This window comes from Pseudomonas grimontii, from assembly GCF_007858185.1.
Taxonomy (GTDB): domain Bacteria; phylum Pseudomonadota; class Gammaproteobacteria; order Pseudomonadales; family Pseudomonadaceae; genus Aquipseudomonas; species Aquipseudomonas grimontii.
In genome coordinates this window covers 57,672-114,273 of record NZ_VFES01000018.1, presented here as the reverse complement: position 1 = coordinate 114,273, position 56,602 = coordinate 57,672, and the positions used below count along the sequence as shown (strand labels likewise).

Genomic DNA, 56,602 nt, shown 5'->3' with positions numbered 1-56,602 from the left:
CGCCGCCTGGGCGTTGCGCAGGTACACCACGTGCAAATTGCTTGGGTTGGCTTGGGCGTTATCCAGTTTGTAGATCAAGTTACGCGCCAACTCGGTTCGCTCCGGGCTGCCGGCACGAATCACGATCGCGTTGGAGCGCGGGTCGCCCACGACGGTGATTTTCTGCGTCGGGTCGCTGCCCGGCTGCTCCAGCAGTTGCGAGACCATCTCGGCAATATCCACGGCGATCCCGTTTTGAACCTGCACCACATCGGTGTCGATGGCGCTCGGTGTATCGATGCTGTCGATAAGCTGCGCCACCCGCGTCAGGTTCTCGGCGTAGTCGGTGACAACGATGGTGTTGTTGCCTGGATAGGCATTGATCGGGTTATTCGGCGAAACGATCGGGCGCAGCACCGGGATCAGGTTCACCGCATTTTCGTATTGCAGGCGGAAGGTGCGGGTGAGCATGCCGTTGCCGCTCGGTTTGTCGGCACTGTAGATCGGCCCGCCGAGCAGCTTTGCATCGGCCTCGGGCACCACGTGCGCGATACCGCCCACATCCACCACGCTGAAGCCCTGCATGCGCAATGCCGCCAGCAGCATGTCGTACGCCTGATGCGCCGGCACCTGCCCTTCGGAAACCAGCGTGAGGGAGCCCTTGACGCGGGGGTCGACCAGGAACTGCTGCCCCGTCGCGCGGGACAACGCGCGCACCACGGCTTGTATGTCGGCCTCGACGAAATTCAGCGTGACCGGTTGATCGCCCAAGGGCTTGCTCGGCGCAGCGCCGCTGTGACCGGCACTGCCGCCACGCGCGGGGTTGGTAACCTTGTGCAATGGCCACGACTGCCGTTCGATTTGCACTTGCGCCCGCTGCCGGTCTACCAGTGCATCACCGCTGCGCTGGGTGGTAGCCAGGGGCAACCCGAGCTCACTGTCCTGGGGTAAATCCGCCGTGGGCTGCGAGCTGCACGCACCCAATGCGAGTAACAGAAACGGCGCAGCCGTACGTACATAATGGGAACCTGACCACTTCATGATGCTTCCTTAGCGCCGTGCATCCGATCCATACGGACGGTTCCTGTGAGAGTGCCTGCCGTGTTGTCGGCCGAGGCGTCGCCAGCGCGTTGCAAGCGAGCCTCGACCACGTCCAGCGCAAATTGCCTTGGGTCACTCAATAACCAGCCGAGCACCGCATCGGCGGGGGCCGCATCCAGTGTCAGTAGCCAGGACAGATCCTGGGCCTGCAACCGGTAGTGCCCCGCCAGTCCGGCGGCGTCGAGGGATTGGCGCAATGAGTGTTCAAGGTCCAGCCCGACAGGCGTGGTGACCTCGCGAAGCAACAACTCCAGTGCCTGGCTCTGGGCGCGCAGCTTCGGGGTTTCGGCTTGCCAATAGTCAATGTTCTTGAGCGCGGGCTGGATCAGCGCCAGCCAGACCAACAGGCTGGCGAGAAACACCGCCGCACCGCTGACCATGGTTTTTTCGCGCGGGGCCAACGCTGTCCAGCGTCTTCTGAATGCCATCAGCCGCGAATTATTCATCGTCGTTTTCCACGCTGGAATCACCCTCTCCCGACACGGGTTCGGCCAACGCGCTCAGCGTCCAGGTGCGCTCATTGCGGTGGGCGGAAAGTCCCGCCTGGCTCAAGGCAGCCTGTACAGCGCCGTCGGTAGCGGGAGTGGCTTCGGCGGTCATCTGCACCTGCAACTGGCGTTCGCTGAAGGTCAACTGCTCGACGCTGCCGGCCATGAACGGCAGCGCAATGGCGGCTTGCTGCACCAGGTAAGCAAAGTCGTGATTGGCTTGCGCGGGCCCGCCCCCTTGCCGGATCGCCAATTGCTGACGAGCCTGTTGCAGAGGATTGAGAATCACCGGCAGCTCGGGAAATGCGTGCTTCACGCGCTGGCTCATCTGCTGCTTGAGCTGCTGCCCTTGCGCAACCTCGCGAGCGGCGTAAAGGTTGAATCCGGCCACCCAAACACCCGCAGCCAACGCACAACAGCCCAACGCCCGCCCCCATCCGGCCGCCTGTGCAGTGCGCCGGCCGACCCCGGCGTGCAATCCCCAGCCAGGTGCAGCGCCGTTCCAGCGCTGGTGGTCCACGGGCCACCGCACACTTTCGCCGGTGGCGGCGAGCGCTTCCAGACGGTCCTTAACCAACGGTTCCACCGCCCCCTGGGCGAGGGTGAAACGCAGCAGCAACTGGCCCTCTACCACACACGCATTGACCTGCCCGGCCGCTGGCACGGCTAAGCGGTAAGGCGCTGGATACAGGCCGCTCAGCTTAAATCGGTGCAGGCCAAGCAACTGACCGAGGCGATCCAGTACAGCCTTGGGCAGCCAGCTCAAGTGCACCTGTCCATCGGCATCTCGAGCGCTGTGCGCCACATGCATCTGCTCGCTGGGCCCCAGGATCAACGCCTGCGCAGCGCAGGTAACGGCCGCATCGATACGGGACGCTGACAGAGGCGGCAGCTCGATGCGCGTCAGTACCGTGTCCACGGGGTTAAGGAAACAGTCGACGGCCTGAGACTTGGCCTGTTGCCCCAGCTGGCCAAGGGTACTGATGCCGGTTTGGCTGACGCGCCCCTTGCGGTCCAGTTGCGCGAACTCAAGCTCGGTGTCCGACGTCAAGGTCCCCAGCGGCGGCAAGGCAAGGCGCAGGCGCGTCATACGCCCAGCCTCGACCAGATCACCCTGGGCATTGCGTCTTCTGGACGATGCAGCAGCGCAGCCATGTGAACACGGCGCTGATTGCGGCGGGCTTGACCCTGGAGCAGGAACCACTCACTGGTGATCCCGACGTTGAGTTCATCCACGTTCAGGTTGGGCAGTCGCGCACGGTTAACGAAGTCGCCGCGATTGACAAACCACTGGCCACGATCACGCTCAGCGACCAACGCCTTGGCCTGCGCCAAGGACAAACCCGGCACCACCGCGGCCATTACCTCAGCGCTGGCCGTATTGCTGTTGACCCAGGTGTTGACCGGAAGAATGCTGACGTAGCGCTCCAGCCGCGCCAAGACCCGCTCATTGAGGCCTTCGATACCGCGTAATTGATCAAGACTGCGCAGCATCGGCTGGGTCGCGGGTAATGGCGGGGGCGGCTGCCCCACTGTTGAGGCAACCGGCCTATGTGGGTAGGCCGCAATCACGCGCTGGCTGATGCGCTGCGCCAGGCGGGTCTCGACACCGATCATCTCGCACAACCGCTCAAAGCTGCGCATCTGCCCGAGATCAACCGACTCCTGGGCGATTAAATTACGCAGATTGAACTTGCCTTGCAGGTCTTCAAGGCGACCTTCGAATTCGCCGTCCCGAGCGATGTTGATCGGCCGGGCCCAAGGCTGGTCAAGCCGCGTCAGCACATCATGCTCGCGAGCATCGCGGAGCAATTTCCGGCTGACTTCCAGGCCGCCCAGCAGTGATGCACTGCCCTGCACTCGCGCCTGCTCGGCCTCAAGTGAACGGGTAAAAACGCTCTGGCGGGTAAGCATGCCGGCGGCGAACACAGCGACCACCGCCGCGATCAGCATCGCGCTGATAATCGCCATGCCGCGCTGTTTCGCCACTGTCGGCGAGTGCGATTTCATGGCGGCGCTTAGAGCTGCCAGGATCCGATATCGGCATTCACGCCGTCGCCGTCAGGCTGGCCGTCGGCACCGAGGGAGAAGATGTCGACTTCGCCGTTCGCGCCGGGATTCAAGTAATGGTAAGGACGGCCCCAGGGGTCGTTGGGCAGGCGCTCCAGATAAGAACGCCAGTTGGTATTTTTTGCATCTGCCGGGCGCTCGACCAAGACCTTGAGGCCCTGGTTCATGTTGGGATAGGTACCGTGGTCGAGGCGATAAAGCTTGAGCGCCTGCATCAGGCCGGCGACGTCTTGCTTGGCCGCAATCGCCCTGGCCTGGTCCGGACGGTCGAGCACTTTAGGCACGACAATCGCCGCCAGAATACCGAGGATGACCACCACCACCATGATCTCGATCAGCGTGAACCCTTGCTGAGCGTGGCGGGCGCGAGGCCCGTATTTGATGCGCGCGAAATCCATATCCACCATCCTTGGCTTGATCCTAATTCGGCGCGCAGTGTAACAAAACTAACTATCTGGATAGCAAAAATAATTGGCCGCTGCCCGCTGCGCTCTGAGTGCTACTCTACGGCGTGTTTTTACGCCAAGAGTGGCCCATGGAGCTGTCGCGCAAGGAGCAAGGTTTTACGTTGATCGAGGTGCTCGTGGCCTTGGCGATCATTGCCGTGGCGATGGCGGCGGCGGTCCGCGTGGCAGGCTTGATGACCCAGAGCAATGGGTTGCTGCGCGACCGTTCGCTAGCGCTGCTGTCGGCCCAGGGCAGGCTTGCCGAACTGCGCCTGGAGGGGCAACTGCCCAGGGGGCACAAAGCGTTTGACTGTGATCAGGGGCGCTTGCAGTTGCGTTGCGAGCAGAGCATCGCACCGAGCGCCGATGGGCGCATGATGCGTATCACCCTGCTGGTGTCGGAGCGCAAGCGCGAGGCGCCGCCGTTGGCGCGGGTGGAAACGCTGCTCAACCCACCGAGGCAAACCCAACCATGAGCGTGCTCAGGGTCGGGTCAATCGCGGTAGAACCAGCGAGTCCGGCAGCGTGCTGACCTTAATGCGAGTGTGCTGCGTGCCACGCTCAATCACCACCGCATCGCCCTCGATCGCCGCCAGGCGCACACCTTGGGCCAACGACTCGCCCACCAGAAAACTGCGCGGCGGCCCCTCGTTCAGGCTCAGGATCGCCACCGCCCCGCGCGCACCGGCCATCAGGCCAGAGACCTTGATGTCCACTGCCACCGGCTGGTTGGAAAACCACCGCAACGCCGGGGTATCCGGGCGAGCGGCCATAATCGGCGGCTCGACCTGCGGCACCTGGGACTCGGCCGACGTCAACAACACCGAAGACCAGACCACCACACCCGCAAGCGCCGTGGCCAATGCCATTGCCTGTACCACTTGCGGCGCGGTCAAACGAAAAATAGCGACCACGACAAAACCTCCCTGTTGTCCTGCCGGGCAGTCTACAGGAGAGACCCACGACGAAGGAGCGTTGTGTCATGACCAAGACCAATCAGCAAGGCTTCACCCTGATCGAGTTGATGGTAGTCCTGGTGATCATCGGCATCGCCTCAGCGGCGATCAGCCTGAGCATCAAACCCGACCCGTTGCAATTGCTGCGCAAGGACGCCAACCGCGTGGTCCAGATGCTGCAAATCGCCCAGGCCGAAGCCCGGGCCGACGGCCGCCCCATCACCTGGCGGGCCGACAATAAAGGGTTTCGCTTCAGTCGGCGCAACGCGCCTGGCCAGGACTGGGATCACTTCATGAACGACCCGCAACTGCGTCCCCGTGCGTGGGAAACACCCTCGATGAGCGTTCGGGTAATCCCCAGGCAACCGGTGATACTGAATGCCGAATGGTTCGCCTCCCCCTTTCAACTGCAGCTCTCGGATGGCCAGCACCACCTCACCCTTCAACGCACGGCGACCGGGCAAATACGCGTGGCGGACCAACCATGAAAACCGACCAACAGGGGTTTACCCTCATTGAGGTCATGGTGGCGATCATGCTGATGACCATTGTCAGCCTTATTGCCTGGCGCGGCCTCGACAGCGTGAGCCGGGCCGACAGCCATCTGCAGGCCAGCACTGAACAGACCGAGGCGTTATTACGCACCCTCAACCAGCTGGACCGCGACCTGGCCCTGCGCGCCAGCATCGAACTGAGAACGCCAAGCCTGAGCGACGACGAGCAGCCGGACGGCCTCGCGGCAATCAACGTGCGCAGCTCCGACAGGCATGATTTTCAGCTGAATGTCATTCGTAGCGCAGCGCTTCCCGAAAACGGTTTGCAACGCGTGCGCTGGTGGCTGGACGGTGACACGCTGTACCGCGCAGCATCAGCGGCCAGTGATCGATACCCGTTACCGGCCCCCAAAAAAGCGGTGGCCGTCCTGTCCGGAGTCAGCGACCTGCAGGTGCGCATCTGGGAACCTGGCCAAGGCTGGCGTCAGCTCGCCGGCAATCGCAAAGCCGATCCCATCGGCCTGGAAATCAACCTGACCCGCCAGACGCCGCAAGGGGAAGAACGTTATCGGCAAGTGGTGGGGCCGCTGCAATAACGTGAGTTTATGGTGGGTGCCATTGGAACCCGGTGGCGGTCGCAGAAACGAAAATGACAGGCAAGAAAAAGCCACTCTATATTGAGTGGCTTTTTCTTAATGCTTGGAGCGGGAAACGATCAACCTAAGCCGCACACCATCATCCATTCGCTGGTGTTGCCATCCAACGTCTGAGTAGTCGCTCAGAGGACTGCATTCGGCCGATTCTGTTGGAAAAGTAGCTCCCGTGGTTGGCTCCTCGGTGCTTCTCGCGGCTGCTGGATTATTCCAGTTTTCTTTCGCGGCTCTCACGCAGCAGTTCACGTTGCAAATTCAGCTTGGATACCCTAATGACCACGGCACGGTTGAAGGCGATGGTTTCAGGCAACTGGCGACGCAAGGCCTCCAGTTGTACGTGGGCAGAGGTCACGGTCAGGTTGTATTTTTTCAGCAGCCGGTTGAGTTCATCCGCGCTGACACCCTGGTCACCGACCAACTCGACTGCGGAAAACCCGGCGCTCTGTGCCAGGAAAAACTGCTGCTCCAGGGTGCCGACATTGCGCAGGGTGTACATCTGCAAGGCGATCTGTCGATCGGCCGCGGGGCCTGCCAGCAGCGCAGTGGCATTCAGTACGCAGCCGGCAACGAGGGAGGCCAATGCCATTTTTTTGAGTAGGCGCCTCGTAATTTCCTTATTTGTTGTTATGGATTCGTGGCTGCTCAAGCCTTGGCGGGCGCCAGTTCCACGGCTCGCGTATCGCGGAAGGCAAACAGGAACACCAGCACCACGCCGAGGGAAAAGCACGCAGGGAACAACCAGATGCTTTGCCATTGATGGCCCGCCGGGGTGGCGTAGTAGTCGGAGACATGGCCCGCGACCCAGAAGCCGATCAGCATGCCAAAGCCGTAGGTGGCCAGGGTGATCAGGCCTTGGGCGGAGCTTCTGAAGCGCTCGGGGGTTTTCGCGTCGGTGTAGATCTGCCCGGAGACGAAGAAAAAGTCGTAGCAGATACCGTGCAGTGCAATGCCGGTGAACAGCATAAAGGCCAGGTCGGCGTTATTGCCGTAGGCGAACAGCACGTAGCGCAGGGCCCAGGCCAGCATGCCCATCAGTAACGCGATCTTGATACCAAAGCGGTGAATGAACAGGGGCAGCAGGAGCATGAACAGAACTTCGGAGACCTGCCCGATGGCCATCTTCGCCGTGGGATTGGTCACGCCGATTTCCGCGAGGAACGGATTGGCATTCTGGTAATAGAACGCCAGCGGGATGCAGATCAGGATCGAGGCAATGAAGAACACCAGGTAGCTGCGGTCTTTCAGCAGGCCCAGGGCATCCAGGCCAAGCATCTGCTTGAGGCCGCTGCGGTGGGTCTCGGACTTCAGCGGTGCGGTACTCGGCAGGGTAAAGCTGTACAGACCCAGCACCAGGGACGCCAGCGCCGCCATCAAAAAGGTGTTGCGCAGGCCACCGCCAGCAATCGCTGCTTTCGAGTCCCAGGCGAAGACAAAACTGATCACCACACCCGCGACGATCCAGCCCACAGTGCCCCACACGCGAATGCGCGAGAACTCCAGCGCCGGGTCGTGCATCTGCCGAAAAGCCACAGAGTTGACCAGTGCCAGGGTCGGCATATAGATCATCATGTAGGCCAGCACGTAAGGATAGAACGTGCCGAAGTCCGGCGCCCGGTAGAGCTGATAGAGCAACACCGCCCCCACCAGGTGCAGCACCGCCAGGATGCGTTCGGCATTGAAGAAGCGGTCAGCGATCAGTCCGATCACGAACGGGGCAATGATCGCGCCCCAGGACTGGGTCGAAAATGCCATGCCAATCTGGCCGCCGCTGGCGCCCAATTGGCTGGACAGGAAAGTGCCCAGGGTGACGAACCAGCCACCCCAGATAAAGAACTGCAGAAACATCATGGCGCTCAGGCGCGCAGTCATCCAGGTCATAACAGTCACCGTCTTATTGTTATTGAAAGAAACTGGTGAAACTCAGGCGTCAGGCAAGCCCAACAAGCGCCTGTTGGAAGCCGCATCGCTGGCCACACTGACGAAATCGTCAAAGGCTTTTTGGCTTCGAGTAATCATGTGATCGCGGATGAACCCCGCGCCTTCGGCAGCGCCTTGGGCGGAGTCTTTCAGGCAGCACTCCCACTCCAGCACGGCCCAGCCGCTGAAGCCGTATTGGGTCAGCTTGCTGAAGATCGACTTGAAATCGATCTGGCCGTCACCCAGCGAACGGAAGCGTCCGGGCCGCTCTACCCACCCCTGGTAACCGCCATAGACACCGGAACGCGCATCGGGACGAAACTCCGCGTCCTTGACGTGGAACATGCGGATGCGTGAGTGATAACGGTCGATAAAGCCCAGGTAATCCATTTGCTGCAGCAGCAGGTGGCTGGGGTCATAGAGGATGGCCGCACGGGGGTGGTGATCGACGGCGTCGAGGAAACGCTCGAATGAAGCGCCGTCGTGCAGGTCTTCCCCGGGGTGGATTTCGTAGCACAGGTCGACACCGGCCTGATCAAAACAGTCGAGGATCGGCAGCCAGCGCTTGGCCAGTTCGGCAAAACCTTGCTCCACCAAACCGGCCGGGCGTTGTGGCCAGGGGTACATGTAGGGCCACAGCAAGGCCCCGGAAAACGTCGCGTGGGCGGTCAGCCCCAGACGCTGGCTCGCCCGCGCCGCCAGCTTCAATTGCTCGATCGCCCACTCGGTGCGTGCCTGGGGCTGGCCCCGCAAATGAGCGGGCGCAAAGTCATCGAACAGCGCATCGAACGCCGGGTGCACCGCCACCAACTGACCTTGCAGGTGGGTGGACAGTTCGCTGATTTCGACCCCGGCGCTGGCGCACACGGCCTTCAGTTCATCGCAATAGCTCTGGCTTTCGGCTGCGCGTTCAAGGTCGATGTAGCGCGTGCCCAAGGTCGGCAATTGAATGGCTGTGTAGCCCTGGGACGCTGCCCATTGGGCAATATTGGCCAGCGTGTCGAACGGCGCTTCATCCGAGATGAACTGTGCCAGGAATATCCCTGGGCCACGCAGGCCTTCAGTTGTCTGTTGGGTCATAGGCCGCACTCCACAGGTGTCCACTTGTCGTTACTGTTGTGACTGACGATGGCGGCCTCGATAAATGCCATCCCACGCAGGCCCACCTCGATACCGGGCACACCCGGCGCGGTATGGCCTTCAACCTTGCCGCGAATGGCCAGGGCAAAGTCGCCATACAGATTGGCCATGGCTTCCAGGTAGCCCTCGGGATGGCCGGCGGGCAAGCGCATGCGCTGGGTCGCCGCCTCGCACAACCACGGCTGCCCGATGCCGGAGCGCAGTACAGACATCGGTTGATCCAACGAACGGTGAATCAGGCTGGCGGGTTGTTCCTGGCGCCACTCGAGGCCGCCCTTGTCGCCGTAGACCCGAATGCTCAACGGGTTCTCTTCCCCTGCGCAGACCTGGCTGGCGATCAACACGCCACTGGCGCCCTGCTCCATCTTCAAGAGCATGGCGGCGTCGTCATCCAGCTGACGGCCTTCGATGTGCACGCCCAGGCTGGCGCACAGGTGGGTGACGGCTTGATCGGCCACGAACTCCGCCAGGGAAAAGGCATGGGTGCCGATATCGCCAATGCAGCCGCCCAACCCGGACAACGCCGGCTGCCCCCGCCACTCAGCCTGCTTGTTGCCCTGCCCGGCCACATCCTGGCTGAGCCAGCCCTGGGGATACTCCACCAGCACCTTACGCACCGCACCGATCACGCCACTGCGCACCATTTCCCGCGCTTGCCAGACCATGGGGTAACCGAGGTAAGTGTGGGCCAGGCCATAGAGCCCGGCACTGCTGTGCAAGCGGGTTTTCAGGGCCTGCAGTTCAGCCAGGTTCAAGGCTGCGGGCTTCTCGCTGAACACATGGAAACCGGCGGCCAATGCTTCGCTGGCCACCGGTGCGTGAAGATGATTGGGGGTGACGATCACCAGCAGTTCCATGCGCTGCTCAGCCGGCAGCGCGCGCTCGGCCTCCAGCATCGATTGCCACGTGCTGTAGCAGCGTGATTGCGCCAGGCCCAGGTGGCTGCCCGTGCGCAGGTTGTTCTGCGCGTCGCGACTGAACGCACCGCAGACCAGCTCAAAGCGCCCATCAAGGCCCGCAGCCTGACGATGAGCCTGGGCGATAAACGAGCCCTCCCCTCCACCGACAAAGCCCATTCTTATTTTAGGTATCACTGTGTTCATCACTGCTCTTCTCTGTTCGGGCCGGTTGAATGGCTGTTTGAAGCCAAAATGTAACCGGTTACATTTGAACAGAAATCTATGCGCTGTTACGCAGCCTGTCAAATACTTGATCGTCCTCCGCAAGGATTTCAGCGCAGGCAGACCTGCTGTAAGCTCGCCCGACGCACTGTTTGAAGATGAGGTGGTTTTGTCCAATATTCGTGAAGTTGCCCGGCTCGCCGGTGTCTCGGTAGCTACCGTATCGCGCACCTTGAAGTCACCCGATTGCGTGCGCCAGGCCACTCGGGACAAGGTCAACGCCGCCGTCGAGCAGGCCGGTTATCGGCCCAACCTGATGGCGGTGCAGTTTCGCTCACGGCGCACCGCCAACCTGGTGATCCTGGTGCCGAAAATTGCCAATACCTTTTTTGCCCGTGTGATCAGCGGCGCCCAACAAGCCGCCCAGGCCGCCGGTTACCGGCTGCTGCTGTGCGACACCCAGGGCCGCGAAGACATCGAGTGTGAATTTGCCGAACTGGTCTATGCCCACCAGGCCGATGGCGTGATCCAGTTGCGCGCCTTCGACCCCTTCCCCGCCGACAGCCTTGAGACCCCGCCTATGGTCAATGCCTGCGAAGTGATCAAGGGTGGACGCCACCCCACCATCAGCCTCGACAACCACGCAGCCGCCAAGGCAATGACCGAACACCTGATCAGTCTGGGCCATCGGCGGATCGGCCTGATCAAGGGCCCTCAAACCAGCCCCCTGACCCAGGATCGAGTCGCGGGTTACCTGGCCGCCCTGGATCAGGCAGGCATCCCCTGCGACCCGGCGATTATTTGCCACGGAGACTTCAGCTTGCGTGCCGGCTACGACGGCGCCGCCACCCTGCTGACGGTGCCGGACCGCCCTACAGCGCTGTTTTGTGAGAGCGATGAGATGGCCATTGGAGCGCTCAAGCGCATCAAGGAAGCGGGCCTACGTGTACCCAACGACATTTCATTGGTGGGGTTCGATGATATTCCACTGGCGCAGTACTGCGACCCACCGCTAACTACCATCGCACAACCTTCAGAAACATTTGGGCGCCTGGCCGTAAATATGCTGATCGACGTGATCGAGAAAAAATCGACCGTCCAGCAGACGGTGATACTGCCTTTTAAGCTAACGATACGTGACAGCACTGCTCCCCCGGCTCGCTAGAATGACCATATCCCTTAACCTAACGGAGGAGCGCTAGCGACTAAACCCCGCCAACATATTGAAATCAGCGCCTGCGCTTTGAGCGTGAGACACGAAGGCGTGACTCGTGATTTCGGTTCGGTTAGCTGTGGCGGCTACAGTATTCAGAATATCGCTGAAGAGCACGCGCCTGTCTCACCCGAAGCTGAGCATCTCCTTTGGTATCAGTACTATCTTCACGGTAGCAGTGGTCGCGCTGGATTGACCGCGAACAGAAACGAATTCTGCCATATGCCATGGCCCATGTGGTCCCCCACGTAGGGGTTCGCACAAGAGGCGTTTGAGGCGACTGCCGCAGCGTTTGAGAACGACGACTTTGTTGAAGCGGTCACACACTTGTACCGTCATCGTTTCGGATTGGTTGAAGGTGACTCAGCTTATCGAGACATAGAATCCCGGCTTGCCGCGCCACCAAAGATCACTGTGCCTTCACTGGTTCTGGAGATGGTGCTGATGCGGTCGATCCACCTGCCGAGGACGACCCATTCGCGCGTCATTTTACCGGGCCGTATCGCCGAGATGTCTTGGAAGGCGTTGGTCAAAACCTACCCCAAGAGACGCCGGAAAAATTTGCCGACGGGATATTGAGCCTCGTTGGTTGAGGTCATGAAAGTTACACGCTAAACCCGTGATATTGATCGATCCATTCGGGGCAATTCCTGGAAAAAGCCGCCTAAACGGCAGCAGCCTCATGCAACTCCAACACCTTACCAGCGTTGGCAAACGGGACATTCGCGGTTTGACTCAGGACAAAATTCACAAACAAATGAAACAACTCGGATTGGCTGGAAATGCCAAGCTTGAAATACAGGTGCTTACGGTGATTTTTGACCGTGCCTTCCGCGATCCCCAGGTGCAGTGAAATCGAAAGGCTCGAATGCCCACGCAGGATCATGCTGACAATCAATTGTTCGCGGGGGGTGAGCTGGTCGTCGGCGAATCGCGAAAACGCATTGTTCAAGTGCTCTTTCAACGCGGAGGCACTGTCGTCGATATGCGCGCAAACACCTTGATAGTGGCGCTGCAACAACACATCGACCATCGCCCGACACTGTTGTAAACCTTTGAACTGCGCAGGCGAAAAAGGCACGGAAGCGTTCATTCGCATCAGCGAATAGGCCAGGTGACCGATGCCTGGCAATACAGAGATGAACACGATTTCTTCGGCCAATGTGCCCGACTGCATGGAAATACACGGATGAACATCGGGGGAGTTGAAGTAATCGCCCTCGAAAAAAGCATCAGGGGCCAACTCGCTCATGCGATAAAGCCCCGTCGCCCGGCCGTGGGCGCAGGCGGTGTAGACCGGGTCCAGCAAATACGTGCCGTTGAGATAGCTGTGCATCGCACCCGGTTCGCAAATGCCTTGCAGATTGTCGTGCAGTAACACCGGCGCACCGTCCGCTGGGTAGAACAGCACGCAGCTTTGGTCGAAATTGACCATGGCCCACAGCGCCTCATCCAGTTGTCGGGCAAACCCCTCACACTGCAGCAGTGCGACCAAACCGGGCGTCGCCGAGTGCCATGCGTCAAGGACGGGCGCGGCATCCATGCCATATCCGCCATCCGGAACTGAAGTTGCCATGCTATCCCCTTGTCTTTATCCAATGCGCTCCGCCAAGTGAGCGCGAGGGTGAACCAGCGATAAAGAACAAGCATATTTCTTGCCACGCCTGCCTTAAACAGCAGAGAAACCGTTGTCCACAAACAGCTGCGTGCCACTGACGAATGAAGCGTCATCGCTGGCTAAAAACAACGCGGCACGCGCGACCTCTTCGGGCTCGCACAGCCGCCCTTGCTGCAGGCTGATCGCCGCCTCGCTGGCGTCCACGCCCATCCGCTGCAACTCGCGCATTTCTCGCTCGCCGTGAGGGGTGCGGATAAACCCAGGGGCCACCGCGTTACAGCGGATACCACGGTCACGAAACTCGACGGCAATGGCACGTGCGAACATCTGGCATGCGCCCTTGCTGGCGTTATACACCACCTCGCCAGGGGTGGCGTATTGCGCAGAAATCGACGAGGTGCACACAATGCTGCCCGCGCCCTTGGCAAGCATTTGTGGCAGCACCGCCTGAGTGACCAGGTACATGCTCTTGACGTTCACGGCCATGAGCCAGTCCCACTCATGCTCCTGTACGTCCAGAAAAGGTTTTACGATCAAGGTGCCCGCGTGGTTGAAAAGCACATCCGCTGGGCCGAATTCCGCCAGCCCTCGGGCGACCGCTTCGCGAGCCTGAACGCCTTGCGAGACGTCGGCGCCCAACCCCAGGGCTTGGCCGCCTTCGGCATTAATCTCCGAGGCCAGGTCGGCGGCTGCCTCGCCGTTCAAATCGATGATTATCACCTTGGCCCCTTCCACAGCGAACAAGCGGCTTGCGGCAGCGCCGCAACCCCCCGCACCACCGGTGATAATGGCCACTTTGCCGGCCAGACGGCCCTTACCTTTGGACAATTCGACACTAGTCATTGTGTGGGTTTCCTTCACGACCGCCACTCACGGCGAATGCTTCTTCCGGTGACAGCACCAGGCGATGACGACGATAGAAAGCAAAATAGGCCATCCCGATCAGGTACCAGCCGGCAGCCGCGAGGGCCGCCCATTTGTAGAGCGGATCGAGAAACTGATAAATCAGGGTAGCCGTCGCAATAATAATCACCGCGACCGCTCCGAATATCCCGTACGGGCTGCGATATGGCCGATGCAGATCCGCGAAGGAGCGCTTCAGGCGAATGAACGCGATGCTTTGCAGGATGTAGGAAATCATGCCGGCGAACACAATCATGCTCACCAGGATTCCGCCCATCAATGGGTTGTTGTCCTTGCCGAACGTAAACCAGCAGAGCATCAGGATACCCAGAGCCGCCAGAGCGCCCGTGGCCAGCGCAATATTCGGCGTATTGCGGATTGGGTGCGTTACCGAGAGCCCGGTGGGCAAGTAACCGGCACGCGACAGCGAATAGATATTGCGCCCTGCGGCAAAGCTGCCGGCCAGGAATGACGCCGCCAGGCCCAGCACGGCAACGGCCGACAACAGCTTGCTGGCGGTGTGCCCAAAAATCTCGCGGAAGCCATCGAGCAGGGGCTCCGATGAGGTGCTCATGAAGAAGCTGCCACCGCCGATCGAGGCGCTGAAAAACAGCACGCCCAATGCCAGCACCGCAAGAATCAGGGTGCCCCAGACTAACGCCTGCGGTAAATGTCGAGTCGGGTTGTGCGATTCCTCGGCAGTCAGCGGCAATTGCTCGATGGCCAGGAACATGTAGACAGCGAATGGCAATGCCAGCATGACGCCGGTCATTCCGAACGGCAGCCAAGGCCCGTTACCGCCCTGCACCTCGACCACCTTACCGCTGGCGTCCGCCGCAAGGTTCAGGGCATTCCCACTGAAGTCCATATGCGGGTAAGCCGCAATAAAGAACACCACCAACACCGATACTGCCGCGAGGGTGATGAGCACAACGGCGCGCATCGACACCCCCAGCCCCCGGTTCGAAAGCAGCAGCATGCAGGCATAGCCGACCACCCACCACACCGGTTGCCATTCGGGGCCGGTGCCGAAAATCGCGGTCAGGTAGGCCCCCATGAAAAACATATTCCCTGCGGGCGCCAGGATAAACTCGATGTTCTCGGCAAGGCCTGTGCTGAACCCACCCCACGGGCCCATTGTGGTGCGTGCAAATGAATAGGCGCCGCCGGTATGCGGCAGCGCAGCGGCCATTTCGCCGATGGATGAGCACAGGAAAAGGTACATCACGGCAATGATCAGCAAGGCCAGAAACATGCCGCCGAAGCCCTGCGCCAAACCCAGATTCCAACCGGAATACTGCCCCGCCACCACCGCACCGACGCCGAGAATCAGCAGGGTGAAGAAACCTGCATGACGCTGCAGGCGACGTTGCTCAAAGTAACCACTTTCCACACTTTGATAACTGACCCCTGACGGGTTAACGGCCGCAGTCGGCGCTTTTATTGTCGATCTGTCCACGCGGTGATCCTCCAAATCGGGCTCAAGGCAAATGCCTCTATCGTCATCTTCAAATGCACCGCGCACGCTGCCTATGTCTCCAAGGGGACATGTCGAAAGCGGAATACGATACCAACCCTGTTACCCCAAAAGGGGCATTGAACATGACCCCATAGTAGGAAGCAGTAGAAGATCGGCCTATACCCTTCCAAAGTAACCCTACGCCGGCTCGTTCGTGACGTCGTATATGTGAAGCATCTCGATTGGATGCGGCTAGCCAGTAATGACTACACCCGTCAAAAGTCGCCTTTGAACCCAAGGTTCCAAGACGCGCGCAACGCTGCTTTTTTTAATGCCCTTACCTGCTCAGGATTCACTTCTCGGGAAATATTCTGCACGGTCGCCACCAGCGCTACAGTGCCGATAAACTCCGCATTGATGCCCAGTATTGGTGCGGCAATCGCAGAAATACCCAAGGTTTCTTCCTCGATCGCAGTGGCCCAACCTCGGGTACGCACCTCACTGATCTGGCCTGCCAGTTGGGCGTGGTCAACCACGGTATAGGGCGTGATGGCCGGCAGTTCGAGGGGCAGTTGCTCCCGCCCCAACTGCTTGGCGAAAGCCAGCACCACCTTGCCCTGGGCGTTGCAATGCAGCTGCAATTCAGTGCCGGTGCGCACGCCGATTTCGAGGGTAGACTTGCCCAACTGGGTCTCGACCACCATCAGGCGACGCCCCTGCAAAACCGACAAGACCACCGACAGTCCCAACTCCTCGCGCAGGTCGCGGATCGCGTCAGCCGACGCGCTTAGCAGGTCGATACCGTCGGCGGCGATTTTCCCAAGGACGTAGGCCTGGATACCTAGGCGATATTTGGATGTCTGCGGGTTCTGGCTCAGGTAGCCACGCTCCACCAGGGTTTTCAGGTGCCTGAACACAGAGCCCTTGGTGGTGCCCAGTTGCATCGCCAAGTCGCTGACGCCCACCTCCTCGCTGGCCCCGGCGACACGCTCCAATACATCGAGCGCCAGTTGTACGGACCTGACCCCACCCTTACCTATTTTATCACTCATCGTTGGTCCCTTTTTTTAACGTTCGCCCGTGGGGCTAGTCGGCCTGGCAAGCTTTATGCTGCAAATAAAATACCTTGTTCGCACAGGCGAAACGATACCGCTTCACAATGAATGCTCACAAGATCCCTTCTGGTGATTCACCCAGCGAGCGCCGTCGACTCCACATAATCCGCTCTCATCCTACAACCCTCTGATTTAACTATAGGTCTTCCTCGCACAGTCGGAGAACGATCAACCATTGTTCGCTAACAGAAACAACATTACCCACAGCGAAACACAAAATATTTGACGAGCGCCTTCAATCATCGTAAAAATAAAACCACGTACCGCATACGCATACGCAAAAACAAAGAGGATGACGTCATGACCGCCCGTGATTCGGCGATGGCCAAGCGAGATATCGCCCACCATCTCCATCCGCAGACCAACCTACGGCTGCATGAACAAGTGGGGCCGTTGCTGATCGAGCGTGGGGAAGGCATCTACGTGTTTGATGACCAGGGTCAGCGTTACATTGAGGGCATGTCGGGGCTCTGGTGCGCGACGCTGGGTTTCAGCCAGCCGCGCCTGGCCGAAGCGGCTTACGCGCAGATGCTCAAGCTGCCTTATCAACAAACGTTCGCTCACCGCAGCCACGGCCCGGCTGCTGATCTGGCCGCTGAACTGATCGCTCACGCGCCTGCCGGGCTCGACAAAGTGGTGTTCCAGAGTTCGGGCTCCGAAGCCATCGACACGGCCATCAAGCTGGTGCGCTATTACCACATCGCCCTCGGCAAGCCCGGCAAGCACCGCCTCATCGCCCGGCAGCGCAGCTACCATGGCACCACCCTGGCCGCCGCCAGCCTCACCGGCCTGCCGAACATGCATAAAGGTTGGGGCGACCCGCTGGCAGATGTGATCCATGTACGCTGCCCGCACCTGTATCGCCAAGGGCTGCCTGGGGAAACCGAAGAAGCGTTTACGACACGCCTGGCAGAAGAACTGGAACAAACCATCCTTGACGCCGGACCGGACACCATCGGGGCCTTCTTTGCCGAGCCGGTGATGGGCACCGGCGGCGTGATCCTGCCGCCGGCGGGCTACTTCACCAAGGTGCAGGCGGTGCTGCGCAAATACGACATTTTGATGGTGGCCGACGAGGTAATCTGCGGCTTTGGTCGTACCGGTTACTACTGGGGTTGCCAGGCGATGGGCATCCAGCCGGATATGCTGACCTGCGCCAAAGGGCTCTCGGCCGCGTTCCAACCGATCTCGGCCCTGCTGCTCAGCGACCGGATATATCAAGTGATCGCCGACCAGAGCAATGCACTCGGCGGCCTCGGTCATGGCTACACCTACGATGGACATCCCGTCGCAGCGGCGGTGGCCTTGGAAACCCTGCGCATGTACGACGAATTGAATATCGTCGAGCATGTGGTCGAAGTGTCCAAGGCCTTCCAGGCGGGCGTAAAAGCCTTCTCCGACCATCCTCTGGTAGGTGAAGCGCGGGGTATCGGCTTGATGGCGGCGCTGGAGTTCGTCGCTGACAAACACACACGCGAGCCTTTCCCGGCCGAGCTGAAAGTGGCGACTCAGGTGAGTAACGCGCTGCAGCGCCGGTCCATTCTGTTACGCGCCTTGGGCGACACCCTGGTCATGGCGCCGCCGCTGATTGTCGATGCCGATCAGATCCAGACTATTCTCAACGCTGTGGGTGAGGCACTGGATGAAGTCCTTGCGAGTATCCGCCCATGACCGCACAGCCTATTCGCTCGCTACCCAGGGTCCCTATGCCTGTACCCGATACTTCCTCACCCCACCCGCAGAGCCCGGTGCTGGTTCGCTTTGAAGGTGTCCACAAGACTTATGACGAACGCAGCTGGGTGGTCGACAACCTGGACCTGAACATCCGCCAAGGCGAGTTCCTGTCCCTGCTCGGCCCCAGCGGCTCAGGCAAGACCACGACCTTGATGATGCTTGCCGGTTTCGACGCGCCGGACCGGGGGCGCATCCTCATGGAGGGCAACGACATCAGCAAATTGCCCGCCTACAAGCGTGACATGGGCGTGGTGTTCCAGAGCTACGCGCTGTTCCCGCACATGAGCGTGGCACAGAACGTCGCCTTCCCGCTCAACCTGCGCAAGGTGCCCTCGGCCGAGGCAAAGGAGCGCGTCAAGGAAGCTCTTGCGCTGGCACGCCTCGAGGGTTTCGAAGAGCGCAATCCCGGCCAACTGTCCGGTGGCCAGCAGCAACGTGTGGCACTGGCCCGTGCGTTGGTGTATCGCCCGCGCATGCTGTTGATGGACGAGCCACTGGGGGCACTGGACAAGGCACTGCGTGAGCACATGCAACTGGAGTTGAAGGCCATCCATAAACAGCTGGGCATCACCTTCGTCTACGTCACCCATGACCAGGACGAAGCGATGACCATGTCCGACCGTGTCGCCGTATTCAATGAAGGCAAGATTGCGCAGATCGATTCCCCGCAAGCCATCTATAACCGCCCTTCAACCCGCTTCGTCGCCAACTTCCTTGGCGAAACCAATGTGCTGGAAGGCGTTGTGCTGAGTACCTCGGGTGGCCAGGCGCAGATCCGCCTCAGCGAAGATGGCTCGGTCCATGAAGCGTCCTGCGCCGACCCGAAACTGGCGGCGGGCAGCGCAGCCGCGCTGGCGATTCGTCCCGAAAACCTGCGCCTCGCCGCACCCGGCGAAGTGGCGGTCCAGGCCTGCGTGATCGACAGCATTTTTCACGGTGCCCACTGCAAATTGCGCTTGCACATGGCCAACGGCACTGAGCTGTCTATGACCTACAACCCGGGCAGCCTGGGGCGAACGCCGCCGATACCGGGTGAAATGCTCGCGCTGGCCTTGCCAGGCATGCAGGCAATGATCCTGCGCTGAACCACCCAAAAGAATAATGACTGTATCGATCTGTTGCCGTACTGCTGCCGACAATAACCACACCAAATGGCTGGGAGTCACATCATGTTCAATCCATGCTCCATTCGTAGCTTTACCTTCATCCTGTGCGGGCTTGCCCTGCTGCACGGCACCGCCCAAGCCCGCGACCTGACAGTCGCTTCCTGGGGCGGCGCTTACCAGGATGTTCAGCGCAAGATCTTCTTCACCCCTTACAGCCAAGCCAGCGGGAACAAGGTGATCGATGACAGCTGGGACGGCGGTATCGGATTGTTGCGCACCCGCGCGGAAGGTGCGGACAGCGGTTGGGACGTCGTACAGGTCGAAGCTGAAGACCTGCAACTGGGGTGCAGCGAAGGGCTGTTTGTTTCGATGGACTTCCAGCGCATCGGCGGCAAGGACAACTATATTCCCAGCGCCGTCAGCGAGTGCGGCGTCGGCAGTGCGGTCTATAACTTCGTGCTGGGCTACGACACCAGCAAAGTCAGCCGTGCCCCAAAAGACTGGACCGACTTCTTCGACACCCAGACCTTTCCCGGTAAACGCGCGCTGCGCCAAGGCCCCAAGGGTAACCTGGAGATCGCGCTGATGGCCGACGGCGTTGCGCCGGCCGATGTCTACAAGACCCTCAATACCCCAGGCGGCGTCGAGCGCGCCTTCAAGAAACTCAACACCATTAAAAGCCAACTGCTGTTCTGGAAAGCCGGCGGCCAACCGATGCAATTGCTGGCGTCAGGCGAAGTGAGCATGACCACCTCGTACAACGGCCGGGTGACCAATGCCATCCACCAGGACCACAAGCCGTTCGGCCTGGTGTGGAACCAGTCACTGCAAACCATGGACAGCTGGGTGATCCTGGCTAACTCGCCCAACGTCGACAAGGCCTACGGCCTGCTCAACGTGATGGGCAAGGCGGAAAATCAGAAGCTATGGCCAAGCCTGCAACCGACCGGCATCACTTCGGTCAAGGGCATTGCCGAGACGGATCCTGCCGCCCTGGCCGATTCCCCCAGTGCACCGCAGAACAGCGCCAACGTGCTGGTGCTCAATGACAAGTTCTGGGTCGATCGTATCGACGAGTTAAACGCCAAATGGACCGCCTGGTCGGCCCAGTGACGCAGATCGAGTACACGACATGAGCACAATTGTTTTGAATGACTCAGTGCCCGTGGTTGCCCGCAAGGATCGAGGCGCGCTCTGGCGCGCCTATGGTCTGCTGGTGCCTTTGGTGGTGTTTTTGCTGCTGACGTTCGTAGGCCCGATCGGCACCTTGCTCTGGCGCGCGGTCGCCGACAACGAACTGCCCCAGGCAATGCCGGCCACCGCCATCGCGGTGGCGCAATGGGACGGCCACTCGGCCCCCGACGAGCGTCTGTTCAAGCCGCTGATCGCAGACCTGAAAACCGTCGCACCGCGTGACCTGGCGTCCGCCGCACGACGCCTGGCTTACGAGGCGCCAGCACTACGCGCCCTGCTCATGGCCGCCAAGCGTGAGGCAGGCAAACTCAAGGGCAGCACCGAAGAGATGCGACAGCTGGACCCACGTTGGCTGGATAACGCCACCTGGCAAACCTTCAAACGTGCCTCTGGCCCCGTCGGGACCTATCACCTGTTGTCCGCCGTGGACATGAAGCACGACTACCAGCAAGGTCTGGTCAGCAAGGATGAAGCCGGGCTATACCGCTCTATCCTAGGGCGGACATTCGGCATCGCCGCCATCACCACCCTGGTCTGTGTGCTACTGGCGTTCCCGCTGTGCGCGTATCTCGACCGCCGCACACCCCGGATGCGCAATGCCTTGCTACTGCTGATCCTGCTGCCGTTCTGGACCTCGATCCTGGTGCGTACCACCGCATGGATGGTACTGCTGCAAGATAATGGCATCGTCAACGCTGCATTGTTGAAACTGGGCTTGATCAACAGCCCCCTGCACCTGTTGTACAACCGCTTCGGCGTTATCCTGGCGCTGGTCCATGTGATGCTACCGTTTATGGTGTTCCCCTTGCTCGCGGCCATGTCCAGTTGCAATCGCTTGCTGGTGCAAGCGGCCTACTCCATGGGCGCTCGGCCGCTGCGGGTGTTCTTTCAGGTGTACATGCCGCAAGTGTTGCCGGGCGTGGCGGCAGGCGCGCTGATGGTGTTCATTGTGACGCTGGGCTTTTACATCACCCCGGCACTCCTGGGCGGGCCTGCTGACCAGATGATCAGTTTCTACATCGCACAGTTCACCACCGGCACGTTGAACTGGGGCCTTGCTTCGGCGCTGGGGCTGGTGCTGCTGGTGGCGACCACCCTGCTCTATCTTATCCAAGCGCATCTGGCGCGCCGCACCACAGGAGCGAAGTGATGGTTCGTAACCCAAACAGCGGGCCGGTTGCCTGGCTCGGCAACCTGGGGCTGTCCTTAGGCGGCTGGCTGGTCCTGGCATTTCTGCTACTGCCGATCCTGATCGTGCTGCCCCTGTCGTTCAGCGACAACCGCTACATGTCATTGCCGCTGGGGCATTTCACCCTGCATTGGTACGAGGACTTCTTCTCTTCCAGGCAATGGTTGGGCGCACTGTTCAACAGTTTTGCCATTGCCCTCGCCAGTACGGTGCTGGCGGTGGTGCTAGGCGGACTGGCAGCGCTGGGGCTGCGCCATCCGGCGATGCCGGGCAAGCGCGTGATTGAGGTGCTGCTGATCGCACCCATGATCGTGCCGGCGGTCATCGTCGGCGTGGGTATGTACTTCGTATTTTCCAACGCCGGCCTCACCCGTACCTACCTTGGCCTGATCCTGGCGCACACCACGCTGGCAGTGCCCTTTGTGGTGGTGAACGTCGGCTCGGCGCTGGGGGGTCTAAATCAACGCTTGTTATGGGCTGCCGCAAGCATGGGCGCGACGCCCTGGATGACGTTACGCAAAGTCACCCTGCCATTGGTCTCGCCAGGACTGGTGTCGGGTGGTTTGTTTGCGTTCGCCACCTCACTGGATGAAGTGGTGGTGACGCTGTTTCTAGCCGGCCCCGATCAACGCACCCTGCCCCGCGAAATGTTCACCACCGCCCGCGAAGCACTGAGCCCGGTGCTGCTGTCGGCAGCCACCATCATGGTGTTGTTTGCCACGCTGTTGCTACTGGTGTCGCGCTCGGTGAGCCGCCGCTAGTTAACCCCCGCGGCCTGCCTCGCAGGCCCTGCCCCAAACCGCTCACGGGCCAAGCCCGTGGGCCGGCGCGCGCCCTTGAAAAGCCTGACTTAGAAACCTGTATTCGGTGCTTGACACGCTGAGCGAAGCCTTACTAACATCGAAACACACAAAGAAATGATGTTTCCCACAGAGAAACAGATAGTCATGCACTTTCGCTCACTGCCAACACCTATCCATTTGCGTCACGTCGCCGGCCTCCAAGCACAGAGAGCCACCATGCACCTCATCTGAACCGACCCGAGGACACTGCCCAACCAATGAGATGACAGCTTTTTCTTGCGTTACACGTTTAGGCCTTTTGCTGGTGAAACCCGGCAACCACAACAAGAAAAACTCCATAAGCCTTTAAACTGCCACTGACAGGAATACTGATGTCCATTACCGAAAACGACTCAAACACCCCGCAAGGCACGGGCGGTACCGATGCAGGCCGCCGCCAGGTTTTAAAAGGACTTGTCGGCGGGGTTATCGCCGGTTCGCTGCCCGGCGTTGCCTGGTCTGCGGCCGTTCAACCCGCCGTGGGCAGCCCCCAAACACCCGCGAAAGCGACGGGAGAGATTGTCGACTGGAGTGCGACCCAATTGAGCCTGGCCATTCATAGGCGGCAGGTGTCTTGCCGTGAGGTGATGGCGGCCTATTTGGCGCGCATCGAGCAGCTCAATCCAACCTATAACGCCCTCGTCGCCCTGCGCGACTCCAACACCCTGCTTAAAGAGGCATCGACCTACGACGTCAAACTCAAGGCGGGCGAATCCCTGGGTTGGCTGCATGGTATCCCGCAAGCACCCAAGGACCTGGCGTTGACCAAGGATATCGTCACCACCTTTGGCTCGCCGTTGCTGCAAAAAAATCAACCCAAGGTAGATTCGATTCACGTCGCCCGAGCGCGGGCTGCCGGTGCGTTGATGATCGGCAAAACCAATACCCCCGAATTCGGCCTCGGCTCCCAAACGTACAACCCTGTGTACGGACCTACCCGCAACCCCTACAACCCGCAGAAAACCAGCGGCGGCAGCAGCGGTGGCGCCGCCACGGCGCTGGCGTTGCGTATGCTGCCGGTGGCCGATGGCAGTGACTTCGGCGGTTCCCTGCGCAACCCGGCGGCATTCTGCAACGTGTACGGCATGCGCCCGAGCCAGGGCCGGGTACCCCGCAGCCCGGCAGATGAAGTGTTTATCTCTCAGCTTGGCTACAGCGGTCCGATGGCGCGCACAGTACCGGACTTGGCGTTGCTGCTGGCCACCCAGTCGGGCCTGGACCTGTCCGATGCGCTGTCGCTGGAAACCTCTGCCGAGTTGGCCGCACTGACCCCGCAAAACGTTGAACACGTCCTTCAGTCTCGACAAACGGGCAAGAAAATTGGCTGGCTGGAGGATTGGGACGGTTACCTGGCCATGGAGCCCGGCATCCTGGCGCTCTGTGAAAAAGCCCTGGGCAACCTGGCCGACCAAGGCATGCTCATCGAACCGCTCAAGTCGCCGTTTGCGCCCGAACGCCTGTGGGACACCTGGCTGGTACACCGCCACTTCGGCATTGGCAATGGCCTGCTGAAATACTACGAGGATCCGGCCAAACGCGCGCTGCTCAAGCCCGAGGCTATCTGGGAAATCGAAGGCTCGCTGAAGCTCTCCGCCGCGGATTTCTTCAACGCCAGCAAAACGCGGAGTGCCTGGTACAAGTCCCTCGTCACGCTGTTTGAACACTATGATTATCTGGCGGCCCCCACCGCCCAGGTGTTCCCGTTTGACGTCAACGAACACTGGCCCACACAAATCAACGGGCGCTCGATGGATACCTACCATCGGTGGATGGAAACCTGCTTTCCATGGACGTTATCGGGCAGCCCGATCATCAGCGTTCCGGTGGGTTTCAGCGCTCAAGGACTGCCCATGGGCATGCAATTGATCGGGCGCCCCCGTGACGACTTGGGCCTGCTCAAACTGGCGTACGCCTATGAGCAACACAACGACTGGGTCAACACGAGACGCCCGGCGCTCCAATAAAAACAGCAACGCCACTATCTAACTGAAAGAGCACCGTGCGGCCGCCTTCTTTGGCCGACGCGTGTGCGCCTGCACCTGGGGTATAAAAATGAACAACAAATATGTGTTTCATGTTGCGCTGACCTGCGCCCTGCCCCTGAGCGCGCTGGCCGATAACAGTGGCTTTATCGAGGACTCACACTTCTCCATAAAAGCCCGCAATTTCTATATGAACCGCAACTTTCTCGATGACCGTACTTCCCAGAATTATTCTGAGGAATGGGCACAAGGCTTTATCGGGATTTTCGAATCAGGCTTCACCACGGGTACCATCGGGTTCGGTGTGGACGCCATTGGCCTGCTCGGCATCAAGCTGGATACCGGTAACGGCCGTAAGGGCGGCGGGACGCTGCTGCTCGAAGAGGACAGTGACGGCGCCAAATCTCAATACTCAAAGGGCGGCGTGGCGGTAAAAGCCAAGATATCCAATACCGTATTGAAATATGGCGAGCAACTGATGAGCCTGCCGGTGCTAGCCACCAGCGACAACCGACTGCTGCCGGAGACCACTCAGGGCTGGCTTGTCACCAGCAAGGAAATCACCGACCTGACGCTGCACGCCGGCCACTTCACCGCCATGCGCAGTCGCGACCAGAGCGAGCACGACAGCAGCCACCTCAGTTCCCTCGACCTGTTTGGCGGCAGCTACCAGATCAACCGCAACCTCAATGCCCGGGCCTACCATTCGGATGTCGAAGACTATTGGCGCAAGCACTACGTGGGCGCCACCGCCAGCCTGCCCTTGGGCGAAGGCTACAGCACCAAATTCGACTTCAACGGCTATGACACCAAGAGCCAGGGTCAGCAGCGCGGCGGTGTGTTGGACAACCGCATCTGGAGCCTCTCGGCCTCGCTGGCAGCCGGCCCGCACACGTTCTTGATTGCCCACCAGCGCGTCACTGGCCATGGCAACTACAGCTACGGCGTGGACGGCAACAGCACCGTTTTCCTGGCCAACTCCGTGCAGTACTCGGACTTTAACTACGAAAACGAGCGTTCCTGGCAGGCGCGCTACGACTTCGATTTTGCCGCTCTGGGTGTGCCGGGGTTGAGCTTTATGACGCGCTATCTGAAGGGTACCGACTTCCACACCGCCAAAACCGACGACGGTCACGCGTGGGAGCGTGATATCGAAGCCAAGTACGTGGTGCAATCCGGGTCGGCCAAGAACCTGTCATTCCGGGTTCGTCAGGCCAGCTTTCGCAGCCCGGACCGAGGCTTGAACTTCAACGAGGTGAGGCTGATCACCGAGTATCCGATCAACGTCTTCTGAGTCAGGCATTACCCGGCCACGCCCCGCTGCGGGACGTGGCCGGAGAGCCAGAACTACAGGCGGCGGTAGGTACCCGCGTGCAGTCGTTCGCTGATTTCTGCGGCGGCCGACTGCAACTCGCGCAGCATGGCGGCCGGTGGCGGCGATGGGATCGCCGCGCTTGGGCCAACAATGCCGATGGTCCCGACAATCAGGTCGTTCTCGCGGAAGATCGGGCAGCACAGCGCATTGATACCCAGGGTCACTTCACCGTCGGCGTCGTCGTACAGGCGCTGACGGATCAACGCCAGGCGCTGCACCAATTCATCGGGATCATGCAACGTACGCTCAGTCAGGCGCGGCATCTTGCGCCGCAGCACCCGCTGCTGGCTGGCCGCGTCCGCAAACGCCAGCACCGTTCGCCCCTGGGCAGAACAGTACGGCAGCACGCGGTTACCCGGCTTCACCGAAATGCACACATTGGCCTTGGATTCGACGCACGACACTACCAACGCCGTGTCATGGGTCGCGACCGCCAACAACGCGGTCTGCCCGGTGGCATCGCGGATACGGGTGAGGTAAGGGTCAGCGATGGCGCGCAAATCGAACTGCTCGCCAGCGGCCTCGCCATAGGCCACCAGGCGAGCACCGAGCAGGTATTTTTCGCTGACAGGGTCTTGCTCGAGAATACCGAGCTGGCGCATCGACGCCAGGTGCCGGTAGGTCCTCGGCTTGGCGGTCTGCAGTTGATGAGCGAGTTCGGTCACCCCCAGCGGACGGCGCGCGGCCGTCAGCTCATCAAGCAGGCGGAACACCATTTCCACTGATTCCAGCAGTACGGGGCCGGTGCTGGGCTTTTCGTCATCCTGTACCAAGAGGTCACCTCAAGCGATAGCTGGGAAAGCCCCGATTGTATCGCTTGAAGAAACACTTGTGTTGGTCTGCGACATCAAATGACGGACGCTTCGCCCACCGCCGAGGCGGCACGCGCCGAGGGTAGTTTGACGCGAAACATCACGAACGCGCCGAGCAACGTCATGGCCGCCAGTACATACAGGCCATATTCCAAGTGCCCGCTGCTCTGTTTGACCCAGCCCATCATGAAAGGACTGGCATACCCCCCCAGGTTGCCCACCGTTGCGATCAGCGCGATACCCGCTGCCGCTGCGGTGCCCGTCAACAACACGCCCGGCAGCGCCCAGAGCACACAAAAACCTGCCAGGCCACCGGACATCGCCAGGCTCAGCCCCGCCAGAGACAGCACCGGGTGCTCGTGGAAATACGCCGCGAACGCCAGCCCCAGCGCGGAAGCCAGGTTGCACAGCGTGCCGTGCCAACGCCGTTCACGGGTTCTGTCGGAATGGCGGCTGACCAGCACCATTACCACCGAAGCCACGGCGAAGGGAATGGCCGCGATCAACCCGGTATGGAACAGACTCTTGATGCCCAGCCCCTGAACAATCTGCGGCAACCAGAACGACACGCCATAGGTGCCGCACAGTAACGCGAAGTTCACGTAGATCAGGCACCACAGCGCCTTGTTCACAAATGCCCCACGAAAGTTGTGACTGGCGCCCGCGGCCTCATGCTGCTGACGCTGCGTGGCGAGTTGCTGCACCACCCGGGCATTCTGCTCCGGGGTCAACCAGTGCACGTTGCCAGGCCGGTCATCCAGGTAGAAGTACACAACGATGCCCAGCAATACGGCGGGCAAGCCTTCGAGCAGGAACAACCACTGCCAGCCCGCCATACCGCCGTAACCGGCGAAGGTCTGCATGATCCAGCCGGACAACGGGCTGCCCAATACCCCCGCCATGGCGATGCCCAGGTTGAACCAGGCCATGCCTTGGGAACGGGCATAGGACGGAAACCAGTAGGTCATGTACAGCACGACACCGGGATAAAACCCGGCTTCCGCCATGCCCAGCAGGAAGCGCAGCACATAGAAGGCGTTCGGGGTTTTGACGAACAGCATGGCGATCGACAACAACCCCCAGGTGATCATGATGCGGGTGATCCAGAACCGCGCACCCACGCGCTGCAACACCATGTTGCTAGGGATCTCGCACAGGCAGTAGCCGATAAAGAACACACCGGCGCCAAAGCCGAAGGCCATGTCGCTGAGGCCAATGTCGGCGGCCATCTGCAACTTGGCGAAACCGACATTGACCCGGTCCAGGAAGGCGACCACGTACAACACGAACAGAAACGGCAGGATGCGCCAGGCGATCCGATTGTAGAGCGCGCAGTCCTGCGCGCTGTCGAAGGTGTTCCGGGATATGAGGTTCATCGCTGTACTCTTGTAATTGTTGTATAGGCGAAGAAGCGCCGGTCAAGGCGAGGGTCAGTGACTCAGGCGGCACTCCCCAGGATGAAGTCGGCACAGCGCTCGCCGATCATGATGCTCGGCGCATTGGTGTTGCCACTGACGATGGTTGGCATGATGGACGCGTCGGCCACCCGCAGCCCTTGAACGCCGTGGACCCGCAGGTCCGGCCCGACCACGGCGGCGGCGTCCGTGCCCATGCGGCAGGTGCCCGCCGGGTGGAATACCGTCTTGGCCACACTGCGTACATAGTCCTCCAGGACCTGGTCAGGCACATCGTCGTGGTCCGGTAGCAGCAACATGTTGTGAACCACACTGGCCAGTGCCGGGGCCCGCAGGATCCGCCGCGCGAACTTCACCCCGGCGACCAGGGTGCGCAGGTCGTATTCGTCACTCAGGTAGTTGGCTTTGAGCGACATCTCTTGCATCGGGTCGGCGCTTTTCAGGCGCAACTGGCCACGGGAACGCGGGCGCAAGACACAAGGGTTGATCGAGATCCCGTGACCGCTGGGCGGCAAGCGATCGATGTCGCCGACCAGCGCAGGCACCACATGGAACTGCACGTCTGGGCGGCCGCAGCCGGTGGCGTCGACAAAGGCACCGCTTTCCACCACGTTGGAGCTCAGCAGGCCACTGCGATTGGCCAGGTACTTCAGGCCATGCCCCAACGCGTGCAGCCCGCGATCATGACCCAACAGGCTCACCGGTTTGCGTGTCTGGGCGTAGACCGAAGCACTGAGATGGTCCTGGAAATTCTCGCCGACACCCGAAGCATCGACGCGGGTGGTAATGCCCATCTCGTCCAGATGACACCGTGGCCCGATGCCGGACAGCATCAGCAGCTTGGGCGAAGCAATCGCGCCGGCGCTGACGATCACCTCGGCACGCGCGGTGAATCTGCGCGCCACGCCGTCGCGACCGCTGGCTTGCACGCCGATGACGCGCGCACCGTCGAACAGCAACTCGGTAACGTGTGTATCGGTAAGCACGTTCAGGTTCGGGTCGTTACGCAGCGGCCGCAGGTAGCTCACCGCCGAACTGGCGCGCCGACCGTGGGACGTAGTGGTCTGATAGAACCCTGCGCCCTCCTGGCGTGTGCCGTTGAAATCATCGGTGGCCGGCACCCCGGCCTCGACGGCCGCCTGCACGAAAGCACGGCTCAAGGCGTGATGGTGACGGGGGTCGCTGACGTTGAGCGGGCCCTGCTGACCGTGCAGTTCCCCCCCCAACCGGGCGTTGGATTCGCAACGGCGAAACACCGGCAGCACGTCCTGCCAGCCCCAACCCGGGCAGCCGCTAGCCTCCCAATGGTCGTAGTCTTGAGCTTGGCCGCGAATGTAGATCATCGCATTGACCGAACTGCCGCCGCCCAGCGTTCGGCCCTGGGGGATGTACACCTGGCGCTGGTTGACGAAGGGTTCGGGTTCCGTGCGGTACATCCAGGTACGGCGAGTGCCATGGACCCTGATGAAGGTACCGGGAATGTGGATATATGGATGGTTGTCGGCAGGCCCGGCCTCCAGCAGCAGTACCTGCTTGCCCGCACTCGCCAGCCGTGCGCTCAGCGCACAGCCGGCGGAACCCGCGCCAACGACAATGTAGTCAACGGTTTTCATTGTTATTGTTCTCGATGCGTCGTGGGGTTCTCAGCCGATCTGGCTGACGAACTTGGTGGTGAAGTAAGCGTCCAGGCCTTCACTGCCGCCTTCACTGCCGTAACCGCTGTCTTTCACACCGCCGAAAGGCGTCTCGGGCGCGGCCAGGCCGAAGTGGTTGATGGAAACCATCCCGGATTCCAACTCGTCCGCCAGCAAGGTGGCGCGCTGGATCGAACGGGTAAAGGCAAACGCGGCCAGACCGAACGGCAGGCTGTTGGCTTTCTCGATCACGTCTTCGACGGTGTCGAAACGCACGACGGAGGCGATCGGGCCAAAGGGTTCTTCGCACATGACCCGTGCGCCTTCAGGCACATCCGTCAGCACCGTGGCGGGGTAAAAGAAACCCGGTCCGCCGGTCCCCTTGCCGCCCAATGCCAGGTGCGCACCCAACGCCAGGGCGTCATCGACGTATTCCTGCACGGCAGTGACGCGACGCGGGTTAGCCAACGGGCCCAATTGCGTCGACGCGTCGTGACCGTCACCCAGTTTGATGGCGGCACCGGCCTTGCAGAACGCTTCGACAAACTGCTCATACACCGAAGATTGCACGTAGAAGCGCGTCGGCGAGGCACAGATCTGCCCGCCATTGCGAAACTTCAGGCCGGCACCCAGAGCGGCCACAGCATTTACATCGACGTCATCACACACAATGAACGGCGCGTGCCCACCCAACTCCAGCGTGCAACGCTTCAGGTGCTGGCCGGCCAGGGCGCCGAGGGACCGCCCCACGGGCACGGAGCCGGTAAAGGAGACCTTGCGGATGACGTCCGAGCGGATCAGGTAATCCGAGACTTCGGCAGGCACGCCGAATACCAGATTCAACACCCCTTCCGGTACGCCGGCGTCCTGGAAGGCACGGCACAGTTCGATGCAGGACGAAGGGGTTTCTTCCGGGCCCTTGGCAATGATCGAACACCCGGCCGCGAGAGCCCCGGCGATCTTGCGTACCAACTGGCTGACCGGGAAGTTCCACGGGCTGAACGCGGCCACCGGGCCCACCGGCTCGCGCAGCACCGTCTGGCGCACACCCCGGACGCGCGGCGGAATCACCCGGCCATAGGCACGCCGACCTTCTTCGGCGTACCAGTCGATATGGTCCCCCGCGCCGAACGCTTCCAGTTTGGCTTCGGCCAACGGTTTGCCCTGTTCCAGGGTGATCAAGGCCGCAATTTCATCCGAGCGCTGACGCACCAGATCCGCCGCCTTGCGCAGGATTTTCGAGCGATCGTAGGCGGATGTTTTGCGCCACACCTGGAAACCACGCTGGGCCGCTGCCAAGGCGCGGTCCAGATCGGCCGTGGACGCCAGGCTCAACTTGGCAATCTGTTCACCCGTGGCGGGATTGAACACATCAGCCTGGTGGAGATGGGTTCCGGAGGACCATTGACCGTCAATCAGTAGGGATTCGATAACGCGCATGTAGAAGGCCTTCAAAGGATGATTTTTATTTCACTGAAAGAAACACGATTTCTTTATACGACTCAATCCTAGGTTTTGTACGGCTTCACTGTCAAGGTCGAAAAAGCCACTTGACGATCCCTCATTGCGAGCGCTAGCTTTATCTTACAAAGAAATACTATTCCTACAAAAGAAACAAAAGGAACAACATATGAGCCTTGCCAAAGCCCTGCTTCACAATTGGAACGAACTGCCGCGCGAGACTGTGCGCAAAGGCGTCGAGCGCGTGGCATTCCGGGGTGATGACACCCTGTGTGTAATGAACTGGCTGACCCCGGGCATGGACGTGTTTCCCCACAGCCATACCTTCGAACAGCTGGTGATCATCGTGCAGGGTCGCGTGCGCTTTCACCTGGGCGCCGACGTGGTCGAAGGCGGCCCGGGCAGCATGATCCGCATTCCGGCGCATGTGATTCATTACGCAGAGCCCGTCGGCGACGAGGTGGTGATGAACCTCGATGTGTTCTCACCGATTCGCGATGACTATCGACACCTGATCGAGTACCAGGCCGCCGAGTTCGCCGAAGCCGAGCGGTCGCAGGCATGAACCGCCTGGGGTTCGCTTCACGGTTGCGTGCCGGAGAGTCGTTGGTCAGCACCTTTATCAAGACCCCCAGCCATGCGGTCGTCGAGATCGCCGGTGAGTGCGGGCTGGATGCGGTGGTGCTGGATGCCGAACACGCGCCCTTCGATCCGGCCAGCCTGGACCGTGGTTTGCTGGCGTGCCGCGCCGTTGATGTCGCCGGGCTGATCCGTGTCGCCGATGACCGCCCCGCGACCTTGCTGCAAGCCCTTGACCTGGGTGCCGACGGCCTGGTCTTGCCCCATATCGTCGATGGGGCTCAAGCACGCCAGATATTGCAGGCAACCCGGTATCGCAATGGCTGTCGTGGTTTCTCCAACTCGCCCAGGGCTGGCAGCTACGGCCGCGCCAACCTCGCCGAACACATGGCCGCTGAGGACGGTCGTCACGCGATCATTGCCCAGATAGAGGACCGTGCAGCACTGGACAACCTGGCGGCGATCGCCAGCGTCGAGCAGATTGACTGCCTGCTGGTCGGTCGTGCCGACCTGGCCGTCTCGCTCGGCGTCAGTTCACTGGATGATCCGCGCGTCGAGTCCGCTGTCAGCCGCGTGATCGAAGCTGCACGGCAAGCCGGCAAGGCTGCCGGGATTTTTGTCTCCAACAGCGAAGACCTGGAGCGCTTCAGCACCAAGGGAATGCGCTTTTTCATTCTGGGCTCGGACCAGGCGGTGCTGCGCACTGGCTGGACTCAACAGGTACGTCATTTCCACAGTTTGACTCGCTGAGCTGACTGCAAAACAACAAAAGGTAACCCCATGAACGCCATCATCCATACACCCGTCAACGAAGAACGTCAGGCTCGCATCGACAGTCTCATCCGCGGCGCCATTGATCTGCACTGCCACAGCGGCCCCTCAGTCATGCCGCGCTACTGCGACCATATTGAAGCCATGCGCGAAGCCAGCGAGGCTGGTTTGAAGGCGGTGTTGCTCAAGGATCACTATTACAGCTGCACACCCGTGACGACCTTGCTGAACAAGCACTTCAGCGAACTTGACGTTCACATGCTGTCGGGCGTGCCCCTGAACAACTCGGTCGGAGGGCTCAACGTCCATGCCGTCGAGCACGGCTTGAAGCTGGGTGCGAAACTGGTCTGGATGCCAACGTTTTCCTCGGCCAACCACATCGCCCATCACCATCAGGACGAGAAATTTACCGAAAAATTCCCGCAAACCACCCAACGCATGCTACAGCCGATCCCATTGACCGTACTCGATGAAAACGGCCGTCTGAAGGAGGAAGTGAAAGCGATCCTCGACCTGATTGCCGCAGAAGACGTGGTGCTGTCTGCCGGTCATCTGAACATCAAGGAAATCTGGCCGTTGTTCGAAGAAGCTCGCAATCGTGGCGTCAAACGACTGCTGGTCAACCATCCGACCTACGTCGTCGATGCCACGCTCGATGACATGCGCCAATTGGCCAGGGAAGGCGTCTACATGGAGCACTCCATGTGCATGTGGGTACCCGGGTCGAAGTTCAAGTTCTATGACGATCAATTTCTGCAACAAGTGATCGAAGCGGGAACCGTGGGCCTGACCATTCTCGGTTCCGACCTGGGCCAGCAAGGTAATCCAAGCATCGCCGAGGGCTTTCGTAATGTCATTGGCCAACTGCTGGATCTGAACTACAGCGACGAGGATATTCGCAAGATGACCTCCGGTAACGCTTCCCGCTTGATGAATCTGTGAGTGCACGCTCATGACGCGACTTATCACCCAGATTGGTTCACTGTCTTTTAAGAATCCGGTCTTCTGCGGGGCTGGCGAGCAGACCATGACTCGCGATGCCATCCGCGCAGCCCTGGCCAGCGGTGCTGGCGCGGTGGTAGCCAAATCCACCAACGAATCGCAAGCCGCAAAGCACCAACTGGATAAGACGGACTATGTGCTGCTGGATTCGACCTGGAACCGTTTGCCGTGGGACTTCTCTCCACCACCGGATGCCAGCCTTTTCGGTCGTTCAGGTTTGGTACAACGCGGTTTTGCCGAATGGCTCGACGACCTGGCGAAGCTGGACCTCGAAGCTCGGCAGCAGGATGCTTACGTTATTCCCAGCCTGATCCTCAGTGACCTCGAACAATGTGCGGACTTCGCCCGACGGATCGAACAGGCAGGCCTGCGAGTGTTGGAGCTGAACATTGGCGCCCCTCACGGTGAAGAAGCAGCCAAGGGCGCCATCGTCCTTGAGCGAGGCGCGGCACGCATTGAAGCCATTGTGTCGCGTATCCGGCGGGCGACGACATTACCGCTGTGGATCAAGCTCACCGGGCAAAGCGAGGACGTTGTTGGCCTGGCTCAGGCCGCGCGCAGGGGCGGAGCCGACAGCGTCGTGATGATGGGCCGTTTCATGGGTTTTCTGCCGGACCTGGAAACCGGGCGGCCCCTGCTGGGAACCAGTGCCGCAATAGGTGGGGGTTGGGCACTACCACTGACCGCACGCTGGCTGATGATGACGCGCAGAGCCATGGGCGACGACTACCCGCTGATCGCCACCAACGGCGCTCGCAGCGGGCTGGACGTCGCGCGTTTTTTGCTGTCCGGGGCCTGCGCCACAGAGATGACCTCCGCGGTGTTCACGGGCGGCTATGAAGTGTTGTCCCGTGCTGTACGCGAGCTGGATGAATATGTAGTCAAACGAGGTCTCAGCGTCGAGCAACTGCTGGGCAGTGCGGCTGATCAGGTGCAGACCTATCAACAGCAACCTGACCGACCAGAGTGGTGGAAAGGCTTTGCCCCGGAGTGCCCAGGGTCTCCCGCCTGAAACGGCTTGGTCGGGAGATCACTGACAGTTGGCGATTGATGTTGCCTTGAGGAAGGGCCCAAAGGGCCCGTTTTTCAGACTATCATCCGGTCGAACGTGAGGGCGCCGCCACAGCTTTAGGATAGTGTGGCTCGATCTATTCAACAGGATAAATGTACTCATGAGTCGAATTCGTGGATTTCACGCACATGTGTATTTCAGCGCCGAGACGTTTGAGCAAGCCCGCATTTTGTGTGAGCACGCCAGCAAGCTATTTACGTTAAAAATGGGACGTATGCATACAGAGCCGGTTGGGCCACACCCCGACTGGAGTTGTCAGTTAGCTTTTCGCCCGGCCGTCTTTGGAGAACTGGTTCCCTGGCTGGCGCTTAACCGGGGTGAGTTGGTCATCTTCGTTCACCCCATCACCCGTAACGAATTGGCTGACCATCGCGATCATGCCATCTGGATGGGAGAGGTTCGACCGCTGGATCTGTCGACGTTGAATGAAGGCTCGACTGAATATGAACTCTAACTCAAGGCGTTGATGTAAGGTCCTACTGCTGGAATAAATCACCAACAGATAATCTCAAGCGAACGTACAAGCCTCGTCGAAACACAGACACGGCAGCATTGGCTGCAGTGGGTTTGTTCGTAACCCAGATTGACATTGCTACGAAATAGTGTGCGTGGACATGAGATCGAACGATCTCCTTTACCCGCTCGGGTCCCCCTTCATAGCGAAAGGTTCTGGATTTGTTTTGGGCGTGGGGAAACGAGCTCGCAAAATCGCGCTCGCCTCCAAACGGTCAGTGTGCCAACGCTTTGGTGGGATAAAGACCAAGCCAACCCGGTGATGGCTCACCTTTGACTTCACCGAGGTAAAGGCCGATCTGAGCACGGAAGCGCTCGACTGCTGCACGATCAGCCATGAAGTGCTCGAAAGCCGTAGGGTCGGTGTTGGGGTATTCCCAAATCTGCTTATAACCCTTTGGCGGTGCGACGTCCGTCCGTACCGACCACATGTACCAAACCTCACTTTGGGTTTTCTTGTCCAGCAACCAGCTTAGGTAAAGCTTCGCTGTCGCTGGATGTTTAGTGCCTTTCAAGATCGCCGCGCGCTGGGCCCAGGATACGAAAGGATCCTGTTTTGGCAGGACAAAACGCGAATGGGCTGCTGGGTCCGGCCTCAACGCGCCGTCGGTGGAGAACGTCACACTGGACTGTCCGCTTTCAACGTCGTCCGCTGGAGCCTGAGTACCCCGCACGTAGCGAGGTTGTTGATCCCTGAACCGCTCGACATACGACCAGCCATGCGTACTTGAGGAAAGCCGGTATCGCCATGCTGGTTGCTGGCAGAGTCGTAACGCGCACGGTTTTCGGGTGTATCGGGCGTTCGCCAGACGACGCCATCGACACCCAGCAAGCGCAACCCGGCCCAAGTGGGATAGCCGGCCGCTTCATGCCAGCTTTTTTGAGTCAAATCGAAGACTTGTCGTACGGCCTCGCTGCCCAGCCGCTGACGGGCCTGGACTACGGCGCTGGGCGCGACCAGCGGACGTTGCCCAAATCCTTAGAGGGAATTGGGAGTCGATACGAAGTTGTGGGTCTGTTCCAGTGTTCGAGCCAGACGCATAAAAAAATCCGATGCCTATTCAGGCATCGGATTTTGATTTTTTGCGACCAAAGGTCAAGCAACGAGCTTTAACTGATCGGCATTAGGCCTAAGCCTCTTTTTTGGGTTTCTACATACTTCAATGGAAGCCTATAGAAAATAATTAAAGCGGGAAACGAGACTCGCACTTGGTGGACGAATCATTGAAATTAAAGAATTTCTTCTTTCCGCAGCAAGAAAAGACTTCCTCGGCGGCGCGGTTAGTCGAGCCGACCACCATTTTCCCGTGCGTGCTTGATGTCTCTCGAGGGTGGGGCTCCGAAACGTCGGGCATATTCGCGGCTGAACTGGGCGACGCTTTCATAGCCGACCCGCAACGCGGCGGTGTTCACGTCTACACGCTCGGTCAACATCAGGCTGCGCGCGGCTTGCAGCCGTAGCGATTTTTGATACTGAATGGGGCTGGTGCCTGTCAGCTTTCGAAACCGGTGATGCAGGGTAGAGCTGGCCATTCCTGATCGTTCGGCGAGCTCGGCCACGTGCAGCGGCTTGTCGTAATGATATTTTAGCCATTCAATGGCTCTCACAATGCCCTTGTCCCGGTAACCATCGCGAGTGACGCTGCGCAACAAATGCCCCGCTTCACTGAGCAGCAGCCTACCGTATATCTCCCGCTTGATAAGGCCCGACATCAAACCTGCTTCAAGCGGCCGTTCGATCAACGTGGAGAGTCGAGCGAACGCATCGAGTAGCTCACTCGTCACCATACCGGATACGAAGCCCCGTGCCTCAGTAGCCGTTTCCTGCTTTGGCGGTTCCAGGGTCAGGATCACCTCGTTGAGCATGGAAAAATCGAGCTTCAACACAATGGATAAATAAGGAGTTTGCTCGCTAGCCGCGTTAACGCGAGCCAGTGTGGGTATATCGACCGAAGTGACGAAAAACGCGCCTTGCTCGAACTTACAGGCTTCCTCGCCGAACGTGATCTCCTTCGCGCCCTGCAGAATGATGGCCACGCAGGGCTCATAAATGCAGTACTTGGGCGTACCTAGTTCGGCCACTCGATAAAAAGCCAAGCCAGGAATCGACGTCGTGCAAGCCTCGGCCAAGCCAATCTGCAGAGTGACTTTTTCGATAAGCCGTCTGAGTGCCTGGAGGCGCTCGTTGGGCTGAGTGGGTTCGCGCACGCTCGGGGAATGCGCATGGCTGATACGGAACTGCGAAAAGGAACCGCTCGTCATCACATGCACCCCTATTTACGGAATGTTCGAGTCTCCTGAGAGTATGTGACCAGCACAAGTGCATCGGCAGGATTGTGCAAAAAATATGGCGCATTAGGGTCATCCGGCCGACCCTCGTTGTTCTAACTTCTCTTACGAATACCGGCTTCGATGGCCCCCTGAAACCTCAGTCTCTAAAGGAAGATTGGATGGATAGACGAGATTTTCTTACCTATTCGGCGACTGGCGCTGTTGCAGCCGCTTTGCTGCCAGCACTGAGTGTCGCAAGTTCGGCGGCTACAGCCCCTGCGCCCTCTTCGCTGACAGAGCGCGGACGCGTGATGCCTACGCGAGGGCGGCTCGTACGCGCAGACCTGCCCCTCAATTCCCCCTCGCAGACAATGAGATACATGACCCCTCAACGCTTTGGCATGGGCGGGACGCAGATCGGCAATATCTTTGCGCTAATCGACGACGTGCAGGCGGGTTTGATTCTGCGACTGCTTGGGGGGCGGGTGTAAGGCTTTACGAAATATCGCCGTTCTGCGGGTTTGGCTTGAGTGAGTATCGTCTGGGCCGCTTTCTTCATGACAAAGATCCAGACGACTATGTGACCTCCACCAAGGTCGGCCGCGTATTGACGGCCGCGGGTGGCCCGCGTGCGGACCATGCGATCTGGAAGTCGCCTGCGCCCTTCAACTATGACTACACCGCGGCAGGCGTGCGAGGCTCCGTGGAAGACAGTCTGCAGCGTCAGGGACTGCCTCGTATCGAATCGCGCGCACAGGGGTGATGGTTGAGCTAGAAAAGATGCGTGATGAAGTTCTCATCAAGGCATGGGCCTTAGGCGTCAATACACCGAACGCCATGGTTCAGGTACTGACCAGCAATGACCCGATGCCCAACATCGCATTGCTTGCCTGCCAGTATTCCCTCCTCGACCACGCCGATGCGTTGCGCAGCACCTTTGCGTCGCTGAAAAGCAAGGGCACCAGTGTCGTGGTGGGAACACCACTGAATGATGGGGTTCTGGGAGACCGTAGCCGATATAACTTCAGTCAGGATCTACCTGCCGGAGCGGTAGAGAAGCGGGCGCGAATCATGGCCGTTGCCAGTCGACATGGCATCGATATTCATACTGCCGCCTTGCAGTTCGCAGCAGCACATCCGCAAGTGTCCGCGATTATTCCGGGGGCGCGTTCGCCGGGGCAAATCGTTTCCAATGTACAGGCGATGAAGGTCGGTATTCCGGTAGCCTTTTTGGGAAGAGCTGAAGAACCAAGGCTTGATCGATGCTCAAGCACCGGTTCCCTCATGAGCAGGGTCCACGCCCGGGCTACCTGCTGATGTAACGCTATAGTCTTCAGCCTCATTTATCCCGTGGCTGGTTTCGAACTTATCCTCCTGGGTGCAGCAACGATGCAAGCAGCAGCCGCTTTATTAGCAACTTACCGGGACACGCTTTAAATTTCTGTCGCGGCGATCACTTATATCTACAACGTCGGGAATTCAAGGACCTTATTCTCCAGCAAATAAACTGCGTACGCGTTCAAACGAGAACGCTAGCCTAAGGTCGTCATCAATGAAAACATGAACCTCTCCCTCTGGATTTTGCGTTGGCTGCGTAGAGGTAGCCTCCCGGTTGAAATCGGACGCACTTTTCACTTCATCAGCGACGCGATCACTCTTGGACTATACCTATTCTTGTGGCTCTCAGGTCTTGGTTTCCTTGCCCTTTACGCGATGGAGTCACCGGAAAAATTTGAAAACCCTAGACTCTGGGCGAATGTAATCGTGGTGATCGTCCTGACCATCAATGGAGTCATCATCCGCGCGTTTGTGTTACCAGAAACACTACCCGACTTGAGTCGCCTCCTGCTCTTTGGGGTTTCCCGCAGGAGAGCTGCCTTATTTCTTGCAGCAGGTGCGGCTTCGGGTGTGTCTTGGTACACAGCTTTTGCCTTCGGCATTTTTCGTGAGTTAAACAACAGCGTCACATTCACCCTGTTGGTCATCATGTGGCTTACGCTGATAATAGCCGCCTCTCTCGCCGCAATCCTGCTTTGGTTAAACTCTGCCGCGGGATCAAGAAGATCGCCTTCGCTCAGCCCTCCGATTTAAAATAAGGACCATTCTGGACATTGATATTTTCGAAGCTTGGGCCCCCCCTGCTACTCAGGACGCCGCGCGGCTTCGACATTGCGTCGATTGAAGGTACCGATCATAGGTGTTCCGTGGGCACGCATGATCGGCTCGATACGGCGATGCAGTGCGTGGTAGTGATAGAACGGCACCCGCGGGAATAGGTGGTGAACGGAGTGCAGGTTCTGCCCGAGCCAGAACCACTCCAACGGTTTCATCCATCCGGGCATGATCAGACTGTTGGTGTTCCGGTAACGAGAGGAGTCCTTGTACGGCACGTGGGGGCGATAGGCGAACCAGTACGCGACGAAGTATCCACCGGCCAAGTAGCCGAACAACAGCAGAGCCCAGGTATGCTCTCGCTCAATGAGCGTAATGAGCGCAACCCGCCAGCCGATCGCGAACAGCACTTCAGCAATGTACGCCGCCTTTACCCGCCGTGGAGCGGTCGGCCAATAATCGCGGAACAAGAAGGTGTTCTGGACCCACAGAAAACGAAATCCGCAAACCAGGAAGGCGAGCAATCCACCGCTCATGCCGTTAACGACGTAGTCCGGATCCTTGTCCGGCTGGTTGGTGTAGCGATGATGGGTGAAATGCTCGACCTTGTGAGTAGAGAACGGCACTATCATCAAAGGCGCGACCAGGTACCCACAAAGATCATTGAGCCACTGCAGTCGATTATGATCACCGTGAATGTTTCCATGCACGGCCTCATGCAGAGGTGTATAGGACATGTATGTAACGACGGCGTAGATCAGCGTTGCAGTTGTCAGCGACAACTGGCCTGTCGCAAACAGGTAAAAGTCCCCAATAAGCGATGTCCACACCAGTAACACCAGTGCCATCGTCGGCCAGGCCAGTTCAGCGGTGTATTCGCGTGCCGTGGCGACGGCCTTCTTATTCAGCGCGTTGAGATCCAGATCCATGGTCGTCCTCCCGGGACGTTCTTATTGTTTGGTGTTTGCGCAACCTTAGCGGGTAGTCGTGTAGCCTTAGTAGGACATGGGGGGCCTTTCGCCATGCATTTCTGGCCAGGCCGTATCACACCGTTGTTTCAGAAGATTCCGGCATGGGCATACCAAAGCACGCGAGCTTTAAGCACCCCGTCGCCATCAGTCAGGTGATGGTGAACTTCGCCGCGCGCTACGGCGTCCATGCACAGACGTGCCTGCTGGGTACCGGCATCATCGAAGCGCAGCTGCGGGACGCGGACGCCCTGATCACACGCGAGCAGGAGATGCGTCTGATTGAAAACCTGATGCTCGCTTTGCCGGACGTTCCCGCACTGGGCTTCGAGCTCGGCCTGCGATACAACGTTGCGACTTTCGGCATCTGGGGATTTGCGCTGCGAACCAGTCGCAATGTGCGCGAGGCCGTTCAGTGCGCGCTGCGCTATCTGCCGCTCAGCACGGCGTACTGCCGATTGGAGATATTCTGCGACCAGCACGAATATGGCACTAGCGTCGACGCCTCGGCGATCCCGCACCACCTGCGGCAGTTCCTGTTGGAGCGAGATATGGCGACAGGCATTCGTCTGTTCGACGAGCTGGCGTTGTCGGGATTGCATGTGCTGCGGCTCGAATTTCAGGGCAGGCCGCCGGCGCACGCGGACCGGATCGAAGCACTCAGCGGCATCGCGCCACACTATGGATGTTCGCGCAACGCCATCGTGCTGCGTCGGCAAGATGCGGAGTTGCCTCTGCCGATGTACGACCTACATCTGGTCCGACTGTTGGAAGATCAGTGCCGCACGCAACTGCAGAGACGGCAAGTCGGCGGCGTCACCGGCCAGGTCCGACAATTTCTCTTGGGGGCAACGGGGCTGGCAGCCTCCCTCGAAGAGGTTGCGAATCAGCTGGCGATGGCCCCGCGCAGCCTGCATCGCAGGCTGACAGAGGAAGGCACTACCTTCCGTAAACTCGTCGAGGCGGAGCGCAAACAACTCGCTGGGCAACTGTTGGAAAATACTGAGATGAAGCAGGAGGATCTAGCGTTTCAGCTTGGCTACGCTGATTCTACAGCCTTCGCGCGTGCGTTCCGGCGCTGGTTTGGACAGTCACCGAACGAGTATCGGAAAGTCTCAAAGCGGTGAGCGCAAATCAGCAACTCCTAACTCTAGCGGTCGGCTTGCATGACGGTCTATCGTGCAAAAACAACCGACCGTCAGCCATAAGCCGGTCACTTGAGTTTTACACTCAGTGTTTAGCATCCCAGCGGCGGAATAGGACACTGGCGTTGACGCCGCCGAACCCGAATCCATTTGAGAGCGCGTGGGTGATCGGCATCTTCCGGGCATTCAGGGCAACCAGATCAAGCCCGTCTGCGGCCTCATCGGGATGATGCAGGTTCAGCGTGGGCGGTACGACCTGGTCACGCAGCGCCAGCACCGCGAAGATGGCTTCAATGCCCCCGGCCGCGCCCAGCAGGTGCCCGGTAGCGGATTTGGTAGAGGTGATCGCCACACCGGAGTCAGTGCCGAACACCGAGCGAATGGCGGCCAGTTCCCCGCTATCGCCGACCTGGGTGGAGGTCGCGTGGGCATTGATGTGCTGCACGTCGGCAGGGCTGACAGCGGCTTGGCGCAGCGCTTGCTCCATGGCACGCCGCGCGCCATTACCGTCTTCAGGGCCTGCCGTCAGGTGGTAGGCATCGGCACTGGTGCCGTAGCCGACCAGTTCCGCCAAGGGCTTGGCCCCGCGTGCCAGGGCATGTTCCAGCGATTCGATCACCAGCACGCCGGCGCCCTCGGCCATGACAAAACCGTCGCGATCACGGTCGAAGGGACGCGACGCTTCCTGCGGGCGCTCGGCAAATCCCGTGGACAGCGCGCGAGCCGCCGCGAAGCAACCTAGGGTGACACGGTCGATTGCCGCTTCGGTACCACCGCACAAGGCGATATCAGCCTCACCGCACCTGATCAACCTGGCCGCATCGCCGATGGCCTGCACCCCAGCTGCGCAGGCGGTTACCGGCGCGCCGAGCGGCCCCTTGAAACCGTGGCGGATGGAAATATTCCCCGCCGCCATGTTGGCCAGAAAGGCCGGTGCCGTGAACGGTGACAAGCGTCGCGGGCCGCGGGCGTCGGTGGTGCGTACGGCATCGGCAATCGCGCCAAAGCCACCCACGCCCGACGAGATAATCGTGGCGGTCCGCTCCTGGTCGGCCGCTTCAGTCGGATGCCAGTTGGCCTGGGCCAGAGCTTCGTCGGCGGCTACCAGGGCGAACTCGATGAAGCGATCCATTTTCTTGCGATCCTTGACCGAAATGACGCGCTCCGGGTCATAACCGGCGCTGGCGTCTTCCTCCAGCGACGGCACCTGGCCGCCCACCGCCACACCGGTACCCTCGGTGATATCGCCAGGCAGGATACGAATGCCGGAGCGTCCGGCCAGCAACCGCTGCCAGACTTCTTCAACGCCGCAGCCCAGGGGGCCAACAATACCTACGCCCGTGACAACAATTCGCTTTTGACCTTCGGCAGTACTCATAAGAACCTCTTCATTTCTCAGTCGACGCGCAATAGAAGCAGTCAGCGCTCGTTTGCTTACACCAGCCTCGCTGTTTCAGTTTAAGCAGGATGGTCAGGACGGATCTTGAACCAGATGGAATACATCGCTGGCAGGAAGACCAGCGTCATGATAGTGCCGACGAACGTGCCGCCGATCAGCGTGTAGGCCAGCGTCCCCCAGAAGACCGAGTGTGTCAGGGGGATGAACGCCAGGATGGCCGCCAGCGCCGTCAGCAGCACGGGGCGGGCCCGCTGTACCGTGGCTTCGATGACCGCGTGGAACGGATCCAGCCCTTCTTGCGCGTTGTGATGGATCTGCCCGATCAGGATCAACGTGTTGCGCATCAAGATGCCCGAGAGTGCGATCAGGCCGACCAGGGCGTTGATCCCAAAAGGCTGGTGGAAGATCAGCAGGGTTGGCACCACGCCAATCAATCCCAGTGGCGCAGTGAAGAACACCATCATCATGGCCGAGATCGAACGCACCTGCACGATGATGATCAGCAGCGTCAGGGCAACCATGATCGGCAGCAGCGGCACGATCGCCTGGCCGGCCTTGCCCGACTCCTCGATGGCCCCGGCCTGCTCGATCCGGTACCCGTCAGGAAGGCTGTCGATGATCGGCTGCAATTGCTTGATGATCGCGCTCGATACGTCTGGCGGCTGCAAGTCTTCGGCAATGTCGCCGCGCACGGTAATGGTCGGCGTGCGATCACGCCGCCGCAGGATCGGGTCCTCCATGCGCACATCAACCTCGCCGACCTGGGACAGCGGAACACGCTGCCCCGTCGCGCCCACCAGGGTAAAGCCTTCTATCTTGGCGGGATCGAGCCGAATATCACCCGCAGCGCGGCCGACCACCTGCACCGAACGGATGTCCTCGCGAACCGCCGTAATCGGCACCCCCGTGAGCAGGAACTGCAACTGCTGGGCGACGGAATTAGAGGTCAGGCCCACCGCCTGCAAGCGATCTTGATCCAGGCTGAAATGCAGCGTCGGCGTCAGTGGTCCCCAGTCGGTATTGACGGTCCGCATCATCGGGCTCGCTTGCATGACGTCTTGTACCCGGCCGGCGATCTCGCGCAACGTTGACGGGTCGGGGCCCATGACCCGGTAGGCCACGGGGAATGGCGAATACGGACCAAACACCAGTTGAGTCACCCGCACCCGAGCCTGCGGGGCGAGCCCTTCGGCGACTGCTTCGCGAAGACGGAACTTGAGGGTCTCACGGGCTTCCTGGCTGTCGGTCAGCACCACAATCTTGGCGAAGGACGGGTCAGGGAGCTCCGGCGCCATCGCCAGGTAGAAGCGCGGCGCACCTTGACCGATATAGGCGGTGACGATTTTCGCCTCATCCTGCTTTTGCAACCAGGCCTCGACCTTGGCAGTGGCGGCGCTGGTCTGCTCGATGGAGGTTCCATAGGGCATCTGCACCTCGACCATCACCTCGGGACGGTCTGAGGTCGGGAAGAATTGCTTCTTGACCAGGCCCATGCCGAGAATCGCCACGACAAATGTCGCGACCACGGTGCCGACTACCCACCATTTGCGCGCGATGACGCGGGTCAGAATCCGGCGGAAGCGGTTGTAATGACGAGTGTTGTAGATGGCCGCGTGACCGCCCTCGACCGGCTTGATGTCCGGCAACATCTTCACCCCCAGGTATGGCGTGAAGGCCACCGCCACCACCCAGGAGGCAATCAGGGCGATGCCGACGATCCAGAACATGTTGCTGGTGTATTCACCGGCGGTCGACTGCGCAAAGCCGTTGGGCATGAAGCCAATCGCCGTCACCAGCGTACCGGACAGCATTGGCGCAGCGGTGTGGCTCCAGGCATAGGCGGAGGCTTTGATCCGGTCGTAGCCCTCCTCCATCTTCACCACCATCATTTCGATCGCGATGATCGCGTCGTCCACCAACAGTCCGAGCGCCAGGATCAGCGAACCCAGGGTGATGCGGTCAAAGTTCTTTCCAGTGGCCGCCATCACCACAAACACTATCGCCAGTGTCAACGGTACGGCGGCTGCGACCACAACGCCTACACGCCAGCCCATGCTGAGAAAGCAAACGAGCATTACAACCAGCAACGCGACAAAAAACTTGACCATGAACTCGCCGACGGCCGAATCAATGTTCACGGCTTGATCGGTGACCTTGGTCAGCGTCATGCCCAGTGGCATGCCTTCATTGATCCTGGTCGTCTCGGCGTCCAGTGCCTTGCCCAGGTCCAGGCCGTTCCAGCCCTCGCGCATTATGACCCCTAGCAGCAGAGCCTCTTCGCCGTTATTGCGCACCAGGAAAGTAGCGGGGTCTTCATAGCCGCGCTCGACTGTCGCGACGTCCGAGAGCTTCAGCGTGCGCCCCTGGACCGCAAGCGGTGTATCGCGAATTTTCGCCAATTTATCGAAGGCGCCGTCCACCCGCAGGACAACCTGCGGACCGTTGGTTTCGATAGAGCCAGCAGGCGTGAGCAGATTCTGGCCGTTTAGCGCGGCGAAGATCTCCTGGGGCGAGACGCCCAAGGTGGCCAAGCGATCATGGGAGAACGACACAAAAATGCGCTCGGCCTGCTCACCGATGATGTTGACCTTCTTCACCCCCGCCACGTGCAACAGGCGTTGGCGCAACGACTCAGCATCACGTACCAGCAGACGCTGCGGTTCGCCTTTGGCTTTCAGGGCGAACAGCGCGAATGTCACATCGGCAAACTCGTCGTTCACCATCGGCCCGATGACGCCCGCCGGCAGCCGGGTGGCCTCATCGTCGAGTTTTTTGCGCGCCTGATAGAACTCCTCTTGCACTTGCGAAGGTGGCGTGCGATCGACCAGCGACACCATGGTGAAAGCCAGACCTGGACGGGTGTAGGTTTCCGTGCGGTCGTACCATTTCAGTTCTTGCAGGCGCTTTTCAAGCGGCTCGGCGACCTGGTCCTGCATCTCTTGGGCGGTCGCGCCCGGCCATGCCGTGATGACGGTCAACTGCTTGACCGTGAACGGCGGGTCCTCGGCACGCCCCAACTGGAAGAACGCCAAGGTACCGGCGACGGCAATCAGGAAGATCAGGAACACCGTAATAGAGCGCTCGCGAACCGCGAGCGCCGATAAATTGAGGCTCATTGACGGCTCCCAGCAACCTTCACATCAACCGGCTCGGTCATCAGCCGCACTTCATCACCATCGCGCAGCAGATGCGCGCCCAGCGCGACAATGCGCTCGCCGACCTTGAGCTCACCTGCAACTCGGGCGGCGTCGTCGCTCAAGCCCAGTACCTGAACAGGTCGCCAGCTGACTTTCGCCGGTTCGCCGGCAATGACCCATACACCGGGTCCCTTGCCCGGGTCATAGAGGGCAGCGATCGGAACTTGCAGGACCGGCCCTTGCGCGGAGTCTTCGGCGATCCGAAGGGTGACGGTCGAACCCAACGGCGCATTGGCCAGCCCACCTGCCAATACATACCGAGCCTCAAAGGTGCGCGTCACACGGTCAGCCGAATCCGAGAGCAGTCTCAGCTTCGCAGTGACAGCAGCCGAGGTGTTGCCATAAAGCGTCGCCTGCGCGGTGGACCCTGCGGCCGGACGCAAGGTTTCTGGCAACTGCACGATGGCTTCGCGCTGCCCGGCCCGCGCCAGTCGAATTACGATTTGCCCGGGGCTGACCACCTGCCCTGGCTCGGCGAGCGTCTCCATCACAACACCGTCGGCGTCCGCGAGCAACACGGCATAGCCCGACGCATTACGGGCCACGTCAGCCTGGGCTTGCGCGGCACTCAGTTGCGCCTTCGCGGTATCGGCTGCGGCTTTGATTTGGTCGTAGCCCGAGGCGGAAATGGCACCGGCGGCAACCAGGTCGCGATAGCGAACCTCGTCATCCGCGGTTTGTTTGGCTCGGGCTTTGGCGGCAGCGACAGCTTCTTGCTGCGCTCGTGCTTGCAACCCTAAGTCAATGGGGTCGAGACGCATGAGCGGCTGACCACGCTTAACGGTCTGACCGGTATCGACCAGACGCTCAAGCACCTTGCCCGACACTCTAAAACCCAGGTCACTCTGGACGCGAGCCGCCACGACGCCGGTGAAAGAACGCGAGAGACCGGACGAATCCTGAACTTCAGAGATCCTCACCAAGGGGGCAAGGGTGCGCGGATCTTTAGCGGTGGAAGAGTCGCCACACGCCGTCAAGATGAGAGGCAACAAGCAAGCGGCGAGGGGGACAGGTCGAAGCCGGCGCATAGGTTCCCTTTACTTATAAATAGGACAGAAGTCACATTCTCAGACCGGTGACCATTATTGTCAATAGTCACTTCATGGCGCCAAACTGCGCAATATCAACGCGGTCAAATGCATCGACGCCTCTCGCATCCCGTCCAGATTGTATTGCAGCTGGCCCGGATTGATGTAAGGACACGTGACTAAATAGATGGCGCCAACCACCTCATCAAGCGGCGTTTTTCGCTCGAATTCCCCCTCCTCTCGCCCCGCCAGAATGATTTGCGTGATGACTTCCCGTAAGCGCTCCTCATGGAGCCTCACCGACGGCCACCGCTCCCGCGCGGCAACCGCGGCAATGTCGTAGAGCTTTCGATCATAGAAGAACAGATCACTGCCAGCCTCTATCAGCCCACGAAATAAGCTCCTTAGCTTCCCGGAGGCCGTCGGCGCATCCGAAACCATAGCATCGACGATCTCCATGACAGTGGCGAGTCGGTTCGCGCAGATCACCTCGCCGATCGCCTGCTTGGAATCGAAGAACTTGTAGATATAGGCCTTGGAGAAACCGATGGATTTGGCGAGATTGGACACCGTGGTTTTTCCATAACCGTAACGCCCGAAGTGCCCGGTTGCCGACTCAACGATCTGATCGCGGACGCTGTGCTCCGAAGGACCACGCAAATGGAGTGCCTGTATGTGTTCAGTCATTTTTAACTTCGCTCATGAGCGTCAATTGACAACGAGTGACCATAATGTAATGTAGTCACAAATCCTTTTCGATTCAAGGAACCTCAATGCCTTCCTTCCGCCCCGTAGCTCTTTTGGTGAGCGCCAGCCTGATGGCCGGCTGCGCGGTTGGTCCGGACTATCACCGTCCGGACGCTCCGCTTTCGGACCGCTTCCTGGGTCAACCCTTTGTCGAACAGCGACCCGCGGCGGTGCCAGCCAGTCTCGTGGACTGGTGGGAAGGCTTTGATGATCCAGCGCTAACTGAATTCGTCGCCAAGGCGCTTGAGCAGAATATGGACCTGGCGCAGGCGTCGGCGCGAGTCGCGCAGGCTCGAGCGGGACTGGGTGCGGCCAATGCCGCTTTGCTGCCCTCGGGCAATATCAGCGGCCAAGCCGCGCGCTCCTACCAGTCAGTCGAGACCCCACTCGGCCAGGTGCTGAATTCAACGCCTGGCTATGATCGCTACGGAAGTGCCTACGAGCTCAACCTCGATGCCAGCTGGGAGGTCGACCTCTTTGGCGGTCTGCGCCGTGGACGCGAGGCGGCACTGGCCGAGTACCAGGCTTCTGAAGCAGGTGCCGCAGCCACACGCCTGGCTGTTGCGGCGCAGACCGCCGACATCTACATCACTGTGCGCGGACTGCAGGCACGGCTGGACATTGCGAACCAACAGGTCAAAACGCAGCAGGAACTGCTGGAGAAGGTCCAACTGCTCTACAGCAAGGGCCTCGCCGCTAGCTATCAGGTTCGCCAGACCGAAGGAGCCTTGGCACAGGTCCAAGCCACAGTGCCCGTTCTGCAGACCGGCCTGGATGCCGCGATGAACGCACTGGATATTATGCTCGGCAAGCCGCCCGGCACCCATCGCACACAACTGGCAAGTGCGGGGAGGATTCCTCTCGCGCCGCAGATCAAGGCTACGGGAACACCGGCCGATCTGCTGCGCCGCCGGCCGGATCTCATCGTGGCGGAGCGCCGCCTGGCGGCCTCCAATGCACGCATCGGGGAGGCCGTTGCTGAGTACTACCCGAAATTCTCCCTCAGCGCATTGCTGGGCAGCGCCACAGCAGTATCCGCCGGTAATCTTTTCACCGGGGGCGCCAGCCAATCAGCGGGCGCACTGGGTCTGCGCTGGAGACTCTTCGACTTTGGCCGCATCAACGCGCAAATCGATCAAGCAAAGGGGCAGGAAGCCGAGGCCCTGGCCGCTTACCGCCAGTCTGTGCTGCGCGCCACCGAGGACGTCGAGAACGCATTCTCGGCACTGGTGAATCGAGAGGCCCAGACCACTACCCTCACCCAGGGTGAAGCTTCGCTGACCCAGGCTCGGCAATCGTCGTTCATTGCCTATCAGAAAGGCACCGCCAGCCTGATCGATGTCCTGAATGCCGACGAAACGCTGCTACAGGCCTCCGATGCCCGGGCGCAGGCGCGAACGGAATCGGCACGGGCGGCGGTTGCGGCATTCAGGGCCCTGGGGGGTGGCTGGCAACCGCCGGAAACCAAACCGGTGGCGAGTCGCTGAGTTGATCAGCCCAGGCAGTTCTTCATCCCCCTACCCTATTGGCTCAACAACCCGAGATCAGCGATATGAAACCAAACGAACACTCCTGGGTACTCATCACAGGCGTTTCAAGCGGATTTGGCGAGGAATTTGCCCGACAATATGCCGCGCAGGGGAAATCGCTGGTCCTGGTAGCACGCAGACTGGATAAGCTCGAAGCGTTATCAGCGCAGTTGCGCGAACAGTTCGCCGTTGAGGTGATCGTCGAGCAAGTAGACCTGTCGTCGATCCCCGCGGTCATCGAACTGCATAAGCGGCTGAGCGAGCGGCGAATAGTGGTCGACGTGCTCATCAACAATGCGGGACATGGGTTGCAAGGGCCTTTTCTGGATCAGCCTCTGGACCGTTCCCTGGCCATGATCGATCTGGATATCGCCAGTCTGACGGCCCTGACTCACGTCTTCGCGGCAGACATGCGAGCCCGCAAGCGTGGACACATCCTGATGGTCGCCAGCCTGCTGTCTTTTCAAGGCGTGAAGAATTTTGCCGTTTACTCTGCCGCTAAAGCTTACGTGCTGCGCTTCTCTGACGCATTGCATCGTGAACTCAAAAGCGACGGCGTCATCGTGACGGCACTTTGTCCGGGGATGTCGGATACCGGGTTTGCTCAAAGCGCCCGGCAAACGATTACGCCAGCCTTGAAAATGGTCATGATGCAACCACAACCCGTAGTCCGCGCTGGCATTCGAGCGCTGCAAGCCGGACGTTTGAGTGTCGTGCCGGGCTTTGGCAACAAGGCGATGACCGTCCTGACCTGGGCCACACCGCGTCGGTTTCACCAAGGTCTCATGGCACGCATCATGGGCGCCTGAAAGGACGGCGAAGTGCTCTGGAAGCCGGGAGTCAGCCTACACTCCCGGCCGGTCAAGCGGCACTCGATCAGAAGCAATAGCTGACGGAAGTACCAAAACCACTCGCACTGTTTTTGTACTTGGAGCTGTAGGCTCCCCGGGTTGCCGACGCATCGTTGACCCGCACGCTCTCTTCCCACAGATAGGAATAAGCGACATCAACGGTGACATTGTCCACGGGTGTCCAGCCTGCACCGAAGCTGATAACTGTCCGGTCGCCTGTAGGAAATGCCGTTGGTGACCTTGGTCTTGGCATCCAAGTGGCAACTGACCTTGGAATGGTAAGTCAATCCCAGACGGGTTCGATCCGTCGCCTGCACCAGGATACCGGCGTTGAAACCAAGTGCCGTATCGTCACCGTTGCTTTTGAGTTTTCCATCATTGCGACCTGGGCTGAGTGGGTTGGGCACCATGCCGGTTATCTCACCGCTGATGCGGTTGATCGTAGGCCCAAAACCGATCGACACGGTGTCGTTGAAAGCCAAGCCGAGTTTGGTCGGCACCGCCGTAGTTTCGAAGCGCGGCCATCAACCTCGGCAGCTCGTCCATGCGGAGAAACGGATTGTCCGTCACGGGAGGTTTGGTAAGTGCGACCACATCGAGGTCTGAAGCTGGGTTGTGTTCCAGCCCCTCAATTTTCACCAGCGCATAGCGGAACAATTGGTTAAACCAGGTCCGGCATTTTTCCGCCGTCGTTAAGGCCTTGCGCTATTCGATCCTGCTCAGTAAATCCAGCAGATCGTGACGATTGATATCGTAGATGGACCGCCCGCCCAGGGTGGACAGGACGTCTTTATTGAAGATTCTCAAGATCTGCGAGAGCGTGCTCTGGCGTCCTTCCTTCAGGCTCAGCCTGCGGAACTCCACCCACTGATTGAACACGGCCTCGAAGGTGTGCTCTGCCGCAAAAAGAACAGCACGACGCTGCTGTTTACGGTGCTCATAGGGATGATCCCTTGGGCGACCAAGGCGCGCGCCTCATCACGTCGCGCACGAGCTTCTTTGAGGCTGATTTGCGGATAACTACCCAGAGACATGCGCTTTTGCCCCCCCGCCCAGTAGTACCTGAAACGCCAGATTTTTCCGCCGCGCGCCGTCACGTTGAGCGCAAGCCCATCCGTGTCGCCCATCGTGTAGTCATTGCCGGTGATTCGGGCTTGCCGAACGGTGGTATCCGAGAGTGCCATCGCGAGCTCCTGAACAGAGTCAGGGCCAGATGCTCGTCTCGCTATCCAAGCTGCTCCAGCAAAAAACCGATTCAGTGCTCATCCAGATCCAAGATCCTCATTCGGGACTTAAATCGGACTTAAACGCACTGGATGGAGCTGGATTTCAGTGGTTCCCGCTGGAACGAAAAAAGGGCCTAAAGGCCCTGATTTCAATCACTTACAGAATTCAGTGGAACTCTGTAGCGCAATATTTGGAGCGGGAAACGAGACTCGAACTCGCGACCCCGACCTTGGCAAGGTCGTGCTCTACCAACTGAGCTATTCCCGCTTGGTGATGCGCATTCTATAGAATCCTCAGCACCCGTCAACCCCTTGATTCAAAAAAGTTTTATTTCTTTTCAACGGTGGTGCGCAGATGCGGCCAGGCAGCGCGCAGATATTGGAGCATCGACCACAGGGTCAGGCCCGCTGCGATCAGCAGCAAGGCGTAGCCAGTGAGGACCCAGAACGAGAAGTCCGATGGGTTGGCCAGCAGGATGACCAGCGCGAGCATTTGCGCGGCGGTTTTCCATTTGCCCATGTTGGACACGGCCACGTGGGCACGGGCGCCGATTTCGGCCATCCATTCGCGCAGGGCCGAGACGACGATCTCGCGGCCGATGATGACCGCTGCCGGCAGGGTCAGCCACAAGTTGCCGTGTTCCTGCACCAGCAGGACCAAAGCGACGGCCACCATGAGCTTGTCGGCCACGGGGTCGAGGAATGCGCCGAACGGCGTGCTCTGTTCGAGGCGGCGCGCCAGGTAGCCGTCGAGCCAGTCGGTGGCGGCCGCAAAGGCAAACACTGAACTGGAAGCCAAATAACTCCATTCGTACGGCAAATAGAACAACAAAATGAAAATCGGGATGAGCAGGACGCGTAGAACGGTGATCAGATTAGGGATATTCATCGGCACAACTGGCTACGAGGTGGAAAGGCATTCTATTCGCTATGCAGATTCGCATAAATCAGCTCAGCGAGCTTTTTACTGATACCCGGTGCTTTGGCTATCTCGTCAATGCTGGCACGGGACAGCTCCTGCAAGCCACCAAAATGTTTAAGCAAGTCGCGACGCCGCGTCGGGCCTACCCCTGCCACCCCTTCCAGGGTTGAGGTTCGCCGGGTTTTACCACGGCGGGCGCGGTGGCCGGTGATGGCGAAACGGTGGGCTTCGTCGCGAATCTGTTGAATCAAATGCAACGCGGGTGAGTCGCCCTTCAAAGTGAACTCATGGGCGGCATCATTCAAGTACAACGTCTCGAAACCCGCCTTGCGCGTCGCGCCCTTGGCCACGCCGAGCAGGATCAGGTCAGGCACCGCAAGCTCGTTGAGCACGTCCCGGGCCATGGATAACTGGCCCTTGCCGCCGTCGACCAGGAGGATGTCCGGCAACTTGCCCTCCCCGTCCTTCAATTTGCTGAAGCGGCGTGTGAGGGCTTGGTGCATGGCGGCATAGTCATCACCAGCAGTGACGCCTTCGATGTTGTAGCGCCGGTAATCGGACTTGATTGGCCCTTCCGGCCCGAACACCACGCAGGACGCCACGGTGGCCTCGCCACTGGAGTGGCTGATGTCGTAGCACTCCAGGCGCTGAGGCGGTTCTTCCAGGTTAAGGACTTCGGCCAGGGCGTCAAAGCGTGCGGCGACGTGCTGTCGGTTAGCCAGGCGCGCGCTCAGGGCTTGCTCGGCGTTGGTCACCGCCAGTTGCTGCCAGCGCGCGCGGGTGCCACGTACGCGGTGGCTGATGTCCAGCTCGCGGCCGCGCAATTCGTGGATCGCTTCGATCAACGTGGGGAAGTCTTCGTGCACCACATTGACGATCAACTCCGACGGCAGGTCGCGCTCGGGGCTGCTCACGTAGTATTGGCCCAGGAAAGCGGCCATGACTTCGGCGACTTCCTCGTCAATACCGGTCTGCGGAAAGAAGTTCTTGCTGCCCAGCACCCGCCCACCGCGCACGCTGATCAGGTGCACACAGGCACCGCCCGGATTGACGAAGGCGGCGATCACGTCGACGTCGCCGGTGCCGCCTTCCATGCTTTGCTGATCCTGGACACGGCGCAACAGCGAGATCTGGTCGCGTAGCTCGGCAGCCCGCTCAAAATCCAGGGTGCTGGCCGCCTGCTCCATGGCTGTGGAGAGTTCATCGGTGAGCGCATTGCTGCGTCCTTCAAGGAACATCACCGAATGACGCACATCCTCGGCGTACTCCGCCGGTTCGACCAAGCCCACACACGGTGCCTTGCAACGTTTGATCTGATACTGCAGACAAGGCCGCGTGCGGTTCTTATAGAAGCTGTCTTCGCACTGGCGCACAAAAAAGGTCTTTTGCAGCAGGCTCAGGCTTTCACGAATGGCCCCAGCGCTGGGATAAGGCCCGAAATACTTGCCCTTCGCCTTCTTCGCCCCACGGTGAATGCTCAGGCGCGGGAAGCTGCCGTCGGATAAAAACACATAGGGATAGGATTTATCGTCACGCAGCAGAATGTTGTAGGGCGGCCGCCATTCCTTGATCAGCGTCTGCTCAAGCAGCAGCGCTTCGGTTTCGTTGGCGGTGATGGTGGTTTCGACCTGGGCGATACGCGCCACCAGGGCGGCGGTTTTCGGCGCGAGACCGGTCTTGCGAAAATAGCTCGCCAGACGACTCTTCAGGTTCTTGGCCTTGCCGACGTAAAGCAGGCGCGCCTCACTGTCGAACATGCGGTACACGCCTGGGCGGCCACTGCAGGTTGAGAGAAAGGCACTCGGATCAAACGGTGTGGTCATGTCAGGCGCTGGCGTCCACCATGCCGTGGCGCACCGCGAGCAGGGTCAATTCAACATCACTGCTGATGGCGAGCTTCTCGAAAATACGATAGCGGTAGGTGTTGACGGTCTTGGGTGACAGGCACAACTTGTCGGAGATCGCCTGTACCTTCTGGCAACCGACGATCATCAGGGCAATCTGGATTTCCCGCTCCGACAGCGCATCAAACGGCGAGTCACTGGTGGGCTGGAAGGACTTGATAGCCAATTGCTGGGCGATCTGCGGGCTGATATAGCGCTGGCCGGCAAACACCAGGCGAATGGCCTGGACCATTTCCGCCAAGCCTGCACCTTTGGTGAGGTAACCGGCAGCGCCAGCCTGCAGCAGCCGTGTCGGAAACGGGTCTTCCTCGCACACCGTCACCACCACGACCTTGATGTCCGGATGGCTGCGCAGCAATTTGGTCGTCGCACCAAGACCGCCGATCCCAGGCATCTTGACGTCCATCAACACCACATCGGGTTTCAACTCCCGGGCCTTGATCAGGGACTCCTCACCTGACTCGGCCTGACCGACTACTTGCAGGCCATCGATGTCAGCCAGCATTCGTGTAATGCCTGTACGAACGAGATCATGGTCATCGACTACTAGCACCCTAATCAAGCAGACACCTCGCGAAATAGTCTTATAGGTTGCTGAACACCTTAGCAAAAAACCAAGGCGCAGACCTAGCTGCAAGCGTCATATATGTAGAGTTTGATTAAGCGACAGCCACTCGCCGTGCAGCGGATGGCTAAATTTGCTGGGCAAAGCGTCAGGAATCCTGGGGCTGTGGCTTGGCTTTTCCGTTAATCGCAACCGAGTGCTCGGCCAGGGTGGAGGTCAGGCGACGGATTGCAGCCTGGTCTTCCTCGAACATTGCGCGGTAGTCCCCGAGGACCTTCTCCTCGATCTGGCTCAGATTTTCCAGTTGAATTGGCGTGGCTGCGCCGGTCAAGACATACAGCACATCTACACCTCTTTGGGCGACACGAGACAAGTAATCCGCTTTAGGCGCACGCCCTCCACTTTCATATTTACCTTGTGCGTTGGCTTCAACGCCCCCTATTTCACCAAACACTTTTTGCGACAAGCCAAGTCGCTCCCTTTCTTGCCTTAAACGCGAACCGATTCCACTCATTTGGATGTATGATCCTATTTGACACACCCCAAGAGGTGACACGCTCATCTCTTTATTAAACAAACTTGAACGGTTTTGAACTATGCCCGGAATCCGTACCACTGCACAAGCCAAGGCCTGGCTGGAACATCAGGGAAAGTCAGTTCAAGCGTTCGCCCGGGAACATGGCGTTGATCCGGCAACCACCTATCAAGTGCTCGCTGGGCGCAAAAAGGGACGGCGTGGGGAGGCCCATAAGGTAGCGGTCCTTTTGGGCATGAAAGAAGGGGTTATCCTTGCCGAGGCGGGAAGCCTGAACAACGATCAGGAGATGAGTTCCTGAAGCCAGTATGCGCTTATAAGAAGCCGGTGCACGTTTTAGCTTGAGCGACAAACACGCTCCATACGCCAGAAGCAGTCGTCTTCACCAACGATGCTGAGCCCCATGCGCTGATAGAGCCTTCTGGCCGGATTAGTCTTGAATACGGTCAAGCGCAACAGTCCCAGTGCCTGCGCCTTGAGCGCCATCTGCTCCAACACCCAGCAACCCGCGCCTAACCCGCGACACGCCTCCAGCATATGCAACTCGCGAATATAGAGAGCACGGCTGTCGCGACTCAGACTGATAAACCCGAAGACACTGTCGTCCCGGCAGATCAGCCAGTTTTCCCGACCGGCCCAGGCGGTATCGAAGCCTTCGTTGGACCACCACAACCCATACTCAACGTAGTAGCGGGCCATTGCCTCGTGGGTCAGCTTCCGTGCAAACGGAAGGTCCTGGTCCGTTGCAGCGCGCAGGTGAAATGCCATTTAGAGAGCCATCACTCGGCTAGCCCAACCCCGGCCAGCGCGACGGGCAATCAGCAGCGCATCGCCCACGCCAGGGACAGC

The 56,602-nt window shown here is 59.8% G+C and carries 52 protein-coding genes, 1 tRNA gene and 4 pseudogenes (2 of these 57 only partly in view); 22 read left to right on the top strand and 35 right to left on the bottom strand.

Features of this window, described 5'->3' with window-relative positions; translation table 11 throughout:
* From gspD to gspG, 5 genes are all read right to left on the bottom strand, one after another.
* Positions 1–1,020 carry part of the coding region annotated (gene gspD, locus FIV39_RS25020) for a type II secretion system secretin GspD (RefSeq protein WP_146371636.1) on the bottom strand (this coding region is incomplete at its 3' end). 1,191 nt of the annotated region lie to the left of the window's left edge, so 1,020 of the 2,211 annotated nt are shown.
* Positions 1,017–1,526, bottom strand: a complete 510-nt coding sequence (gspM, locus tag FIV39_RS25015; protein WP_090402310.1) for a type II secretion system protein GspM — start codon at positions 1,524–1,526, stop codon at positions 1,017–1,019. The genes gspM and gspD, both read right to left, overlap by 4 nt.
* On the bottom strand, positions 1,519–2,658 hold the full coding sequence (gene gspL, locus FIV39_RS25010; protein ID WP_090402308.1) for a type II secretion system protein GspL: 1,140 nt from the start codon (positions 2,656–2,658) through the stop codon (positions 1,519–1,521). Before gspL ends, gspM begins: the two co-directional genes overlap by 8 nt.
* Positions 2,655–3,578 carry a type II secretion system minor pseudopilin GspK gene (gene gspK / locus FIV39_RS25005; protein WP_090402305.1) on the bottom strand — a complete coding sequence of 308 codons (924 nt, stop codon included), beginning with the start codon at positions 3,576–3,578 and terminating at the stop codon, positions 2,655–2,657. Before gspK ends, gspL begins: the two co-directional genes overlap by 4 nt.
* Before the next feature lie 8 nt (positions 3,579–3,586).
* Positions 3,587–4,036, bottom strand: a complete 450-nt coding sequence (gspG, locus tag FIV39_RS25000) for a type II secretion system major pseudopilin GspG (protein WP_027603442.1) — start codon at positions 4,034–4,036, stop codon at positions 3,587–3,589.
* A gap of 137 nt (positions 4,037–4,173) precedes the next feature.
* Between gspG and gspI the strand changes: the two genes are divergently transcribed.
* The gene (gene gspI / locus FIV39_RS24995; protein ID WP_090402303.1) at positions 4,174–4,560 is read left to right on the top strand and encodes a type II secretion system minor pseudopilin GspI; all 387 of its coding nucleotides are present in this window, start codon (positions 4,174–4,176) and stop codon (positions 4,558–4,560) included.
* 6 nt (positions 4,561–4,566) lie between these two features.
* On the opposite strand, the gene FIV39_RS24990 is transcribed toward gspI, so the two are convergent.
* Positions 4,567–4,953: a type II secretion system protein N gene (locus FIV39_RS24990; protein WP_090409884.1), complete on the bottom strand. Its 387-nt coding sequence runs from the start codon at positions 4,951–4,953 to the stop codon at positions 4,567–4,569.
* Positions 4,954–5,066: 113 nt separating this feature from the next.
* Here FIV39_RS24990 and gspH point away from each other — a divergent pair, with 113 nt between their 5' ends.
* Both gspH and FIV39_RS24980 read left to right on the top strand, forming a co-directional pair.
* A complete protein-coding gene (gspH, locus tag FIV39_RS24985) occupies positions 5,067–5,528 on the top strand; it encodes a type II secretion system minor pseudopilin GspH (RefSeq protein ID WP_090402301.1) in 462 nt (153 codons plus the stop codon).
* Positions 5,525–6,130, top strand: coding sequence for a type II secretion system protein GspJ (locus FIV39_RS24980; RefSeq protein WP_090402299.1), 606 nt, complete (start codon positions 5,525–5,527; stop codon positions 6,128–6,130). The genes gspH and FIV39_RS24980 overlap by 4 nt, the downstream gene beginning before the upstream one ends.
* Positions 6,131–6,392: 262 nt before the next feature.
* Here FIV39_RS24980 and FIV39_RS24975 read toward each other — a convergent pair whose 3' ends face one another.
* The 4 genes from FIV39_RS24975 to FIV39_RS24960 are packed head-to-tail and all read right to left on the bottom strand — an operon-like array spanning position 6,393 to position 10,347.
* Positions 6,393–6,773 carry a hypothetical protein gene (locus tag FIV39_RS24975; RefSeq protein ID WP_090402296.1) on the bottom strand — a complete coding sequence of 127 codons (381 nt, stop codon included), beginning with the start codon at positions 6,771–6,773 and terminating at the stop codon, positions 6,393–6,395.
* Positions 6,774–6,829: 56 nt separating this feature from the next.
* Complete coding sequence (locus FIV39_RS24970; protein ID WP_090402294.1) at positions 6,830–8,065, bottom strand: nucleoside permease; 1,236 nt, start codon at positions 8,063–8,065, stop codon at positions 6,830–6,832.
* Positions 8,066–8,107: 42 nt separating this feature from the next.
* The gene (locus FIV39_RS24965) at positions 8,108–9,184 is read right to left on the bottom strand and encodes a sugar phosphate isomerase/epimerase family protein (RefSeq protein ID WP_090402292.1); all 1,077 of its coding nucleotides are present in this window, start codon (positions 9,182–9,184) and stop codon (positions 8,108–8,110) included.
* Positions 9,181–10,347, bottom strand: coding sequence for a Gfo/Idh/MocA family protein (locus tag FIV39_RS24960; RefSeq protein ID WP_090402290.1), 1,167 nt, complete (start codon positions 10,345–10,347; stop codon positions 9,181–9,183). The genes FIV39_RS24965 and FIV39_RS24960 overlap by 4 nt, the downstream gene beginning before the upstream one ends.
* 187 nt (positions 10,348–10,534) lie before the next feature.
* On the opposite strand from FIV39_RS24960, the gene FIV39_RS24955 reads away from it, so the two are divergent.
* A complete protein-coding gene (locus FIV39_RS24955) occupies positions 10,535–11,530 on the top strand; it encodes a LacI family DNA-binding transcriptional regulator (protein WP_090402288.1) in 996 nt (331 codons plus the stop codon).
* Between the two features lie 712 nt (positions 11,531–12,242).
* On the opposite strand, the gene FIV39_RS24945 is transcribed toward FIV39_RS24955, so the two are convergent.
* From FIV39_RS24945 to FIV39_RS24930, 4 genes are all read right to left on the bottom strand, one after another.
* Complete coding sequence (locus FIV39_RS24945) at positions 12,243–13,154, bottom strand: helix-turn-helix domain-containing protein (protein ID WP_090402285.1); 912 nt, start codon at positions 13,152–13,154, stop codon at positions 12,243–12,245.
* A gap of 93 nt (positions 13,155–13,247) precedes the next feature.
* Positions 13,248–14,039, bottom strand: a complete 792-nt coding sequence (locus FIV39_RS24940) for an SDR family NAD(P)-dependent oxidoreductase (RefSeq protein ID WP_090402283.1) — start codon at positions 14,037–14,039, stop codon at positions 13,248–13,250.
* Positions 14,032–15,558, bottom strand: coding sequence for an amino acid permease (locus FIV39_RS24935; protein WP_090409882.1), 1,527 nt, complete (start codon positions 15,556–15,558; stop codon positions 14,032–14,034). Before FIV39_RS24935 ends, FIV39_RS24940 begins: the two co-directional genes overlap by 8 nt.
* Positions 15,559–15,833: 275 nt before the next feature.
* The gene (locus FIV39_RS24930; RefSeq protein ID WP_090402281.1) at positions 15,834–16,610 is read right to left on the bottom strand and encodes an IclR family transcriptional regulator; all 777 of its coding nucleotides are present in this window, start codon (positions 16,608–16,610) and stop codon (positions 15,834–15,836) included.
* Between the two features lie 363 nt (positions 16,611–16,973).
* Between FIV39_RS24930 and FIV39_RS24925 the strand changes: the two genes are divergently transcribed.
* The 7 genes from FIV39_RS24925 (at position 16,974) to FIV39_RS24895 (ending at position 26,014) form a co-directional block, all read left to right on the top strand.
* A complete protein-coding gene (locus tag FIV39_RS24925) occupies positions 16,974–18,344 on the top strand; it encodes an aminotransferase (protein WP_146371634.1) in 1,371 nt (456 codons plus the stop codon).
* Between the two features lie 35 nt (positions 18,345–18,379).
* The gene (locus tag FIV39_RS24920) at positions 18,380–19,492 is read left to right on the top strand and encodes an ABC transporter ATP-binding protein (RefSeq protein ID WP_244176269.1); all 1,113 of its coding nucleotides are present in this window, start codon (positions 18,380–18,382) and stop codon (positions 19,490–19,492) included.
* Positions 19,493–19,576: 84 nt separating this feature from the next.
* Complete coding sequence (locus FIV39_RS24915; RefSeq protein WP_090402276.1) at positions 19,577–20,626, top strand: ABC transporter substrate-binding protein; 1,050 nt, start codon at positions 19,577–19,579, stop codon at positions 20,624–20,626.
* Positions 20,627–20,645: 19 nt separating this feature from the next.
* Complete coding sequence (locus FIV39_RS24910; RefSeq protein WP_090402274.1) at positions 20,646–21,857, top strand: ABC transporter permease; 1,212 nt, start codon at positions 20,646–20,648, stop codon at positions 21,855–21,857.
* Positions 21,857–22,657, top strand: coding sequence for an ABC transporter permease (locus FIV39_RS24905; protein WP_090402272.1), 801 nt, complete (start codon positions 21,857–21,859; stop codon positions 22,655–22,657). Before FIV39_RS24910 ends, FIV39_RS24905 begins: the two co-directional genes overlap by 1 nt.
* A 413-nt stretch (positions 22,658–23,070) precedes the next feature.
* Positions 23,071–24,702, top strand: a complete 1,632-nt coding sequence (locus FIV39_RS24900) for an amidase (RefSeq protein WP_090402270.1) — start codon at positions 23,071–23,073, stop codon at positions 24,700–24,702.
* Positions 24,703–24,790: 88 nt separating this feature from the next.
* On the top strand, positions 24,791–26,014 hold the full coding sequence (locus FIV39_RS24895; RefSeq protein ID WP_090402268.1) for an OprD family porin: 1,224 nt from the start codon (positions 24,791–24,793) through the stop codon (positions 26,012–26,014).
* Between the two features lie 53 nt (positions 26,015–26,067).
* Here the strand turns inward: FIV39_RS24895 and FIV39_RS24890 are convergent, their stop codons facing one another.
* The 4 genes from FIV39_RS24890 to FIV39_RS24875 form a co-directional block, all read right to left on the bottom strand.
* A complete protein-coding gene (locus FIV39_RS24890; RefSeq protein ID WP_090402266.1) occupies positions 26,068–26,868 on the bottom strand; it encodes an IclR family transcriptional regulator in 801 nt (266 codons plus the stop codon).
* Between the two features lie 74 nt (positions 26,869–26,942).
* On the bottom strand, positions 26,943–28,283 hold the full coding sequence (locus tag FIV39_RS24885; RefSeq protein ID WP_090402264.1) for an MFS transporter: 1,341 nt from the start codon (positions 28,281–28,283) through the stop codon (positions 26,943–26,945).
* A gap of 62 nt (positions 28,284–28,345) precedes the next feature.
* Positions 28,346–29,935 carry a GMC family oxidoreductase gene (locus FIV39_RS24880; RefSeq protein WP_090402262.1) on the bottom strand — a complete coding sequence of 530 codons (1,590 nt, stop codon included), beginning with the start codon at positions 29,933–29,935 and terminating at the stop codon, positions 28,346–28,348.
* A gap of 30 nt (positions 29,936–29,965) precedes the next feature.
* Positions 29,966–31,396 (bottom strand): NAD-dependent succinate-semialdehyde dehydrogenase, encoded by a 1,431-nt coding sequence (locus FIV39_RS24875; RefSeq protein WP_090409880.1) that lies wholly within the window; start codon positions 31,394–31,396, stop codon positions 29,966–29,968.
* A 190-nt stretch (positions 31,397–31,586) separates the two neighbouring features.
* Between FIV39_RS24875 and FIV39_RS24870 the strand changes: the two genes are divergently transcribed.
* From FIV39_RS24870 to FIV39_RS24850, 5 genes are all read left to right on the top strand, one after another.
* Entirely contained in the window at positions 31,587–31,982 is a 396-nt protein-coding gene (locus FIV39_RS24870; RefSeq protein WP_090402260.1) for a cupin domain-containing protein, read from the top strand.
* Complete coding sequence (locus tag FIV39_RS24865; RefSeq protein ID WP_090402258.1) at positions 31,979–32,746, top strand: HpcH/HpaI aldolase family protein; 768 nt, start codon at positions 31,979–31,981, stop codon at positions 32,744–32,746. Before FIV39_RS24870 ends, FIV39_RS24865 begins: the two co-directional genes overlap by 4 nt.
* A gap of 30 nt (positions 32,747–32,776) precedes the next feature.
* Entirely contained in the window at positions 32,777–33,709 is a 933-nt protein-coding gene (locus FIV39_RS24860; RefSeq protein ID WP_146371632.1) for a DUF6282 family protein, read from the top strand.
* 10 nt (positions 33,710–33,719) lie between these two features.
* Positions 33,720–34,781, top strand: coding sequence for a beta/alpha barrel domain-containing protein (locus FIV39_RS24855; protein ID WP_090402254.1), 1,062 nt, complete (start codon positions 33,720–33,722; stop codon positions 34,779–34,781).
* 160 nt (positions 34,782–34,941) lie between these two features.
* On the top strand, positions 34,942–35,295 hold the full coding sequence (locus FIV39_RS24850; protein ID WP_090402252.1) for a DOPA 4,5-dioxygenase family protein: 354 nt from the start codon (positions 34,942–34,944) through the stop codon (positions 35,293–35,295).
* 274 nt (positions 35,296–35,569) lie between these two features.
* Here FIV39_RS24850 and FIV39_RS24845 read toward each other — a convergent pair whose 3' ends face one another.
* The 3 genes and pseudogenes from FIV39_RS24845 to FIV39_RS24835 all read right to left on the bottom strand — a co-directional run bounded on the left by FIV39_RS24845 (position 35,570) and on the right by FIV39_RS24835 (position 37,616).
* Complete coding sequence (locus FIV39_RS24845) at positions 35,570–35,977, bottom strand: hypothetical protein (protein ID WP_208603992.1); 408 nt, start codon at positions 35,975–35,977, stop codon at positions 35,570–35,572.
* An 83-nt stretch (positions 35,978–36,060) separates the two neighbouring features.
* Positions 36,061–36,327: pseudogene (locus FIV39_RS33225) on the bottom strand (transposase domain-containing protein); the annotation flags it as partial.
* 308 nt (positions 36,328–36,635) lie between these two features.
* Positions 36,636–37,616 carry an AraC family transcriptional regulator gene (locus FIV39_RS24835; RefSeq protein WP_090402250.1) on the bottom strand — a complete coding sequence of 327 codons (981 nt, stop codon included), beginning with the start codon at positions 37,614–37,616 and terminating at the stop codon, positions 36,636–36,638.
* Between the two features lie 188 nt (positions 37,617–37,804).
* On the opposite strand from FIV39_RS24835, the pseudogene FIV39_RS33605 reads away from it, so the two are divergent.
* A pseudogene (locus FIV39_RS33605) lies at positions 37,805–38,913 on the top strand (aldo/keto reductase).
* Between the two features lie 272 nt (positions 38,914–39,185).
* Positions 39,186–39,716 carry a hypothetical protein gene (locus tag FIV39_RS24820; RefSeq protein ID WP_186731554.1) on the top strand — a complete coding sequence of 177 codons (531 nt, stop codon included), beginning with the start codon at positions 39,186–39,188 and terminating at the stop codon, positions 39,714–39,716.
* Positions 39,717–39,766: 50 nt separating this feature from the next.
* Here the strand turns inward: FIV39_RS24820 and FIV39_RS24815 are convergent, their stop codons facing one another.
* Entirely contained in the window at positions 39,767–40,666 is a 900-nt protein-coding gene (locus FIV39_RS24815) for a fatty acid desaturase family protein (RefSeq protein WP_090402247.1), read from the bottom strand.
* A gap of 143 nt (positions 40,667–40,809) precedes the next feature.
* On the opposite strand from FIV39_RS24815, the gene FIV39_RS24810 reads away from it, so the two are divergent.
* Positions 40,810–41,832, top strand: a complete 1,023-nt coding sequence (locus FIV39_RS24810) for an AraC family transcriptional regulator (RefSeq protein ID WP_090402245.1) — start codon at positions 40,810–40,812, stop codon at positions 41,830–41,832.
* A gap of 103 nt (positions 41,833–41,935) precedes the next feature.
* On the opposite strand, the gene fabF is transcribed toward FIV39_RS24810, so the two are convergent.
* The 4 genes from fabF to FIV39_RS24790 all read right to left on the bottom strand — a co-directional run bounded on the left by fabF (position 41,936) and on the right by FIV39_RS24790 (position 48,161).
* Positions 41,936–43,228, bottom strand: coding sequence for a beta-ketoacyl-ACP synthase II (fabF, locus tag FIV39_RS24805; RefSeq protein ID WP_090402243.1), 1,293 nt, complete (start codon positions 43,226–43,228; stop codon positions 41,936–41,938).
* Between the two features lie 80 nt (positions 43,229–43,308).
* A complete protein-coding gene (locus tag FIV39_RS24800) occupies positions 43,309–46,365 on the bottom strand; it encodes an efflux RND transporter permease subunit (protein WP_090402240.1) in 3,057 nt (1,018 codons plus the stop codon).
* Positions 46,362–47,474 carry an efflux RND transporter periplasmic adaptor subunit gene (locus FIV39_RS24795; RefSeq protein ID WP_090402238.1) on the bottom strand — a complete coding sequence of 371 codons (1,113 nt, stop codon included), beginning with the start codon at positions 47,472–47,474 and terminating at the stop codon, positions 46,362–46,364. The genes FIV39_RS24800 and FIV39_RS24795 overlap by 4 nt, the downstream gene beginning before the upstream one ends.
* Before the next feature lie 72 nt (positions 47,475–47,546).
* Entirely contained in the window at positions 47,547–48,161 is a 615-nt protein-coding gene (locus tag FIV39_RS24790) for a TetR/AcrR family transcriptional regulator (protein ID WP_090402236.1), read from the bottom strand.
* 86 nt (positions 48,162–48,247) lie between these two features.
* Here FIV39_RS24790 and FIV39_RS24785 point away from each other — a divergent pair, with 86 nt between their 5' ends.
* Entirely contained in the window at positions 48,248–49,708 is a 1,461-nt protein-coding gene (locus FIV39_RS24785; RefSeq protein WP_090402234.1) for an efflux transporter outer membrane subunit, read from the top strand.
* Positions 49,709–49,773: 65 nt separating this feature from the next.
* Positions 49,774–50,559, top strand: a complete 786-nt coding sequence (locus FIV39_RS24780; protein WP_146371630.1) for an SDR family NAD(P)-dependent oxidoreductase — start codon at positions 49,774–49,776, stop codon at positions 50,557–50,559.
* Between the two features lie 67 nt (positions 50,560–50,626).
* Here the strand turns inward: FIV39_RS24780 and FIV39_RS24775 are convergent.
* The 7 genes and pseudogenes from FIV39_RS24775 to FIV39_RS24745 all read right to left on the bottom strand — a co-directional run.
* Positions 50,627–51,107, bottom strand: a pseudogene (locus FIV39_RS24775) (OmpP1/FadL family transporter); the annotation flags it as partial.
* Positions 51,073–51,785, bottom strand: a pseudogene (locus tag FIV39_RS24770) (tyrosine-type recombinase/integrase); the annotation flags it as partial. The pseudogenes FIV39_RS24775 and FIV39_RS24770, both read right to left, overlap by 35 nt.
* Positions 51,786–52,019: 234 nt before the next feature.
* Positions 52,020–52,095: transfer RNA gene (locus FIV39_RS24765), tRNA-Gly, on the bottom strand.
* A gap of 60 nt (positions 52,096–52,155) precedes the next feature.
* Positions 52,156–52,716 (bottom strand): CDP-diacylglycerol--glycerol-3-phosphate 3-phosphatidyltransferase, encoded by a 561-nt coding sequence (pgsA, locus tag FIV39_RS24760; protein WP_027603207.1) that lies wholly within the window; start codon positions 52,714–52,716, stop codon positions 52,156–52,158.
* A 32-nt stretch (positions 52,717–52,748) separates the two neighbouring features.
* Entirely contained in the window at positions 52,749–54,572 is a 1,824-nt protein-coding gene (uvrC, locus tag FIV39_RS24755) for an excinuclease ABC subunit UvrC (protein WP_090402231.1), read from the bottom strand.
* A gap of 1 nt (position 54,573) precedes the next feature.
* Complete coding sequence (gacA, locus tag FIV39_RS24750; protein ID WP_010566015.1) at positions 54,574–55,215, bottom strand: response regulator transcription factor GacA; 642 nt, start codon at positions 55,213–55,215, stop codon at positions 54,574–54,576.
* A gap of 151 nt (positions 55,216–55,366) precedes the next feature.
* Positions 55,367–55,732 carry a helix-turn-helix domain-containing protein gene (locus tag FIV39_RS24745; protein ID WP_090402228.1) on the bottom strand — a complete coding sequence of 122 codons (366 nt, stop codon included), beginning with the start codon at positions 55,730–55,732 and terminating at the stop codon, positions 55,367–55,369.
* Positions 55,733–55,814: 82 nt separating this feature from the next.
* Here FIV39_RS24745 and FIV39_RS24740 point away from each other — a divergent pair, with 82 nt between their 5' ends.
* Positions 55,815–56,054: a DNA-binding protein gene (locus FIV39_RS24740; RefSeq protein ID WP_090402225.1), complete on the top strand. Its 240-nt coding sequence runs from the start codon at positions 55,815–55,817 to the stop codon at positions 56,052–56,054.
* A 35-nt stretch (positions 56,055–56,089) separates the two neighbouring features.
* Here the strand turns inward: FIV39_RS24740 and FIV39_RS24735 are convergent, their stop codons facing one another.
* Both FIV39_RS24735 and FIV39_RS24730 read right to left on the bottom strand, forming a co-directional pair.
* Positions 56,090–56,521: a GNAT family N-acetyltransferase gene (locus tag FIV39_RS24735; protein WP_090402223.1), complete on the bottom strand. Its 432-nt coding sequence runs from the start codon at positions 56,519–56,521 to the stop codon at positions 56,090–56,092.
* On the bottom strand, positions 56,522–56,602 hold the final stretch of the coding sequence (locus tag FIV39_RS24730) for a carbon-nitrogen hydrolase family protein (protein ID WP_090402221.1). The gene runs 669 nt beyond the window's last position; only the last 81 of its 750 coding nucleotides appear in the window; its start codon lies off the right edge, out of view; the stop codon is at positions 56,522–56,524.

Bases quoted from the DNA above. Each gene is read 5' to 3' on its own strand.
- FIV39_RS24980 (WP_090402299.1), top strand. From the start codon at position 5,525: ATGAAAACCGACCAACAGGGGTTTACCCTCATTGAGGTCATGGTGGCG.
- FIV39_RS24940 (WP_090402283.1), bottom strand. From the start codon at position 14,039: ATGACTAGTGTCGAATTGTCCAAAGGTAAGGGCCGTCTGGCCGGCAAA.
- FIV39_RS24790 (WP_090402236.1), bottom strand. From the start codon at position 48,161: ATGACTGAACACATACAGGCACTCCATTTGCGTGGTCCTTCGGAGCAC.
- uvrC (WP_090402231.1), bottom strand. From the start codon at position 54,572: ATGACCACACCGTTTGATCCGAGTGCCTTTCTCTCAACCTGCAGTGGC.
- gspG (WP_027603442.1), bottom strand. From the start codon at position 4,036: ATGGATTTCGCGCGCATCAAATACGGGCCTCGCGCCCGCCACGCTCAG.
- FIV39_RS24900 (WP_090402270.1), top strand. From the start codon at position 23,071: ATGTCCATTACCGAAAACGACTCAAACACCCCGCAAGGCACGGGCGGT.
- FIV39_RS24965 (WP_090402292.1), bottom strand. From the start codon at position 9,184: ATGACCCAACAGACAACTGAAGGCCTGCGTGGCCCAGGGATATTCCTG.
- FIV39_RS24885 (WP_090402264.1), bottom strand. From the start codon at position 28,283: ATGAACCTCATATCCCGGAACACCTTCGACAGCGCGCAGGACTGCGCG.
- FIV39_RS24820 (WP_186731554.1), top strand. From the start codon at position 39,186: ATGAACCTCTCCCTCTGGATTTTGCGTTGGCTGCGTAGAGGTAGCCTC.
- gspM (WP_090402310.1), bottom strand. From the start codon at position 1,526: ATGAATAATTCGCGGCTGATGGCATTCAGAAGACGCTGGACAGCGTTG.
- FIV39_RS24785 (WP_090402234.1), top strand. From the start codon at position 48,248: ATGCCTTCCTTCCGCCCCGTAGCTCTTTTGGTGAGCGCCAGCCTGATG.
- FIV39_RS24910 (WP_090402274.1), top strand. From the start codon at position 20,646: ATGAGCACAATTGTTTTGAATGACTCAGTGCCCGTGGTTGCCCGCAAG.
- FIV39_RS24970 (WP_090402294.1), bottom strand. From the start codon at position 8,065: ATGACCTGGATGACTGCGCGCCTGAGCGCCATGATGTTTCTGCAGTTC.
- FIV39_RS24850 (WP_090402252.1), top strand. From the start codon at position 34,942: ATGAGTCGAATTCGTGGATTTCACGCACATGTGTATTTCAGCGCCGAG.
- FIV39_RS24800 (WP_090402240.1), bottom strand. From the start codon at position 46,365: ATGAGCCTCAATTTATCGGCGCTCGCGGTTCGCGAGCGCTCTATTACG.
- gspK (WP_090402305.1), bottom strand. From the start codon at position 3,578: ATGAAATCGCACTCGCCGACAGTGGCGAAACAGCGCGGCATGGCGATT.
- FIV39_RS24990 (WP_090409884.1), bottom strand. From the start codon at position 4,953: ATGGCATTGGCCACGGCGCTTGCGGGTGTGGTGGTCTGGTCTTCGGTG.
- FIV39_RS24945 (WP_090402285.1), bottom strand. From the start codon at position 13,154: ATGGCAACTTCAGTTCCGGATGGCGGATATGGCATGGATGCCGCGCCC.
- FIV39_RS24895 (WP_090402268.1), top strand. From the start codon at position 24,791: ATGAACAACAAATATGTGTTTCATGTTGCGCTGACCTGCGCCCTGCCC.
- FIV39_RS24905 (WP_090402272.1), top strand. From the start codon at position 21,857: ATGGTTCGTAACCCAAACAGCGGGCCGGTTGCCTGGCTCGGCAACCTG.
- FIV39_RS24860 (WP_146371632.1), top strand. From the start codon at position 32,777: ATGAACGCCATCATCCATACACCCGTCAACGAAGAACGTCAGGCTCGC.
- FIV39_RS24915 (WP_090402276.1), top strand. From the start codon at position 19,577: ATGTTCAATCCATGCTCCATTCGTAGCTTTACCTTCATCCTGTGCGGG.
- FIV39_RS24975 (WP_090402296.1), bottom strand. From the start codon at position 6,773: ATGGCATTGGCCTCCCTCGTTGCCGGCTGCGTACTGAATGCCACTGCG.
- FIV39_RS24815 (WP_090402247.1), bottom strand. From the start codon at position 40,666: ATGGATCTGGATCTCAACGCGCTGAATAAGAAGGCCGTCGCCACGGCA.
- pgsA (WP_027603207.1), bottom strand. From the start codon at position 52,716: ATGAATATCCCTAATCTGATCACCGTTCTACGCGTCCTGCTCATCCCG.
- FIV39_RS24810 (WP_090402245.1), top strand. From the start codon at position 40,810: ATGGGCATACCAAAGCACGCGAGCTTTAAGCACCCCGTCGCCATCAGT.
- gspH (WP_090402301.1), top strand. From the start codon at position 5,067: ATGACCAAGACCAATCAGCAAGGCTTCACCCTGATCGAGTTGATGGTA.
- FIV39_RS24960 (WP_090402290.1), bottom strand. From the start codon at position 10,347: ATGAACACAGTGATACCTAAAATAAGAATGGGCTTTGTCGGTGGAGGG.
- FIV39_RS24870 (WP_090402260.1), top strand. From the start codon at position 31,587: ATGAGCCTTGCCAAAGCCCTGCTTCACAATTGGAACGAACTGCCGCGC.
- gspI (WP_090402303.1), top strand. From the start codon at position 4,174: ATGGAGCTGTCGCGCAAGGAGCAAGGTTTTACGTTGATCGAGGTGCTC.
- FIV39_RS24875 (WP_090409880.1), bottom strand. From the start codon at position 31,396: ATGCGCGTTATCGAATCCCTACTGATTGACGGTCAATGGTCCTCCGGA.
- FIV39_RS24835 (WP_090402250.1), bottom strand. From the start codon at position 37,616: ATGACGAGCGGTTCCTTTTCGCAGTTCCGTATCAGCCATGCGCATTCC.
- FIV39_RS24795 (WP_090402238.1), bottom strand. From the start codon at position 47,474: ATGCGCCGGCTTCGACCTGTCCCCCTCGCCGCTTGCTTGTTGCCTCTC.
- FIV39_RS24855 (WP_090402254.1), top strand. From the start codon at position 33,720: ATGACGCGACTTATCACCCAGATTGGTTCACTGTCTTTTAAGAATCCG.
- FIV39_RS24735 (WP_090402223.1), bottom strand. From the start codon at position 56,521: ATGGCATTTCACCTGCGCGCTGCAACGGACCAGGACCTTCCGTTTGCA.
- FIV39_RS24880 (WP_090402262.1), bottom strand. From the start codon at position 29,935: ATGAAAACCGTTGACTACATTGTCGTTGGCGCGGGTTCCGCCGGCTGT.
- FIV39_RS24745 (WP_090402228.1), bottom strand. From the start codon at position 55,732: ATGAGTGGAATCGGTTCGCGTTTAAGGCAAGAAAGGGAGCGACTTGGC.
- FIV39_RS24920 (WP_244176269.1), top strand. From the start codon at position 18,380: ATGCCTGTACCCGATACTTCCTCACCCCACCCGCAGAGCCCGGTGCTG.
- FIV39_RS24780 (WP_146371630.1), top strand. From the start codon at position 49,774: ATGAAACCAAACGAACACTCCTGGGTACTCATCACAGGCGTTTCAAGC.
- FIV39_RS24925 (WP_146371634.1), top strand. From the start codon at position 16,974: ATGACCGCCCGTGATTCGGCGATGGCCAAGCGAGATATCGCCCACCAT.
- fabF (WP_090402243.1), bottom strand. From the start codon at position 43,228: ATGAGTACTGCCGAAGGTCAAAAGCGAATTGTTGTCACGGGCGTAGGT.
- FIV39_RS24740 (WP_090402225.1), top strand. From the start codon at position 55,815: ATGCCCGGAATCCGTACCACTGCACAAGCCAAGGCCTGGCTGGAACAT.
- FIV39_RS24930 (WP_090402281.1), bottom strand. From the start codon at position 16,610: ATGAGTGATAAAATAGGTAAGGGTGGGGTCAGGTCCGTACAACTGGCG.
- FIV39_RS24865 (WP_090402258.1), top strand. From the start codon at position 31,979: ATGAACCGCCTGGGGTTCGCTTCACGGTTGCGTGCCGGAGAGTCGTTG.
- gspL (WP_090402308.1), bottom strand. From the start codon at position 2,658: ATGACGCGCCTGCGCCTTGCCTTGCCGCCGCTGGGGACCTTGACGTCG.